Annotated in this window: 57 protein-coding genes and 1 tRNA gene (2 of these 58 cut by a window edge); 15 read left to right on the forward strand and 43 right to left on the reverse strand. The window is 37.2% G+C overall.

Annotated features, from left to right (window positions below; all coding sequences use genetic code 11):
- The 7 genes from IGJ18_RS10430 to IGJ18_RS10460 form a co-directional block, all read right to left on the reverse strand.
- Positions 1 to 1,119, reverse strand: partial view of a hypothetical protein gene (locus tag IGJ18_RS10430; RefSeq protein ID WP_438843295.1) — the beginning only. 1,527 nt of this gene lie to the left of the window's left edge; only the first 1,119 of its 2,646 coding nucleotides appear in the window; the start codon lies at positions 1,117 to 1,119; its stop codon lies beyond the left edge, outside the window.
- A 278-nt stretch (positions 1,120 to 1,397) separates the two neighbouring features.
- Complete coding sequence (locus IGJ18_RS10435; RefSeq protein WP_010738025.1) at positions 1,398 to 1,970, reverse strand: TetR/AcrR family transcriptional regulator; 573 nt, start codon at positions 1,968 to 1,970, stop codon at positions 1,398 to 1,400.
- Between the two features lie 21 nt (positions 1,971 to 1,991).
- Positions 1,992 to 2,663, reverse strand: a complete 672-nt coding sequence (locus IGJ18_RS10440) for an ABC transporter ATP-binding protein (RefSeq protein ID WP_010718656.1) — start codon at positions 2,661 to 2,663, stop codon at positions 1,992 to 1,994.
- A gap of 12 nt (positions 2,664 to 2,675) precedes the next feature.
- Positions 2,676 to 3,746 carry an ABC transporter permease gene (locus IGJ18_RS10445; protein WP_010738026.1) on the reverse strand — a complete coding sequence of 357 codons (1,071 nt, stop codon included), beginning with the start codon at positions 3,744 to 3,746 and terminating at the stop codon, positions 2,676 to 2,678.
- A 262-nt stretch (positions 3,747 to 4,008) separates the two neighbouring features.
- Positions 4,009 to 5,115 (reverse strand): alpha-hydroxy-acid oxidizing protein, encoded by a 1,107-nt coding sequence (locus IGJ18_RS10450; RefSeq protein WP_178305769.1) that lies wholly within the window; start codon positions 5,113 to 5,115, stop codon positions 4,009 to 4,011.
- A 308-nt stretch (positions 5,116 to 5,423) separates the two neighbouring features.
- Positions 5,424 to 6,215: a PhzF family phenazine biosynthesis protein gene (locus IGJ18_RS10455; protein WP_438843296.1), complete on the reverse strand. Its 792-nt coding sequence runs from the start codon at positions 6,213 to 6,215 to the stop codon at positions 5,424 to 5,426.
- A 1-nt stretch (position 6,216) separates the two neighbouring features.
- Positions 6,217 to 7,182 carry an ornithine cyclodeaminase family protein gene (locus tag IGJ18_RS10460; protein WP_081128124.1) on the reverse strand — a complete coding sequence of 322 codons (966 nt, stop codon included), beginning with the start codon at positions 7,180 to 7,182 and terminating at the stop codon, positions 6,217 to 6,219.
- A 91-nt stretch (positions 7,183 to 7,273) separates the two neighbouring features.
- Between IGJ18_RS10460 and IGJ18_RS10465 the strand changes: the two genes are divergently transcribed.
- Complete coding sequence (locus tag IGJ18_RS10465) at positions 7,274 to 8,668, forward strand: PLP-dependent aminotransferase family protein (protein WP_010738030.1); 1,395 nt, start codon at positions 7,274 to 7,276, stop codon at positions 8,666 to 8,668.
- 181 nt (positions 8,669 to 8,849) lie between these two features.
- On the opposite strand, the gene IGJ18_RS10470 is transcribed toward IGJ18_RS10465, so the two are convergent.
- The 6 genes from IGJ18_RS10470 to IGJ18_RS10495 all read right to left on the reverse strand — a co-directional run bounded on the left by IGJ18_RS10470 (position 8,850) and on the right by IGJ18_RS10495 (position 14,555).
- Complete coding sequence (locus IGJ18_RS10470) at positions 8,850 to 9,098, reverse strand: hypothetical protein (RefSeq protein WP_438843297.1); 249 nt, start codon at positions 9,096 to 9,098, stop codon at positions 8,850 to 8,852.
- Positions 9,099 to 9,121: 23 nt separating this feature from the next.
- A complete protein-coding gene (locus IGJ18_RS10475) occupies positions 9,122 to 9,439 on the reverse strand; it encodes a hypothetical protein (RefSeq protein WP_438843298.1) in 318 nt (105 codons plus the stop codon).
- A gap of 16 nt (positions 9,440 to 9,455) precedes the next feature.
- The gene (locus tag IGJ18_RS10480; protein WP_438843299.1) at positions 9,456 to 10,676 is read right to left on the reverse strand and encodes an Mbeg1-like protein; all 1,221 of its coding nucleotides are present in this window, start codon (positions 10,674 to 10,676) and stop codon (positions 9,456 to 9,458) included.
- Complete coding sequence (locus tag IGJ18_RS10485; protein WP_438843300.1) at positions 10,673 to 11,068, reverse strand: DUF1310 family protein; 396 nt, start codon at positions 11,066 to 11,068, stop codon at positions 10,673 to 10,675. The genes IGJ18_RS10480 and IGJ18_RS10485 overlap by 4 nt, the downstream gene beginning before the upstream one ends.
- A gap of 305 nt (positions 11,069 to 11,373) precedes the next feature.
- Positions 11,374 to 12,696 carry a 2-hydroxycarboxylate transporter family protein gene (locus tag IGJ18_RS10490; protein WP_010718665.1) on the reverse strand — a complete coding sequence of 441 codons (1,323 nt, stop codon included), beginning with the start codon at positions 12,694 to 12,696 and terminating at the stop codon, positions 11,374 to 11,376.
- 218 nt (positions 12,697 to 12,914) lie between these two features.
- Positions 12,915 to 14,555: a malolactic enzyme gene (locus IGJ18_RS10495; protein WP_368020218.1), complete on the reverse strand. Its 1,641-nt coding sequence runs from the start codon at positions 14,553 to 14,555 to the stop codon at positions 12,915 to 12,917.
- A 283-nt stretch (positions 14,556 to 14,838) separates the two neighbouring features.
- Here IGJ18_RS10495 and IGJ18_RS10500 point away from each other — a divergent pair, with 283 nt between their 5' ends.
- The 6 genes from IGJ18_RS10500 (at position 14,839) to IGJ18_RS10525 (ending at position 21,628) form a co-directional block, all read left to right on the forward strand.
- On the forward strand, positions 14,839 to 15,672 hold the full coding sequence (locus tag IGJ18_RS10500) for a GNAT family N-acetyltransferase (RefSeq protein ID WP_010718667.1): 834 nt from the start codon (positions 14,839 to 14,841) through the stop codon (positions 15,670 to 15,672).
- Between the two features lie 457 nt (positions 15,673 to 16,129).
- Positions 16,130 to 16,582 carry a MarR family winged helix-turn-helix transcriptional regulator gene (locus IGJ18_RS10505; protein WP_010718669.1) on the forward strand — a complete coding sequence of 151 codons (453 nt, stop codon included), beginning with the start codon at positions 16,130 to 16,132 and terminating at the stop codon, positions 16,580 to 16,582.
- On the forward strand, positions 16,579 to 18,306 hold the full coding sequence (locus IGJ18_RS10510; protein WP_178305763.1) for an ABC transporter ATP-binding protein: 1,728 nt from the start codon (positions 16,579 to 16,581) through the stop codon (positions 18,304 to 18,306). Before IGJ18_RS10505 ends, IGJ18_RS10510 begins: the two co-directional genes overlap by 4 nt.
- Complete coding sequence (locus IGJ18_RS10515; RefSeq protein WP_438843301.1) at positions 18,303 to 20,108, forward strand: ABC transporter ATP-binding protein; 1,806 nt, start codon at positions 18,303 to 18,305, stop codon at positions 20,106 to 20,108. Before IGJ18_RS10510 ends, IGJ18_RS10515 begins: the two co-directional genes overlap by 4 nt.
- 75 nt (positions 20,109 to 20,183) lie before the next feature.
- Positions 20,184 to 21,203, forward strand: coding sequence for a phosphotransferase family protein (locus tag IGJ18_RS10520; protein WP_178305761.1), 1,020 nt, complete (start codon positions 20,184 to 20,186; stop codon positions 21,201 to 21,203).
- Between the two features lie 122 nt (positions 21,204 to 21,325).
- Entirely contained in the window at positions 21,326 to 21,628 is a 303-nt protein-coding gene (locus IGJ18_RS10525) for a hypothetical protein (protein WP_010718673.1), read from the forward strand.
- Positions 21,629 to 22,018: 390 nt separating this feature from the next.
- Here the strand turns inward: IGJ18_RS10525 and IGJ18_RS10530 are convergent, their stop codons facing one another.
- The 7 genes from IGJ18_RS10530 to IGJ18_RS10560 all read right to left on the reverse strand — a co-directional run bounded on the left by IGJ18_RS10530 (position 22,019) and on the right by IGJ18_RS10560 (position 26,195).
- Positions 22,019 to 22,945, reverse strand: a complete 927-nt coding sequence (locus IGJ18_RS10530) for an anti sigma factor C-terminal domain-containing protein (protein WP_178305760.1) — start codon at positions 22,943 to 22,945, stop codon at positions 22,019 to 22,021.
- On the reverse strand, positions 22,945 to 23,412 hold the full coding sequence (locus IGJ18_RS10535) for an RNA polymerase sigma factor (protein ID WP_010738038.1): 468 nt from the start codon (positions 23,410 to 23,412) through the stop codon (positions 22,945 to 22,947). Before IGJ18_RS10535 ends, IGJ18_RS10530 begins: the two co-directional genes overlap by 1 nt.
- Positions 23,413 to 23,824: 412 nt before the next feature.
- Positions 23,825 to 24,136, reverse strand: coding sequence for a DUF1292 domain-containing protein (locus IGJ18_RS10540; protein WP_010718676.1), 312 nt, complete (start codon positions 24,134 to 24,136; stop codon positions 23,825 to 23,827).
- A gap of 23 nt (positions 24,137 to 24,159) precedes the next feature.
- Entirely contained in the window at positions 24,160 to 24,591 is a 432-nt protein-coding gene (ruvX, locus tag IGJ18_RS10545; protein ID WP_010718677.1) for a Holliday junction resolvase RuvX, read from the reverse strand.
- Complete coding sequence (locus IGJ18_RS10550; RefSeq protein ID WP_010718678.1) at positions 24,588 to 24,854, reverse strand: IreB family regulatory phosphoprotein; 267 nt, start codon at positions 24,852 to 24,854, stop codon at positions 24,588 to 24,590. Before IGJ18_RS10550 ends, ruvX begins: the two co-directional genes overlap by 4 nt.
- Positions 24,855 to 25,122: 268 nt before the next feature.
- Positions 25,123 to 25,839, reverse strand: a complete 717-nt coding sequence (locus tag IGJ18_RS10555; RefSeq protein ID WP_178305759.1) for a DNA/RNA non-specific endonuclease — start codon at positions 25,837 to 25,839, stop codon at positions 25,123 to 25,125.
- Positions 25,840 to 26,124: 285 nt separating this feature from the next.
- Positions 26,125 to 26,195 (reverse strand) — tRNA-Gly (locus IGJ18_RS10560).
- Positions 26,196 to 26,314: 119 nt separating this feature from the next.
- Between IGJ18_RS10560 and IGJ18_RS10565 the strand changes: the two genes are divergently transcribed.
- Positions 26,315 to 27,067 (forward strand): threonine/serine exporter family protein, encoded by a 753-nt coding sequence (locus tag IGJ18_RS10565; RefSeq protein ID WP_010718680.1) that lies wholly within the window; start codon positions 26,315 to 26,317, stop codon positions 27,065 to 27,067.
- Positions 27,068 to 27,082: 15 nt separating this feature from the next.
- Positions 27,083 to 27,574, forward strand: coding sequence for a threonine/serine exporter family protein (locus tag IGJ18_RS10570; protein WP_034699026.1), 492 nt, complete (start codon positions 27,083 to 27,085; stop codon positions 27,572 to 27,574).
- A gap of 142 nt (positions 27,575 to 27,716) precedes the next feature.
- Here IGJ18_RS10570 and IGJ18_RS10575 read toward each other — a convergent pair whose 3' ends face one another.
- Positions 27,717 to 28,580 carry a TIGR03943 family putative permease subunit gene (locus IGJ18_RS10575; protein ID WP_010718682.1) on the reverse strand — a complete coding sequence of 288 codons (864 nt, stop codon included), beginning with the start codon at positions 28,578 to 28,580 and terminating at the stop codon, positions 27,717 to 27,719.
- 10 nt (positions 28,581 to 28,590) lie between these two features.
- Positions 28,591 to 29,541: a permease gene (locus IGJ18_RS10580; RefSeq protein ID WP_010738040.1), complete on the reverse strand. Its 951-nt coding sequence runs from the start codon at positions 29,539 to 29,541 to the stop codon at positions 28,591 to 28,593.
- A 538-nt stretch (positions 29,542 to 30,079) separates the two neighbouring features.
- On the opposite strand from IGJ18_RS10580, the gene IGJ18_RS10585 reads away from it, so the two are divergent.
- On the forward strand, positions 30,080 to 30,427 hold the full coding sequence (locus IGJ18_RS10585) for a thioredoxin family protein (protein ID WP_002328072.1): 348 nt from the start codon (positions 30,080 to 30,082) through the stop codon (positions 30,425 to 30,427).
- A gap of 301 nt (positions 30,428 to 30,728) precedes the next feature.
- Here IGJ18_RS10585 and IGJ18_RS10590 read toward each other — a convergent pair whose 3' ends face one another.
- The 10 genes from IGJ18_RS10590 to dnaX form a co-directional block, all read right to left on the reverse strand.
- Positions 30,729 to 30,989: a hypothetical protein gene (locus tag IGJ18_RS10590; protein WP_002328071.1), complete on the reverse strand. Its 261-nt coding sequence runs from the start codon at positions 30,987 to 30,989 to the stop codon at positions 30,729 to 30,731.
- Between the two features lie 144 nt (positions 30,990 to 31,133).
- On the reverse strand, positions 31,134 to 32,000 hold the full coding sequence (rsmI, locus tag IGJ18_RS10595; RefSeq protein WP_161651635.1) for a 16S rRNA (cytidine(1402)-2'-O)-methyltransferase: 867 nt from the start codon (positions 31,998 to 32,000) through the stop codon (positions 31,134 to 31,136).
- A 659-nt stretch (positions 32,001 to 32,659) separates the two neighbouring features.
- Positions 32,660 to 33,004, reverse strand: coding sequence for a DNA replication initiation control protein YabA (locus tag IGJ18_RS10600; protein ID WP_010718685.1), 345 nt, complete (start codon positions 33,002 to 33,004; stop codon positions 32,660 to 32,662).
- Complete coding sequence (locus tag IGJ18_RS10605) at positions 32,997 to 33,821, reverse strand: PSP1 domain-containing protein (protein ID WP_010738041.1); 825 nt, start codon at positions 33,819 to 33,821, stop codon at positions 32,997 to 32,999. The genes IGJ18_RS10600 and IGJ18_RS10605 overlap by 8 nt, the downstream gene beginning before the upstream one ends.
- Positions 33,822 to 33,856: 35 nt before the next feature.
- Complete coding sequence (gene holB, locus IGJ18_RS10610; protein ID WP_010718687.1) at positions 33,857 to 34,798, reverse strand: DNA polymerase III subunit delta'; 942 nt, start codon at positions 34,796 to 34,798, stop codon at positions 33,857 to 33,859.
- Positions 34,799 to 34,806: 8 nt separating this feature from the next.
- Positions 34,807 to 35,136, reverse strand: coding sequence for a cyclic-di-AMP receptor (locus IGJ18_RS10615; RefSeq protein WP_010718688.1), 330 nt, complete (start codon positions 35,134 to 35,136; stop codon positions 34,807 to 34,809).
- Between the two features lie 14 nt (positions 35,137 to 35,150).
- Positions 35,151 to 35,795 carry a dTMP kinase gene (tmk, locus tag IGJ18_RS10620; RefSeq protein ID WP_010718689.1) on the reverse strand — a complete coding sequence of 215 codons (645 nt, stop codon included), beginning with the start codon at positions 35,793 to 35,795 and terminating at the stop codon, positions 35,151 to 35,153.
- Positions 35,796 to 35,858: 63 nt separating this feature from the next.
- The gene (recR, locus tag IGJ18_RS10625) at positions 35,859 to 36,455 is read right to left on the reverse strand and encodes a recombination mediator RecR (RefSeq protein WP_010718690.1); all 597 of its coding nucleotides are present in this window, start codon (positions 36,453 to 36,455) and stop codon (positions 35,859 to 35,861) included.
- Positions 36,456 to 36,478: 23 nt separating this feature from the next.
- Positions 36,479 to 36,790 carry a YbaB/EbfC family nucleoid-associated protein gene (locus tag IGJ18_RS10630; protein ID WP_010718691.1) on the reverse strand — a complete coding sequence of 104 codons (312 nt, stop codon included), beginning with the start codon at positions 36,788 to 36,790 and terminating at the stop codon, positions 36,479 to 36,481.
- Between the two features lie 24 nt (positions 36,791 to 36,814).
- Positions 36,815 to 38,563 carry a DNA polymerase III subunit gamma/tau gene (dnaX, locus tag IGJ18_RS10635; protein WP_438843303.1) on the reverse strand — a complete coding sequence of 583 codons (1,749 nt, stop codon included), beginning with the start codon at positions 38,561 to 38,563 and terminating at the stop codon, positions 36,815 to 36,817.
- Between the two features lie 297 nt (positions 38,564 to 38,860).
- On the opposite strand from dnaX, the gene IGJ18_RS10640 reads away from it, so the two are divergent.
- Genes IGJ18_RS10640 through IGJ18_RS10650 form a run of 3 tightly spaced genes read left to right on the forward strand, consistent with a single transcriptional unit; the run spans position 38,861 to position 42,136 of the window.
- Entirely contained in the window at positions 38,861 to 40,108 is a 1,248-nt protein-coding gene (locus tag IGJ18_RS10640) for an SPFH domain-containing protein (RefSeq protein WP_010718693.1), read from the forward strand.
- Positions 40,109 to 40,130: 22 nt separating this feature from the next.
- Complete coding sequence (locus IGJ18_RS10645) at positions 40,131 to 41,342, forward strand: hypothetical protein (protein ID WP_063627447.1); 1,212 nt, start codon at positions 40,131 to 40,133, stop codon at positions 41,340 to 41,342.
- The gene (locus tag IGJ18_RS10650) at positions 41,339 to 42,136 is read left to right on the forward strand and encodes a TPM domain-containing protein (RefSeq protein ID WP_161651641.1); all 798 of its coding nucleotides are present in this window, start codon (positions 41,339 to 41,341) and stop codon (positions 42,134 to 42,136) included. The genes IGJ18_RS10645 and IGJ18_RS10650 overlap by 4 nt, the downstream gene beginning before the upstream one ends.
- A gap of 116 nt (positions 42,137 to 42,252) precedes the next feature.
- Here the strand turns inward: IGJ18_RS10650 and IGJ18_RS10655 are convergent, their stop codons facing one another.
- On the reverse strand, positions 42,253 to 42,909 hold the full coding sequence (locus tag IGJ18_RS10655) for a Crp/Fnr family transcriptional regulator (RefSeq protein WP_010738044.1): 657 nt from the start codon (positions 42,907 to 42,909) through the stop codon (positions 42,253 to 42,255).
- Positions 42,910 to 43,103: 194 nt separating this feature from the next.
- On the opposite strand from IGJ18_RS10655, the gene IGJ18_RS10660 reads away from it, so the two are divergent.
- Both IGJ18_RS10660 and IGJ18_RS10665 read left to right on the forward strand, forming a co-directional pair.
- Positions 43,104 to 43,382 carry a hypothetical protein gene (locus IGJ18_RS10660; protein WP_010718697.1) on the forward strand — a complete coding sequence of 93 codons (279 nt, stop codon included), beginning with the start codon at positions 43,104 to 43,106 and terminating at the stop codon, positions 43,380 to 43,382.
- A gap of 18 nt (positions 43,383 to 43,400) precedes the next feature.
- Positions 43,401 to 44,588, forward strand: a complete 1,188-nt coding sequence (locus IGJ18_RS10665) for an MFS transporter (RefSeq protein ID WP_010738045.1) — start codon at positions 43,401 to 43,403, stop codon at positions 44,586 to 44,588.
- A gap of 317 nt (positions 44,589 to 44,905) precedes the next feature.
- Here IGJ18_RS10665 and IGJ18_RS10670 read toward each other — a convergent pair whose 3' ends face one another.
- The 10 genes from IGJ18_RS10670 to IGJ18_RS10715 all read right to left on the reverse strand — a co-directional run.
- Positions 44,906 to 47,656 (reverse strand): endo-beta-N-acetylglucosaminidase, encoded by a 2,751-nt coding sequence (locus IGJ18_RS10670; RefSeq protein WP_438843304.1) that lies wholly within the window; start codon positions 47,654 to 47,656, stop codon positions 44,906 to 44,908.
- Between the two features lie 206 nt (positions 47,657 to 47,862).
- Positions 47,863 to 48,633: a DeoR/GlpR family DNA-binding transcription regulator gene (locus IGJ18_RS10675; RefSeq protein ID WP_010718700.1), complete on the reverse strand. Its 771-nt coding sequence runs from the start codon at positions 48,631 to 48,633 to the stop codon at positions 47,863 to 47,865.
- Between the two features lie 270 nt (positions 48,634 to 48,903).
- The gene (locus IGJ18_RS10680) at positions 48,904 to 49,767 is read right to left on the reverse strand and encodes a ketose-bisphosphate aldolase (RefSeq protein WP_207414687.1); all 864 of its coding nucleotides are present in this window, start codon (positions 49,765 to 49,767) and stop codon (positions 48,904 to 48,906) included.
- On the reverse strand, positions 49,767 to 51,194 hold the full coding sequence (locus IGJ18_RS10685) for a PTS fructose transporter subunit IIC (RefSeq protein WP_034698962.1): 1,428 nt from the start codon (positions 51,192 to 51,194) through the stop codon (positions 49,767 to 49,769). The genes IGJ18_RS10680 and IGJ18_RS10685 overlap by 1 nt, the downstream gene beginning before the upstream one ends.
- Before the next feature lie 71 nt (positions 51,195 to 51,265).
- The gene (locus tag IGJ18_RS10690) at positions 51,266 to 51,730 is read right to left on the reverse strand and encodes a PTS sugar transporter subunit IIA (protein ID WP_438843305.1); all 465 of its coding nucleotides are present in this window, start codon (positions 51,728 to 51,730) and stop codon (positions 51,266 to 51,268) included.
- Between the two features lie 250 nt (positions 51,731 to 51,980).
- Complete coding sequence (locus tag IGJ18_RS10695; protein ID WP_225792581.1) at positions 51,981 to 53,507, reverse strand: M60 family metallopeptidase; 1,527 nt, start codon at positions 53,505 to 53,507, stop codon at positions 51,981 to 51,983.
- 231 nt (positions 53,508 to 53,738) lie between these two features.
- Positions 53,739 to 54,002, reverse strand: a complete 264-nt coding sequence (locus IGJ18_RS10700) for a type B 50S ribosomal protein L31 (RefSeq protein ID WP_010718705.1) — start codon at positions 54,000 to 54,002, stop codon at positions 53,739 to 53,741.
- A 97-nt stretch (positions 54,003 to 54,099) separates the two neighbouring features.
- Entirely contained in the window at positions 54,100 to 55,395 is a 1,296-nt protein-coding gene (gene rho / locus IGJ18_RS10705; RefSeq protein WP_010718706.1) for a transcription termination factor Rho, read from the reverse strand.
- Positions 55,392 to 56,663 carry a UDP-N-acetylglucosamine 1-carboxyvinyltransferase gene (locus IGJ18_RS10710; RefSeq protein ID WP_053765738.1) on the reverse strand — a complete coding sequence of 424 codons (1,272 nt, stop codon included), beginning with the start codon at positions 56,661 to 56,663 and terminating at the stop codon, positions 55,392 to 55,394. Before IGJ18_RS10710 ends, rho begins: the two co-directional genes overlap by 4 nt.
- Before the next feature lie 221 nt (positions 56,664 to 56,884).
- Positions 56,885 to 57,671 carry the 3' portion of a class II fructose-bisphosphate aldolase gene (locus IGJ18_RS10715; protein WP_010718708.1) on the reverse strand. It continues 83 nt past the right edge of the window, so the window shows 787 of its 870 coding nt (coding positions 84-870); the start codon falls outside the window, past its right edge; its stop codon occupies positions 56,885 to 56,887.

Here is a 57,671-nt window from a genome sequence, read left to right on the forward strand (position 1 = left end):
GCTATATTTTATATATCTAGTTAAACAAAAATGGAAATTTTTTCGATCCTCATCATTCATAGAATCTTTTATTCGCTCTATGACTTCGATATTGATTGCAGGAGGGAAATCTTCTAACATAAGGTAATTATTGACTGATTTAACTCCATTTACTTTGTTTGGATACCAGTAATTTAAAAAACTTTGGCAATATTTGACTGCTTTAGTTATTTTCTCCTCCTTTGATAAAGGTTCATCTTTCAAGGAAGGCAATAAATTGATGTTTAAAATTTCTCCTATCCGATTGAAAAATTTACGATCTACTCCTTGTAGAACTAGCCGATTTTCTACTTCTGTTGCCCCCATATTATTATAATAGAGCGTTGTAACGAGAAGATTTTTATACTCTTTTTGATTGATTGTCTTGGGTAATTGAACTTCATTAAGTATATCCTTCGCTCTGTCTGCTGATGTATTTTGCAACAATAAATAATTTTGAACAGCTAATAATCCTTCTATCTCACCGAAATCCTCTAAAAAAGCATTACATCTTTTGGCTGTCAAAGTAATTTGTTTAGAATATCCGGAATTCTTCCATGTAGGAAACAAAAATTCTCCAATTGTTGCACTTATTTTGTTGTATTCAGATCGAGGAAGTTCATTTAAAATGAGTTGATTTTCAATTGCTTTTATCCCTTCATTTGTGCCATATTTGATCAATGTTTCATTGAACTTTTTATGTAATTGTTTTTTCTTTTCTATCTTTTTAAAAAATCCATGTTTGTTCACAGTTCCCTTAAAAACTAGTCCTTCAACAATTTCTTTAGTCAATTCTGGACTCAGGTCATGTAACACAAGATAATTTGTAATAGCTTTTTTTCCTATCGCACTATTAAAAACATTTAGCAGCGATTGACAGTATTGAGTGGCTTCGTTAACTATCTCTTGCTGGGTTTTATCCTTAAATATTGGTAAGAAATCCATCTTCTTGATTTGACTGACTGTATCTATAGACTTTCGATTTGCCCCTTCCACTAATAAATGGTGTTCGATACTTCGTTTTTCATCTATCTCTTTGATTTTCTCTAATAAATAGCAAACATAACTATCCCTATCTAAATAGAACAAAGTTCTTTTCATTTCTCTTTCCCTTCTCGTTTATTCATTGAGCTTAAGTATAAAGTGGAAAATAGGGAGAAACGTTCCTTTTTTTTCAAAAAAAAAAATTTATTGAAATCCCCTAATAGAAAAGCCGCTTCAACTAACGAATGAATCCCATCGGCAACATCAACACAAAAAAACGGTGTGCAAGTGTTCGTTCTTTGAAATGGATCTGATGTTTTGGAGACAAATAGTGTCTCCAAAGCATCAGATCCATCCAATCGAACGGAGCTTACACAACCGTTATTCGTCTCAAGCTAAACAATAACCCCATTTAAGTATAGATCGATCAAAGTCGCCACATCAAAAGGCTGTTCCTCTGAATGACCAGATTCAGTAATATAAGGGGCTAGCAAAAGGAAAAAATGTTTCGCTGCCAGTTCCTGTGTGACGTTTTTTCGTAATAGTTGTTGATGATTGGCAAAAATCTTTTCAAAAGGTTCCCGATAATTCTTTTTCCATAAACAAAACAAATGATTTCTTGTTTCAGCTGAAAGATTGAGCTTCAAATCATGCAGCATCATAAACAAATCAATGAGATGGGTTTCGATAAGATATTCAGCCATCTTAGTCAACGTTTGTTGAAAATCATCGGCACCCGTTGCGGCGATCTTCCTCAAATCGTCCCCTACTGTTTTCAAATGTTGTTCCAGAACTGCCTGGTAAAGTTTTTCTTTGTCACTAAAGTAATGATAAAGATTGGGTTGGGTAATCCCGGCGTTCTTAGCAATTTCACGAGTAGACGTGCCGAGATAGCCTTTTGACATAAACAAATGATTGGCTTCATGTAAAATCTTTTTTTGCGTGTCTTTGTTATAGCGATGAACCACATACACACCTTCTTTTTATGCTTATTCTGTTTTTTCTTGAAAAACACCGTCTTCCATCATAAACACTTTATCACATTTGTCAATCAGGCGTGTATCATGGGTGACCATAATGATGGCTTTATTTTTTTCTTTCGATTCTTTCGCTAAAATATCTACGACTTCTCTTGCTTTTTCTGAATCTAAACTGGCTGTTGGTTCATCTGCTAAAATAATGGACGGATCGTTGTAAAGCGCTCTAGCAATGGCGACTCTTTGCCGTTCTCCTCCTGATAATTCTTCTGGATATTTGTTGACCAATTCGGCAACACCTAACTGTTCAAATAGTTCATTCGCTTCTTTCTGACGATTCTCATGTTTGACTTTATCCACTAATATCAATTGCTTTTTGACCGATAAAAATGGAACCAAATTAGACGCTTGTAAAATAAATCCGATTTCCTTAAAACGTAATTTTACCCGCTGATTCTCAGGTTGAGCACTAAATTCTTGCCCATTAATCAAAACAGACCCTTTACTAGGCGTTTGTAAGCCACCTGCAATGGTCAAGAAAGTACTTTTTCCTGAACCAGAAGGACCGATGATCGCAACAAATTCGCCTTTATCTACACTAACATTGGTTTTTTTCAGTGCGTGGACGATTTGATCACCATCTTTGAAATTCTTTTCGACATCTTTAAATTCGATTGCTTTCATTTTTTTCATCTCCTAACCAATTGCCTTCAACGGATCGATTTTTACAATTGCTCGTACCGAAAACAGCGCACCTAAAATGGCGACCACTAACATCAAAACACTGATAACTCCGAAAAATAACCAATTACTTTGAAAAGGTACGGTATCTGGTAAAAGGAACGAGGTCCCCACTGTTCCCAACAAACCAAGACCGATCCCAAAGAATGAGAGTAAGAAAGTTTGGGCCACTACTGAGCGAGCGATAAACCCTCCTGTCATTCCTTGCGCCTTCAAAACACCAAAAATATTGATTTTTTGCATGGTCAACACATAAATGAAAATTCCGATTACAATCGCTGCAATCACGATCAAAAAGCCGATCATAAAACCAAAAGTGAGTACTTGCGCACTATAGCCAGGTAATTCATTGATAAATTTAGAAATGCTGATTTTTTCAAGATCATTTGGTAAATCATCTATCTGTCCTCTAACAACCACCGCGTTGATTCGAGCATTCTCACTTGTATCTGTTTTTTCAAAACGAATTTCTTGGTAAGCATCAAGTGTTGTATATAAAACTGGCGATACATTGAACTTCGCATTTTCGGTAAATCCAGTTAATCGAAAGGTTTTGTCACTACCAGAAAGTTTAACTGTATCGCCAATTCCTAGACCATACTCTTCTTTTAAGCTAATATCACCCACTGCTTCATCGTTCCCAACAAAGGCCTTACCTTCAACAATATTAGGCATGATAAATTGATCTGGATCAATACCAAAAAAACTCACATTGATTTTTCCTGCCTCATCGTTGTCTTTACTGGTTACGACCCCTGGTGTTTGTGCTAAGTAAGCCACCTTATCCCCTTTTACTTCTTGCGCTGTCTTTTTCGTGATCATTGACATCCCTAGGTTCGTATTGGCATCTTTTGACAGTACAATATAGTCTGCCTCCCACTTATCGACAGCCGTTCGGTTATCTTGTGCCAGTCCATACGCTAAACCGGTTAAAAAAAAGACCAAATATGCAATTAAAAACATCACCCCAGCAACCAACGCATAGCGTAATTTTGAATGTATGATTTCATTTAATGCTAAAAACATCTAACTCCTCCTTTAAAAGTTTATCAAACAATAATACAAGTTTATCACTTGATAAATTTTTAGAGGAATAATCTGCTCACAAAAAAACGGTAAGGCTAAATAAGTTTGCCTTACCGTTTGATTATCGCTATAAAACTGGTTAATATCTTGTTGAAATATTCTTTCCTAAAATAAGCACGATCATTCAAAAATGCTATCCAAAGTCACTATCTGTTCAAGCTATTTTGCTACTTAATCCCTATTGATAAACCGATTTTTTGTCTTAACACATGAAACGATTTTCTCTCAATTTTGCGTTTTTGATGTCTTCAACAGTTTGAGTTCCAGCTAATTGCATGACCATTTCAAGTTCTGTTTTGAAAAAATCAAATACTTGTTTGATTCCTGTACTTCCACCTAAAGAAAGTCCATAAATGGCTGGTCTACCAATGGCAACTAAATCAGCTCCTGAAGCAATCGCTTTAAAGACATGTTGCCCTCGTCTAACACCGCTATCAAATACGATCGGTACACGTTTATCCACAGCTTCAGCTACATAGCGTAATGAATCAAAAGAAGCTGGACCACCATCTAACTGTCTACCACCATGATTGGAGACCCAAATCCCTTGTGCACCAGCATCAAGAGAACGATACACATCATCTTCTGATTGTACCCCTTTGACATAAACTGGCAACTCTGAATGGGTCGTAATAAATTCGATATCTTTTGGACTTAATTTTTGTTTAGACGATTTATAGACTGCATCCATCGTTTGACCGACTCCCGATTGGTAAGCTTGAACGATTGGCATAGGCAACGGAAAAGTAAAACCATTTCGCCGATCTGTTTCACGATTTCCGCCAACTGTTGCATCAGCTGTTAAAACAACCGCCTTTGCTCTGTTTCTTTTTGCCATTTCCAAGATATCCAAGTTGATCCCATCGTCCTTACTCATATAAAACTGAAACCATTGAGGAGCTTCAGGACCACCAGCTGCTCTAATTTCTTCCAAGGTACAAGAAGCGTAAGAACTAGCTGTATAGATCGTTCCAAATTCTGATACTCCTTTAGCCGAAGCTTTTTCAGCTTGTTCATGGGCTAATCCATGCGCTGCTACTGGTGCCATAATGATTGGTGCGGCTAATGTTTCATCAGAAAAATAGGTCGTTGTATCAGGTAATTCCACATCTTTCAAAACATGAGGGATAACCAGTTGATGATTAAAGGCCTTTTGATTTTCTCGATAAGTAAACAAATCCCCTGCACCACTACTGATATAGCCATATCCACCACTAGGGATTACTTGAGTAGCTGCTAATTCCAGATCTTCCATATTGATGAAATCAATCATCCCTTCATGTGTACCAGCTTGATAAACTTTTTCCATAATAAAGCCTTCTTTCTCTCGAATTAAGAACCATGAATTTTATGATAGCGTTTGCATTATTATCGTACCTCTCAAAAATGATACAGGCAAATAATCTGTTTGAACTCTAGCAGTAAAGTAGTAGTAAAATAATAGAGAGAGTTTCTAGGAAAGCTTCAATATTATGGTTGAAAAGAAGAGACTAAGCCAAAACCTGCCTCAGCCTCTTCTAGTATCTCTAAAAACAGGCTTACTTCTATCCTCTGGAAATCGCCCTAGAAGAAAAAGGTATAGATTGTCAGAGGGAACTCTTGCTTCATTTGTGATGCTTATTTTTCTGGAATATAAGCTTCTCCTTGAGCGAATAGCACTGCTTCTCCACCAATCATGATCCTCTCCCCTCGTAACTCACAATCAAGGTAGCCACCTCTTGGTGAAAGCTGATGGGCAATCATTTTTTTCTTACTTAATTTATTCGCCCAATAAGGAATAAGATTGGCATGAGCAGAACCGCAAACGGGATCTTCATTGATCGTTAATTTCGGGAAAAATGTACGAGAAACAAAATCTTCCTTCTGACCACGTGCGGTCACGATCACGCCAACTCCCAAATCAAAATTTTTAATAGCTGAAAAGTTTGGTTGCAACTGTTTTACGGTTTCTTCATCTGCAAGTTCAAAAAATAAATCTCGCGCTAAATAAGCAGCTTTGATTTTTGCACCGATCGCTTTTTCGTATTCTGGTAAAATCGCTACTTTTTTAGGCATGATACTTGGAAAATCCATATAGTAAGTTTCTTGTTGTTTTGTCACAAGAAGTTCGCCACTTTGACTAGTAAATTTGATTGTTTCTTCCTCTACCCCATAATAATTGAACAAAACAAACGCTGTTGCTAAAGTAGCATGTCCACATAAGTCGATTTCACGATCCGGAGTAAACCAACGTAACTCATAGTGTTCCTCCTTTTTGACAGTAAATGCTGTTTCAGATAAGTTATTCTCAATAGCAATTTTTTGCATCACTGCATCTGGTAACCACTTCTCTAAAACATAGACTGCTGCTGGATTCCCTTTAAACACTTCTTGTGTGAATGCATCAACAACATAATAACTTAACTTCATTTTATTCAGACTCCTTAACTTTTTGATAAATATATTCTGCACAACATAGATCTTCAATCGCTAAGCCAACGGCATCAAAAATCGTGATTGTTTCTTGTTGGTCTTTTAGTAATCTTTTTCCTGAAACCAATTCACTTAACGAGCCTGAGATCGCTGATTCTGATAATTCTCCTTCAGCAATCGGAATCAGTAGATCGCCACTTTCTTTCATTGCAGCTTCATAATCATCGACATAGATGGCACTGCTTTTCATCAACTCACTAGTGATTTCACGTGTATCTGGTGTAAACGTACCAATAGCATTGATATGCGTACCAGGAGTAAGCCATTCTTTTTTCAAAAACGCCTCTTTACTAGGTGTTAGCGTACAAATGATCTCAGCTTGTTCCACTGTTTCTGCGAGTGTTTCTCCACTTGAAAATTCAATTTCCGGGTATGCTGTTTGCATTTCCTCAATAAATTGTTGACTTCTTTCTTTACTCAAGTCATAGACAGATACTTTATTGATTGAACGTATAGCACAGATCGCATTCAAATGCGAGCTTGCTTGTTGTCCAGCCCCGATTAAAGCTAATGATGCCGCTTCTTTTTTCGCCAATATATCAGTGGCTAAAGCGGAAACTGCAGCGGTACGAATCCAAGTGACTGCATTCGCGTTGATTAGCGCTACAGGTACACCGTTTTTAGAATCAAATAATAGAATTTCCCCCAAATGTGAAGATAGTCCTTGTAAATGATTATCAGGAAATGCAGTAATGATTTTTGCACCAAAATAACGATCTTTACCAAGATAAGCAGGCATCATCGCAAAAACATTTTTGTTTTTACCATCTGGCAAAATCTCTACCATACGTGTATTTTGACTAATTTTTCCTTCGCCATAATCGCTAAAACACTGACGCATTACTTCAATTGCCTCTTGAAAATCTAATCGTGATACTGCTTCTTCAAAATCGATTTTTCTCATAAAAATCTCCCCTTCACATCCATATATTATCATTGAATTATATACATTCAACAGTATAATTGTATGGAATACAATTTTAGAGGTGAATAAAATGCCCATAAATTCTTATGAAGATTATCCGATCACTTGGCGACCTGATAAAACAAAATTAACACGCCCCATCTATAAATCTCTGATCCAACAGCTAGAAGAAGATATTCTTACAAGTAAGTTACAAAAAAATACCCAACTTCCTTCTCAGAGAGAATTAGCCGACTATTTAGATATCAATTTTACAACTGTCGGTCAGGCCTATAAATATGGTATTGAGAAAGGTCTCTTGTACACCAATATTGGAAGTGGTACGTTCGTTTCCCCTAATGCTTTTACTTCAATCACGATTTCAACTAATCAAGTAGCTGAGCATGTGATTGATTTTGGATTAGTTAGTTCTTTTGAAGACTGCAACCATCTTGTCCTGCCTTTTATCCATTCAGTCAGTCTCAACCCCAATATCGTGGGTTTATTGAATTATCGTGACCCTATGGGAACCAATTTTCAATTAAAGACGGCAGTCGAGTGGTTACAGACTCAAGGGGTTCAAACAACGATTCATCATACCGCAATCGTTTCTGGTGTTCAAAATGGTCTTGCTGTGACACTTGCCGCCTTTTTTTCTCCTGGAGATCGAATCGCTATTGATCGATATACCTATTCCAATTTTATTGAGTTAGCGCATTTGTATCACTTAGAAGTAGTTCCGATCGATTTCGACCAAGAAGGAATGAAACCTGAATTATTGCTACAAGAGTGTCATAAAAAGAAAATAAAAGGGATTTATCTGATGCCTTCTTGTAATAACCCCATCGGTTTTCAACTGTCTCTCCAACGGCGTAATGAATTGAAAGCTATTATTTCCAAAGAAAAGTTATTAGTTATTGAAGACGATATTCATTCTTTCTTAACAACCCATTTTCAACAACAAGTTTTGCCACCGTTTCAACAGCTGCTACCTGACCAAACCATTTACTTGTCAGGAATGACCAAATTCATTTGCTCAGGTCTTCGTGTAGCCTATCTTGTATTCCCAGAACGTTTAAGAGAACGAATTGAACGAGCAATCTTTAATATAAACGTCAAAACATCTGGTTTAGATGCAGAAATCATCACTCAAATCTTGCACTCACCAGAAACAGTTCAGAAAATCTTAACAACAAAATTAAAGCGAACAGCCGAAGCAAATGACTGCTTTGATGCGTATTTTGATTTACCTCGTCCTTCGAATCCTTATCCTTATTATCGAAATATTCCGATCCGAGCCGATATTTCTCCCTTAGATGTAGAACAACATTTTTTGAACAAAGGGATAAGAATCTATCACTCGAATCGCTTCACTAGTCAACAACAAGCTGATCCTTTTATCCGAATCGCCTTATCATCCAATCATTTGGAGATTTTAAAGAAAGGATTACGGATCATTAAAGAAGAAATCGATGCTTATTTATGATTTTTTAGTTTCTATTTTTAGGTATACTCAAAAAATCATTCAATCACTGGCAAACAAGAGAAGATCCATCACTCCTTTGATTTAGAACGTCTTCTCTTGTTATTGCGGTTCATCATTGAATCGATCATTTACTCGTAGTAAAAAAGTTTAGCACAACTTCATGCTCAACTTTTTTACTTCCTTAAGTAAGCCATTCGAATTGATTCGCCGTTCTTTCGATCACTTGGATAGCTGTCTTGACCCATGTTCCTTTAGAAACGTGACTTAAATGACTTGCATAACTTGTAGTCAGCTGTTTCAACATTTGTTTCTTCTGTTGAAGTGTTTGTTTGGTCAAGTTTTTTCTATTTTGCGATGTGGCATGACTTGGTGTTGCAACAATAAGCCGAATGAGTTGTTTTTCCAATGTTTTTTGTAATTCTTCAAACATGTTTTTCTCCCGTTTCGTTTTTATTAGTTGTTAGATTCTTTTTCTAATGCAGAGTACTTATCTATTAAGGGATATTCGATGCGACATTCGATCAGTCTTTTCTCTCTGCGAAAAATCCCTTCCGCCTCTTCTTTGCTATCATTTAACAGATGATAGAACTGTTTTCTGTGGGGGGAAACATCAAAAAATGAAAAATCATGGAACTGGTTTGCTAAGTGATTTAAGTAATGATCAAATTTACTTTTCTCGTTCTTTAGTTGGTCGAGTTGATTTTCTAATTGTTTTTTTTCTGAATATAACTGTTTTTCCATAGGTTGAGACTGTCCTTCACCTTTTTTCATCCATAACCCCTCCATTTTATGAAAGATATTGGGACAATGTTTTATCTGTCCTCACCTGTTCTTCAATGGTGGTTACTATCTGTTTCAGCAGCGTATCTAATTCATATTGGACCTTTTGCAATAGGGTTAGTTGTTGTTCATAGGTAGCCACTGGCTGACGGACTAGTGTGTACTCTGTCACCTGATTTTCTGCCAGAATAGCCATTTTTTCGGTATCATTCAAATGTTCACCCCAGCGGTTCGTATCCCGTTTCGTTTGGCTCCAAAGAAGATTAGCCTGTTCAATCTCCTTGTTTAGCCACTTGACCACTGTGTCTATCTCAGATTGAATCGCTTGTTTGTATCCCAAGGTAATCGTTCTCGCTTGCATCGCATCTAAAAAAATCTCTTGTGAAGAAGAAATTCCTTTACCGCTGTGACGAATTTGATGATGAATCTCAGCGAGCCGATCCAACTCTTTGCTTGTCTGATGTTTTGCTAATTGGATAATCCCTTTAGATTGTGTCACTAGATTCCCATCTTGATCAAATAAATAACCGCCCAACATATGCTGTTTGCCCAACTTCACTTTTTTAGATGTCACTTCAATTACTGTGCCCACTTGTTTTTTTGTCAGTGAATACCCGATTGGTACTAAATCTCTTGTGTCAATAAAATTGAAAATCTTTCCTTCATTCGTTAATTTATCTGCCGCTGCTTGTTGTCTGGGATTTAAAATACTGTAAATGTTGGGGCCTTGATAGAGATATACTCCCTCTAGCCGATCATGAAAAGCAGTCGGCAAATCTGAAATAGCATATTGTCCATTCATTGAACCTAAAGAATGGCCGTATACTGAAACTTTGGCATTGGGATACATTTGCATGGTTTCTTGTAATGTATGGGCAGCAGACTTTAATTGCGGCATCGCAGTTGCTCCTCCTGCATTGATCACTTGGACAGCCGTAGGAAGATTATTTACTCCCCAATCTCGCCATACATCTCCAGGATTTACCAGTATTTTATTGATCCCTATCGAGCCTTGATAAAGGATAGTTATCTGTTTCACTTCTTTTGGCTTTTGCACTTTTGGATTTCCGTCGGTAATGATAAAACTTTTTTCTCCACTTTTTTTGTTATCTATTATCTTTGATACATAACCATATGTTTGACGATTCACTGAAATTTTTTTGTTCACTTCGAGATTCATATAGCTTTGGCTTATCATTTTTATTCTCTCTTCATCAGTCATCCTCATGACTGATCCTCTCTCTCAATCAGCCTATCTAGTTTTTCTGAGAGAACTAATCCATCATTCACTAATTGGTTCCTGCGCTCATTGACTACCAATCCTAATGTTAACTCTTCATCTTGATTAATGATCAATTCAACGTTGATTCCTCCTAAACGATTAGGTTCAATACTTTCGTAATCAATTTCATACGAATGGACGATTCCTTCAGCTGCTAATGCTTTGGGATCTAACCGTTTTAACTCAGATTCGATCAGTTGCGCTACTCGGTCACTCTTAATCATATTGACCACTTCTTCATTAAGCTGCTTTTGTTTCATGTACACAATCCCTCCGATTATGATTACTGCTATCCCTAAAATTTTCATTAAACGATACAACATTTTTTGTTTTTTCATAAATCCTCTTCCTGTTTTCTATCTATTTGACCAACACGTTCGTCATTCTCTTTTCATAATAGAGATACGCAAGTACTTGAAGATTTTTGTCAGATAAACCCAATTTTTTTGTTGATCTGGTTTCTTTTACGATTCATGCTTTTGGTTTGATGAATTAGCCGAGTACACTCGTGACTTTCATCATGGGTAGTTCCTACTCAATTAGAAGAATGTAAACAAAAAAACATAGATCTGGAACAAACGTTGTTCCAGATCTATGTTTTTCTTATCGATTAAAGTAGGAAAAAAATTATTGTCTTCGTTCCTTAAGAAAATAGTTGCATCAAAAATCCTGAAATGATCAAGACGATTGCACCGCCTAAACGATTTCCCATTTGCGCAAAAGCAATTAGTTCCATTCGATTAGCCGCAGATAATACTGCTACGTTCCCTGTACCACCCATTGAGTTGTTACACAATCCAGCTGTAATGGTTGATTCAACTGGGTACAAACCGAATAAACGTCCCACGAATCCTGAAGTGAGCGAGATTGCTACAACACTTGTCAAACATAAAACAACGAATTGCCAAGTTAACGCTGAAGCTAAGACATTTAGATTCAATAGCGCAATCCCTATTCCTGCAAGGACAGCTGCTGTTAAATTCTTAACGATCAGATTATTGAACATAATTGCTGCATCCTCATAATAATCAGGTAAGAGATTTGTAATTTTACAAATCACGACAATGATAATCATGAAAGCATACGCATGGATTTTTGGCACAAAGTAGTTGCCGATTTGTCCTAAAATAAAGAATGTCAATGACACCATTAGACCTACACCTAATTGGGGGATCGATGGTTTCACATTCCGTGGTTTACCGTCACCAAGATCGCCTTTTGCCATAAGTTTGCCTTCACCATTCAATTTAGGCATTGATTTTCCTGCACGAGCAACCAAAGCTGCTCCAATGATGGCTAAGACATTAGTCATTGCTGTAGCTGGGAGTAATTGAGAAATAATAGAGGAAGCATTCGTTCCTAAGACGTTCGCATAAATCGTAGATAATGGAACTGCGCCAGCTCCAACTCCTCCAGCCATTGCTGGTAAAGAGATATACAGTACGGAACGTCCAAACCCATTACCAATTAACATTCCAACTAGACCAACAGCAAAAAACGAGACAATCATTGAAATAAGTGCTACTGGAATGAAACGTACCGATGCTTTCATTAGTAAATTACGATTCATCCCTAAAATACTCCCAGTGATTAAAGCTGCGATATAAAAATCTAAGAAACCCATGTTACTTACAAAATTTTCAGTAGCTTTCACCACGTATTCTGGTAATATACCAAAAGTCGCAATTGCAGCTGAGGCAAAGATCGCAAATACGGAACCTCCACCTAGATAACTTCTAACGATTGGGATTTTTGTACCAATAAAATGAAATAAATTCCCGAATATCACTAGAACAGCGATCGGACCAATCATATTCGTTGGTAATTTTCCAAGTGCCATTGCAACGATCAGGACTAATACCATAACAAAATAGATAGGAAGACTTACTCCAGTAATCTTAGTTGTCCAAAATCCTTCTTTTGTTTTTTCTTCAACTTTTGTAGTTGATTCTTCTCTTTGTGTCATTCATACAGATCCTTTCTGAATAAAAAAGCACGGTGAAAGGCTGAGGTACGTTGAAAAATAGTTCAATATCTGATTTTTATAGCTTCTTCATCAGGTGATTCCCATTTTTCACCTCGTTGCACCTAATCAGCTGCTTTCCTTTCACCGATTAACGTACTCTGTGTATGATTGTGCTCAACTAATTCTTCATTCACTTTGTTTTAGAAATTTGGTCAAGCTTATTTGTCTAACTCTTGGTATTCTGGTACCCATTTAGCAGATTCCACTGCTGCTTTGATATCAGTGATTTCTTCACGATTCAATTTTTGAGAAACAACAGATTTCGCTACTGTTTCTGCAATTGTTTGAGAAAATTCAGTGATCTTCGCAACTGGAGGTAAAATTGCTGCGCCTGGTTGTGTAACATCAACGATTCCACCTAATGCACGACTTGCTTGAGAAATGATCTCAGCATTCACACGTGTAGCCGTTGAAGCAATCAAACCAAGTCCTAACCCTGGATACATCAACGCATTGTTTGCTTGTCCGATTTGATAAGTTACTCCTTGGTATTCCACGTCTGCTGCCGGAATCCCAGTTCCTACTAATGCTTTCCCATCAGTCCATTCAATTAAATCTTTGGCTTTCGCTTCCGCTAATTTCGTTGGATTAGACAATGGCATGATGATTGGACGTGGTGTATGGCTTGCCATTTCCTTAACGATTTCTTCCGTAAACGCACCTGGTTGAGTCGATGTTCCAATCATGATTGTTGGATGAATTTCTTTTACGACCGCTTCTAAAGTTGTTAATTCAGCAGAATTAGTAAATTCAGATCGTTTTCGAGCAAAAGGAATTTGTCCTGGAGTCAAACCTTCTGTATCTTCAAATAATAACCCTTGTTTGTCTACTTGATAAAAGTGTTTTCGAGCTTCTTCTTCTGATACACCTTGACGAATCATTTCGTCTAATAGAATATTGGCAATACCTACGCCCGCAGTACCGGCTCCAAAAGTCAAAATAGTTTGGTCTTTCAATGATTCTCCAGAAATATTCAGTCCACCTAGTACACCAGCAAGAACAACAATCCCTGTTCCTTGGATATCATCATTGAAAGTAGTGATTTTATCTTCATATTTTTCTAAGATCGTTGCAGCATTTCCTCGTCCAAAATCTTCCCAATGTAGTAATAGTTCTGGGAAAAGATCCGTTGCTGCATCAACGAATTGATCGATAAATTCATAATATTTTTGTCCTGTCACACGACGATGGCGATTTCCTAAATACAATGGATTATTTAGTAATTCTTCATTATTTGTTCCTGCATCAATCGATACAGGTAATACTTGGGCAGGGTTGATTCCAGCAGCTGCTGTATAAACCATCAATTTACCGATCGCAATATCTACACCGTTGACTCCCCAGTCACCCATACCTAAGATTCCTTCTGCATCAGTCACCACGATCAAGCGAATGTCTCGACCGTCCGCAGCATTTTGTAAACTTGCTTTGATATTTTCTGGTTCATCAATTGAAAGAAACGCAGCATCTTGCGGTTTTAAGAAAATTTCATTGTATTGTTCGATTGAATCCGCAACGACTGGATCATAAACAACTGGCATAAACTCAACTAAATGTTGTCCCATTAATTTATAGAAAAGTGTCCGGTTTGTATTGAATAAATTCATTAAGAAGATTCGTTTTTCAAGTTCACTTTGTTTACTCAAATATTGTCCGTATGCTTGAATCGATTGTTCCTCTAACGTTTGGACTGTGCTTGGCAACATACCTGTAATCCCATATTTCGCACGTTCTTCTTTCGTAAAAGCTGTTCCTTTATTTAAAAATGGATTATTTAATAAGTTTAATCCTGTCAACATAGCTAATTCCTCCAAGGTTTTAGTAACAAGGGAAGTATAGGCGTGAGAAAAGAATATAGTCAAAACTAATACCTACCATAAATTTTATTTATATGTCACTTTTCCTTATAAACTATATTTTTATGAGCATTGCATTTGTATGACACTCTCGTTGAATACAATGACTCGCTTTCTGGCTTCATGACCAAATGAAGGAACGACCAACTACCGCGATTCACTTTCTTATTGTGTTGGTTAAAAAAATAAGATAAGATGAGAAAAATCTTTTGATTGGGGAAAACAAATGAAAGCATCTATCACAAGACAGCTACAACCTGATACCAAGCAAACGATCCGTGAATTGAAAGAACAGATCGAACAGCAGCGTCACTGCCAGTTTAAACTAGCTCCTGATTTTGCTGAACAAACGAACGACCAGATCCGCCATGTCCTTTGTTTTAAAGAAGAGACACTTATTGCCTATGCTTTTTTAAGTTTTTATGATGAGAGCGAACTAGAAGTGACAATGATCGTGCATGAAAATTTGGCTTGTTTACAACAACTACTTGATGAAATAATGCGATTCGCTCAAACCATCGGTCGAACAACGATTCTTTACATCACTGATCCACGTGACCTTTTTTTGAAAAATTACTTTGAGTCGAAAAAAGAATTGAACAAACAGTTTACTGAGTATCGGTTGATTCTTCAGCCAAACAAATTTAAACAGCTAGATTCTCCTTATCGACCACAAAAAGCTACTCTAAAGGAATCTTCCCTAATTGCCCAACTCCAATTAGGAGAAATTGGGGCAACGGTTCCTCCATTGTCATCTGAAGATTTAGAGAAAACAGTTGTTTTTCATAAAGAAAATCAACTGATTGCTTGTGCCCGAATCGAAGAGGATCTATCTTCCTATGGTATCTACGGCTTAGTCGTAGCACCGGCTTTTCGTGGTCAAGGGTTAGGTAAACTTTGCTTGAACCGTTTGATCCAAGAATTATTAATCAAAGAAGAAAAAGAAATTTATTTAGAAGTCGACGCAACCAATCAAATTGCATATGATTTATATGTAAACATGGGCTTTGAAAAGAAAAGTACATTTGATTACTATGTTTGCCAACTGACTAAATATTGAAAGCTGTCACTCCAAAGTATCACTAGAAATAAAACAGTTTTTCAGTTAAGAAATGCTCTATATAGAATGGCTTTATACGTTTTGATGTTGGTGAAGTTCACCAACATCTTTTCATTTTTCCCCCTTCATTTCCCTCATTTGATCCCTCCAGTAAAGAAAAACAATCAAATGTGTCCTCAATAAATATCCTATTCCATTCCTCACATCTAGTAAGTCCTAATTCAGTCGTTTTAAGAAATTGTTTTAGCATTCAAATTTCCCCTACTAGAAATGTGTCCTCCATTCTTATGAATCCAGTCGTTATACTAGTCACTTCTTATTTTTTTCGACCAACTATTATTCTCTAATAATAAAAACAAAGAACCCTATCAAAAAACTAAATCCCATCATTGACATTAGTACGAATTCGTATTATTATCATAAGTACGAATTAGGATTATAAAGGAGAGGTTCATAAATGGCTGAAAAACACACGAATCAACGAATTGGAAAAATAACTTCTACACTTGATGGTGTTTATTGGAAAATTTCAAAATTATCTGGTGTCAAAGAAAATTTATTTTGGCTCTTATATGTTTTAGACGATGGAGAATTCCATTCACAGAAACAAATCTGCGAGGATTGGTCATTTCCCAAAACAACAATCAATACGCTGATCAAAGAATGTGAATCAGATGGATACATTACTCTTAAAAATATTCCTGGGAAAAAACGTGAATTACAAATCTGTTTAACTGAAAAAGGTCTCCTCTATGCCCAAGAAGTATTAAAACCGGTATATGAGATTGAAAATAAAGCCCTTCAAGAAACTATGAAAATTGCACCAACTTTTATTGATGATTTTGAGAGATTTTCCAATGAACTCTTTTTCTCTTTAGAAGATTACTTAAAAAGGAGAAATGAATCATGAAAAAATTATTTTCCTTCTTAAAGTCATATTATAAAGAAACTATAGTAATGATCTTATGTGTTTTCATACAAGGATTTGGAACATTATATATCCCTACCCTCACTGCAGATATTGTGGATAATGGTATTCTTCAAGGGGATTTAGATTATATCTGGAAAATTGGTACGCTGATGATTTTGGTAGCACTTACTATCATGAGTTTTTCCATCTTTGGTACTTATCTTTCTTCAAAAATTTCTGCCTATCTAGGCCGTGACCTTCGAAATGCGTTATTTCAAAAAGCACAAAATCTATCAATAGATAAATTCAATGATTTCGGGCCAGCTTCAATGATCAGTAGAAATACCAGCGATGTAACAAAAATCCAAGAAGCTTTTTCTTCATCAGTTGAAATGCTCTTACCCGCTCCTTTCATGGCAATTGCTGGATTAGTTCTCACTTTTTCAAAAGATACTGGTTTAGCAATCAGCATCATGGGAATCATGGTGGTCATTCTTTTCTTAGCTTTTTTAATTAGCAAAAAAGCGATTCCTCTTCTAGCAAAACAGCAAACGCTTTTTGACAAGATGAATAAGAATATTAGGGAAAAAATTACTGGTGTCAGAGTCATTCGTGCCTTTAATCGTATGGATTATGAAAAGAGCCGTATGGATAAATCCTTTTTTGACTACAATAAAACAGCAGTTAGTATAAATAAACTATTTGCCATCCTCATGCCGATCATTACGCTTATCATGAATTTTTCTACATTGTTGATTGTCTATCTAGGAAATATCAGAGTAACCAATGGATCAATGCAATTAGGAGATATCATTGCCGTCATCGGATACTCTTCTATCATTCTTATGTCATTGATCATGGGACTTGCAGGAATCACTAGCCTTCCGAAAGCAAAAATAAGTGCAGATAGGATACTAGCTGTTTTAAATGTTGAGGAAGATGATTCCTCAGAGACTTCTATCAATGAAACTGCTGAAGTAACGGAAGTAATCAAATTTGATAAAGTGTCTTTCGGTTATGCAAATGCTGAAGAACCAGTGTTGGAAGACATTAGTTTTAGTGTAAAGAAAGGTCAAACTACAGCTATCGTTGGAAGTACAGGTTCTGGAAAATCAACAATCGCAAGTTTACTTATGGGGTTTTATCACTCTTATACAGGAACTATTTCCTATAAAGGGAAAAATATCAAAAATTTATCTAGTGCAGCCCTCCGAGAGGAAATTGGCTATGTGCCTCAAAAAGCTTTTTTATTCAGTGGCACGATTTTAGATAATCTTAAACATGGTAAGAAAGATGCAACAGATGAGGAAATCACTCATGCTTGTAAAATTGCTCAGGTCAATGATTACATTAACAGCTTAAATGATAGATTTGAAACATCAGTAGCACAAGGAGGAAATAATTTTTCTGGTGGACAAAAACAAAGACTAGCCATTGCACGTGCATTAATTAAAAAGCCTGAGTTATATGTATTTGATGATAGCTTTTCAGCCCTAGATTATAAGACGGATGCGAAACTTCGATCACTCTTGAAAAAGGAAACAAGAGAAGCCGCTATGATCATTGTAGCTCAGAGAATCAATACAATTATCGATGCCGACCAAATCATTGTTTTGGACGAAGGTAAAGTAGCAGGTATTGGCACCCATCAGACTTTATTAGAGACTTGCTTACCTTATAAACAAATCGTTGATTCTCAGTTTAGCAAGGAGGATATCGCATGAGTAACACGACCGTAAATGGAAATCCATCAAAAATAAAGAGTGTGAAAAAAACAACTTCTCGTCTGTACACTGATCTCATGGGACAAAAATGGAAACTACTATTAACTCTTATAGGTGTAGGGATTAGTTCGTTACTGAGTATAATTTATCCTTTGTTATTAGCTCAGGCTATCAATCTTATTGCCCAAGAAGTTCAATTACCTGTACAAACAAGTAACGCATTTACAATAGGCATACACTCAATGAATACGTTGCTGCTATTGCTAGTTGGTATTTTTTCCGCCAGAGCTTTGTTTAGTTATCTGCAACAATATGTCTTGGCAAGTGTTGCAGAAAATGTCACGCTTTCAATGAGAAAACGAATTAGTGAAAAACTGAATAGAGTGCCACTTCGATTTTATGATACACATAAAAAAGGAGATATATCCAGTCGTATCACTAGCGACCTTGAAAAAGTTTCGACAACCTTACAAGATGGAATTTCTCAACTGCTTTCTTCATTTGTAGCAATGATTGGTGCCTTGTTCATCATGTTTATGATTAGTCCTTTGCTGTCTTTGATTGTACTAGGCACTGTGTTCTTGAGTCTGGTAATTGCTTCAATGTTCACGAAAAAAACACAGGTTGCTCATGCTGAGAACCAGAAAGCTTTGGGAAACATGAATGCTCAGATCGAAGAAGCATTCACAGGAAATATAATTATTAAGGCGTTTAATGTCCAAGATGAAATGATTCAGAATACTGCGTCTTTAAATGAAGATCTGTGTCAGAAAGAAAAAAAAGCAAAGTTCATTACTTACGTCATCAATCCAATCATCCAATTTATGAACCATTTAGGCTATGTTGTAATCGCAATTGGCGGGGCAATTCTTGTTTTAAATGGAAGTATTTCAATTGGGTATATTCAAGCGTTTTTACAATATATTGAAAAAGTATCTGAATCAGTGTCTACATTTGCCTATATCTCTAATTCACTTCAAGGAGCTATTGCCGCTGCTGAGCGGATCTATCAAATAGAAGATGAAATAGAAGAAATTCCTGAAACGAACAAACGCATTAGCTTACCTAAAGTCAAAGGACAAATGCGTTTTGAAAATGTTCGTTTCGGCTACAAAGAAGACATGATGTTGATGGATAACATCAATATTGATGTTAAAGCGGGAAGTAAAGTGGCCATCGTTGGTCCTACAGGTGCTGGCAAAACAACATTAGTTAACTTAATCATGAGGTTTTATGAATTAAATGGAGGTAAGATTTCTATCGATAATGTCAATATAACGGAAATGACTCGTCAAGAATTGCGTTCGATCATTGGGATGGTTCTCCAAGATACTTGGCTATCCTCGGGTACTATTGCTGAAAATATTGCTTATGGAAAAAGAGATGCTCCAGAAACTGAGATTATCAAAGCCGCTAAAGCTGCACGAATCGATCATTTTATACGTACCCTTCCTGATGGTTATCAAACTATTTTGGATGATGAAACATCAAATATTTCTGTTGGACAAAAGCAATTACTAACTATAGCTAGAGCTATTCTTGCAGATCCAGCAATTCTAATTTTAGATGAAGCAACTTCTAGCGTAGATACACGTACGGAAGCTGAAATTCAAAAAGCAATGGATGCCCTGATGAAAAACCGTACAAGTTTTATCATCGCACATCGTCTTTCAACAATTCAAGATGCTGATCATATTCTGGTCATGGACAAAGGAACGATTATTGAACAAGGAAATCACGAAGAATTGATTCATCAAAATGGGTTCTATGCTGATTTATATAATAGCCAATTTGCAGCCTAATCTAAGTGCTTGGTATCAATGCTCTTTCGATGAATGAAGAAACTAAATTATTGCAAGTAACGTATGGAGGAAGGTATGAAGATTTCAACAAAAAATGCGCTAACAAATGAACAAATCAAAACAGTTATATACAAACAATTTAAACATTCTGAAGTTACGAGTATCAAGCAATTTAAGGAAGGAACGCTGAATACAGTCTACCTAATAAAAGGCACCCAAGAATTACGCAACGGAGTAGTATTAAAGACTGCACCTGACGAAAGTGCTGGTTTACCTTTGTTAGAAAAAGGCGGACTTTACACAGAAGTTTATGTTTATCAGTTGCTCCAAGATCATCATGTCCCTGTACCCAAAATGTATGCATATGATTTTTCAAGAAAAGTGATTCCTTATAATTACATTCTATTAGAGTGTGTTAAAGGAAAAACTTGGTCCAACTATTTTTCTAATTACTTGCTTTTAAATAAATCAAGACCTGAGTTGATGAAAAAACTCGGGAAAATCAATGCTAAATTACATGGGATTGAAGGCAAATGGTTTGGCTATATCAAAGAAGAACGTCATTATCGTTACACATCTTGGAGTGAAGCATTTACAGCTATGGTTAGCGATTTGTTAGAGGATGCGCGAAAGCACGGGTACAAAATTCCGTATACTGAAATCTTATCTGCTATAGAACAAAGAAAAGAACTGCTGGATGAAATTCAAACACCTAAGCTTGTTAATTATGATATGTGGACTGGAAACATATATTTGGCACCCAAAAAAGAAAAGTTGACTATCTCTGGTATTATTGATTTTGAACGATTCTTTTTCGGAGATCCATTAGCCACATTCCCTTCATTCATGTTAGATAGATTAGAAAAAGATCCAAATTTCATCTCAGGTTACAGTAAAGTGATAAATGATCATTTTACGTTTAGTCAAGAAGATAAGATTAGGCTTGTACTCTATGACATCTATACTCATTTGGTAGAAATAGCATGCACCTATCGCTATCCGAAAATTGTAGCGGAAATATACAGATACTATCTAAATTCAAAAATTAAAACCTTTTTAAAAAAATTGAGCAAAAATGAATATGTTATCAAATAAAGAGAATTCCAACTAACAAAAAGAATTAAAATAACTTAAAAAGATAAGTCTAGCCAATCTATCTTAATGAAATATTTCTTGAAACCAAAAAATTAGGATGAATATAAAGGGTGAGGAAGCTTATGAATAAAAAAATAAAATTTCGTTTTGAAAACAATCAGTCTAATGATAGTTCATATGAAAATAAACAAATAAAATGGAGTTCATTAAATAAGACCGCAAAAACTAACGGACAACTATTTTTCATAAGTGATATTGATAAGTTAGAAATGGACATACAAAAATTTGCCTATGTGATTGATAAAAAAATTGTTGAATCTGAAGAAAATGCTTTGACTTTTCTGAGCAACAATCCTGAACGAATCCCTTGGTATATCAAGAAGTTGAAAGAACAATACGAGAATTGGAAAAGTTCATCGAAATAAGGGCTTGCGAATACTCTAAGCAATTGAGAATTTCTCTTTTGCTTGGAGTATTTTATTTTTCAGAAGAAACACGATATCTAATTACCTGTTATACCTCAATTCTTCTATTGTATTAGATAACATAGGTTCATCAGTTGGCTGTTAACAAGAAAATAGACACCGATGGTTAACCTTAGCCAAGCGACTAAAAATAAAGCAATTAAAAAACTTGCAGCACATCTAAACATTTAATGAACTTTGTTTGAGTGTTTATAGACACAAAAAGAATAGGATACACTTCATATTCGATTACAACAAAAGTGTCCAGAAATCCGTTGTCTTCTGAACACCCTCTGTTTACCTTTATAAAATAAAACGAACTAAATCAATTTCCTTGTTTAGGATAGCTTACTATTTTTCTGGTTCAATGTATGGAACAATCGGTACTGTTACACCAACAGAACTGCCTCTAACAAAGGGTTTGTCTTTTAGTTCTGCTAAATTCTTTGCTTGTCCTGTAATCATTACTCCTAAGACTTCTAGGTCATCTACTTTCTTATTTTCGTTTTCCTTTAGAAAATTTACCATTGCTTTATTATTCACAGAAGAAACGTGTGATTCAAATGAGCTGAAAAAATAATCTTTATCTGCTTCTGCATCAATCAGCTGATTCTTTTCATCAAAACTTAACTGAAAACCATACGTTGGCATACCGGAACGTCCTTTGCTTTCGTCTCTCTCTTCAGAAAACAAATACAACCAGACAACATTGACATTTTCCGGAAACATTTTTTTCACTTCACTATAGCGATAGGGCCGATCAAAGGAAATCGCTACTTCTGCAAGTAAATCATCCGTGCTTTTTAAATCCGCTAATTCATTTTTCACCCCACCATAATAGTTTTCAATCGTCGGATTGTAGAATGTGGCGACTTTTTGTTTGGTTTGACGATTATATTCATATGAATTTTTAAGGGAATGATACCAAGATGTCATCCGTTCATTATTGTCCACTTCGTTGCCAAAAACATTGTACTTACTATGTAAACTACTCCAGGGTACAATGTAGCCATCAATGTTTTTCGATTGGTTAGTTACGACCTCCCCGCCCAAAATTGAGCTGTTAGCAATCACTTGTGAGTCAATTTGTGTATTTGGTGACGCAATTGTTTGGTAAGCAAATAACGACTGATCTAGCTCATGATAATTTTTCGTAGCGACTTTATCTAATATAAAAACCAAGATACCCGACATCGTAAGAAAAATTATGATTGAAACACAACTGACCATTATTATCTGCTTTCTTTTGGCTTTTTTGATACTCCTATTCAAATCCATCACTCATCCTCCCAGTTTGCCTTTAATTTTTTTCGTGCTCTGTATAATTGTTTTTTCACGGTTTCTACTTTTTGATTTAACATACTCGCGATGTCCTCATACGATAGTCGATAATAATACTTAAAAATCAGTAATTCTTGTTCTTGCCTTTTTAGCGAGTCGATAATCATCCATAAATTTTCTGATTCATTAGTTCCATTCGACTGCGAGTCAACATAGCGAAAAATAAGCTCTTTTTCACGCTTCTTTTTCCTGAATAGATCAATATAGTTATTGAAAGAAACTCTAAAAAACCAAGGACGTAAATTATCCTGTGTCATATAGATAAGAGAAGAAAATATAGTATCATAGGTTTTAGAAACAGCATCTTCTGCGTCTTCCAACGTACTCCCCTTTTCTATTAGCACTCTGATTACTTCTTGCCCTAATAAAAGTAATACTTCTTCAAATGTTCCCTCCTGTTTCATTTCATTTTCTCCTTTCATCTATACAACGCTTGAACATCTGAAAAAGTGGACAAGAATATTCACTTTATCTGTCATTTCATTCTTAGAAACAATGACAAGTCACATACTTCATCACAAAGAACCTCTTATTATTATATCGTACCCTACGAAGGGTTTTATATTCCTATCTAGAAATCAGATATTTTCTGCATACTTTATTCTTGATCATTCCTTAAAACAAAATACACTTAACTATTTTGACTCTATTATTTATGTGGCTGATGAAACCGAGTTGATTGTTCAGACTCAGATTTGATTTTACTCCACTCATCAGTCCTTCTTGACAAAGAGCCGATTTTTAATAACCATGGTCAAAGCAAAACACAAAAAAGCTGAACCCTTATCCATCAAGGGTTCAGCCGTCATTTGAAGACTATTCTTCTTCTTCAGCCATGAACGTGTTGAATACTTCTTCAATCATGTCCCATTCTGCATCAGTTTCGATTTGTTCTAGTTCGCCTTCTGTGCCATCTTCATTTTCGACATAAGCATAGGCTTGCAACTCAACATCTTCATCTTCTGGTACACCAGCTGGATAAAGCAATACGTAGTTACGGCCAAATTCTTCTTGTCCATCAACTGTTAATAAAATTTCATATAACGTTTCGTTTCCTTGATCATCTACTAAGGTGATATGCTCGTGCCCTTCGTGATCGTGGTCATGTGTGTGGTTATGTTCTGTCATAAGTCTCCCTCTTTTCATTGAAATTAAAATAATTTTTTTCCTGAACCGTCTAAATAATTTTGTAAAATCATGACAGCAGCTAATTTATCAATCACTTTTTTTCTTTTAGCTCTTGATGTATTGGCTTGCTCAACTAACATTCGTTCAGCTTGAACTGTGGTTAGTCGTTCATCTTGATATTCAACTGGTAACGAGAACAATTCTTTAATTTTTTCTCCATAAGCCATTGAGCTTTCTGCTCTTGGTCCAATTGTATTATTCATATTTTTAGGTAAGCCTACGACAAATCGGTCTACTTCATATTGATCGACTAGTTCTTTCAAACGGTCAAAGCCAAACTCTTCCGCCTCTTCATCAATACGAATGATCTCTACTCCTTGAGCGGTCCAACCAAATGGATCGCTAACAGCAATACCAACTGTTTTTGAGCCCACATCTAAGCCCATTACTCTCATATACTTACCCCATGGTTTGTTAGATAATCTTTAACAATTACTTCCATGATTTCATCGCGTTCGTGACGGCGTATCAAGTTTCTTGCATCACGATAACGAGGAATGTAGGCCGGGTCTCCAGAAAGCAAGTAGCCAACAATCTGATTAATTGGATTGTAGCCTTTTTCTTCTAAAGCCCGATAAACGATCGCTAATGTCTCACTTACTTCTTTTTTACGACTATCGTCAAAACCAAAACGTACGGTTTCATCTGTAAAACCCATGATTCTACACCTCTTTCCCGCAAGGTATTCATTTACCTTCTACACTTTTATTTTACTCGAATTACCTTAAAACTACAAATAAATCTTAAAAAACTTCCGGTTAAATTAATAAACAGACTTCTCATTACTTTAACATATTTGTGATCAAATGTTCAGTTACTTGATCGTATCTTAACCAAAGTATACGCTATATTTAAATAAATATAAGCTTTTTCGATAATTCTTCAAAAAGTTCATACTTTTTTCGTATACTATCGAATGTCATTAGCTATTTTTTTCTCGCCTGTCCAGTATCATAGTTGATTTCATAACCCTCTTGAACGTTATAAATAAACACATTAAATTTTATTTTTTTATCTTCAATACTTTCTGCTTCTAATTGCACTCCTCTGGCAACTAATTCATTCCCCTTAAAATGTGGAGTGACACGATAACGAACGTGATGATTGGTTTCTTTGATATAAGCGGCAATATCATTTTCATGGACTAGCATATACGGCGCATTTAATGAACGAGTACCTGTCATCAAATTTTTGATGTTGTTGTTTTGTCCAGTCAATTGATAACCAATCAAATGGCTACGATTATAAAGCCATTGGCCATCGCTTAATTTTTTTTGTTTCCAACCAGTTGGATCAATATACAACGGCTCGCGTTTTTCTTTGGGAAAAAGGTCTTTTCCCAATAACGCATTGGCCGCACCTACACGGTTCAATCGATCAATATTTGAATAGCTTTGCCATGTTCCTTTAGCTAAGCTCAAATCTTCTTCAGTGAAATCCGGACGATTCTGATTGATCTCAATTTCTTGATGCTTCCCATCATATTCTGGTACGTCTGCTACTTTTGACGCTTGTGGGGTTGAGTCAAATAACCCAGTAATTTGTTGAACGATATCTGAATTTTTTTGTGTTGATAGTCCTAGTGCCCCTGCTAAAACAGCAACAACCACACCCAGAATGGCTTTTGTTGATTTTTTCTGCATTTCTTTACTCCTTTTCTAAACAACTATTCTAAACTTTAACATACGTTCCCCTTTTTTAAAATATTTAAACTTATTTTATTCCATTTATTTCTACCTTTAATTCTCTATACTAATTAAAAATTGATCTCTTCTTAAAAAGAATACGTCATAAAAAATCATTGATCTTAAAACAGTATGTTTTCACTTAATCAAGCAAAAAATGCCTTGTGACTCAAAAACAAAAAACAGTATTGATCAAACAACATGTGATCAATACTGTTTCTCTTCATTCTTATCGTTCGTTTAAGCGGGTGACGGGAATCGAACCCGCGACATCAGCTTGGGAAGCTGGGATTTTACCACTAAACTACACCCGCATCTTACAAAAATCAGTATACGCCTCTTTCTTTTCATACTCAAGTATTTATTTATTTCTCTTTTATTTAGTCATTTGTAGTAAAATAAAAGCAACAAATGAACTATTGGAGAAAATATTATGACAGAAAAAGAGTTGGATTTATTACTTGATACTTGTTTATTAGCTGGCAAAATCATGATGGAAAGCAATGCTGAGATGTACCGAGTAGAAGACACAATGAGCCGAATCGCTCTTGCTTCTGGCAATTATCGCCTGGTCAGCTATGTTACTCAAACGGGTTTGTTTATTGGTCTTGACCGTACGTCAACCATTAGAATGGAACAAATCACCAATCGCTCCATTAATCTGGAAAAAGTTGTCAATGTCAATAATCTTTCTAGAAAATATGTTGCTGGTGAGTTAACTTTGAATGATCTCTACATTGCCTTACAAGCCATTGAAAAAGATCGGTCATTTTTCCCAGTATGGCTTCAAATTTTAAGTGCTGCGGTGATTAGCGGAACGATCATGGTATTATTTGGTGGAGAAATGAGTGATCTACCAATCACTTTGATGATCGGCGGTATCGGCTATGCGATTTACTTATATAGTTTAAAATTTTTTCGGATCAAATTTTTGTCAGAGTTCTTATCCTCCTTGTTAATTGGTCTTACAGCTATTCTCAGCGTTCGTGTCGGATTAGGTGCCAATCAGGATTTGATCATCATCGGTTGTGTCATGCCCCTTGTTCCTGGAGTACAGATTACAAATGCTATTCGGGATTTACTAGCTGGACACTATGTTTCTGGAGTTTCTCGTGGTACAGAGGCCATGATGACTGCCACAATGATCGGATTTGCGATTGCCTTTATCTTCCAACTTTTTTATTGAGAAAGGAACATGATGATGTGGAATCTATTTATTCAATTTTCTTTTAGCTTTTTAGCCACAGCGGCTTTTGCGATCATCACCAACGTTCCTAGACGTGCCTTGATTTGTTGCGGGCTCTCTGGTGCCTTTGGCTGGATGATCTATTGGGTATGTGTGGACTTAGGTGGTACGCCGGCTTTTGGTTCGTTACTGGGTTCTTTAGGTGTTGCATTTATCAGTGATCTTTTTTCTAAACGATTAAAAATGCCTGTAACCATCTTTAATATCCCTGGCATGGTACCACTAGTTCCTGGAGGTCTGGCTTATCAAGCAGTGAGAAATCTAGTAACTGGCTCGTATCAGGCAGCTGCAAGTTATACAGTTCAAGCGATCATGATTGCTGGTGCTATTGCTTTAGGACTCGTTTTATCAGAGGTCTTCAACCACAATATCCGAAACTTCAAATTAAAACGAGAAGCCATTTTTTTGAAACGAAAAAAAAGAACAACTAAAAACATTCATAAATGAAAAAGTAACGGCGAAAATAATCGTGCCATGAATAAAAAACCAAAGTATCTACAAAATAGGCAAGCTACAAGCTATTTTCAAGCACTTTGGTTTTTTATTGTCACATCAGTTGTTTTTGTCACTAATCATTTTAGTCTTTGCTTTAAAATGACCGATACACATATTGATTTTTAGGTGCCTCGATTTTGGTTAGAGTATTGACCTCTACAACTGGAATGTCCCGTTTGAAGGGTTCATAGTAGTCAGATTGGATGGTGCCTTCTACTTTATACCACTCATCATTTTTGACATTCGTTCCTTCCGGCATATGTGTCAATAGACCGAATACACCTGAGTCAGCAACGCAATGGATGATTCCAAAACGGAATAAGAAATTATCTTCTTTCTCCCCATCTGGCGTTTTATACACAAAGCCTTCATAAGAGATTTTTTTCCCAATAAATTCACTTGGGTAATTATAAATCAATTCCATGACTTCCAAGTAATTCTCATCAGTGATCTTAATAAGCTGTTTGTCATCATATTTTTCTTTTAATTTTTTCATCTGATCCAAATAGTCAGACTTGTTAAAATAAATGCTCGTATCAGGCTTTAAATATTGTGTCTGCATTTCAGGGTCTCCAACCGACTCCTTACTTATTGGAAAATTGAATCCTTTTGCTTCCACAATCGTCGTATCTAAACTGACTGTCGGAAATAAAGTACCGACAATAACAGGTAAAGCCAACAGAACATAAGCGATCACTCGTTGTGAGGGTTTGGTTAACCCGTGATCGTGATCATGATCGTGGTGATGGTGTACTTCTTCATCTACCTGTTTTTTCCCTTTTACTGAATCACTCTTGACCCAAATATACAATTGGACCAATGCAAGTAAAGCAGATAAAATCATCGATAAAATAGCCAAATAACGATAATGAACATTGATGTACTGATCTAATTTCCCAGATACTTGTAAATACATCATTAGCTCAAAATAACCAGATAATATCAAAAATCGTATCATACTGCTCCTCCTAGATAAATAATGTAAAACCAATCACACTAACGGCTATCAAACCAATGAGCATCAAAATAAAGCGACCATTAAAATAGCGTTTCATCATCAAAAGGTTTTTGATATCCACCATTGGTCCAAATACTAAGAATGCCACCACAGGAGCTGTACCAAAAAGGCTGAGTAAGGAGGACCCGATGAACGCATCTGCTTCCGAGCATAGGGACATCGTAAAAGCTAGAAGAAGCATGATAATAATTGCTAGTAGTTTGGTTGAGCCCAGTGTCAACATGACACGAGTTGGCAAGTAAGTTTGCATACTAGCGGCAATCAGACCACCGACAATCAGATACCGACCCGTATCAAAAAATTCATCGATTGAATGTGTGAGGACATGACCTGTTTGCTGACTAAGTTGCTTGATTCTCCCAATTTTGACCTCCTCGTGTTTATTGGTACCATGGGTGTGGTCATGATGATGGTTGTGATGATGGTTATGATCGATTGTTTGTTGGATCTTCGTTTTCAATACACTTTCTTTTTGAAAATAAGCGAGCCAGATACCAATGATCAACGCTACCACAAAGCTTCCAACCATTCGCCAACCGGCCATTTCCCAAGAGTTCCCAAATGCAATAAAAGTAGAAAAAATGACGATTGGATTGATAATAGGTGCTGTTAACATAAATGCAAAAGCGGTATGCACAGGAACTCCTTTTTTGACAAACTGATGAACGATCGGTACGATCCCACATTCACAGGATGGAAAGAAAAATCCTAAAACAGAACCAGTCAAAATGGATAAAAAGCGATTATCTGGTAACCAGCGTTTGACTCGCTCAGGTGTTAAAAAGACTTGTAGTGCCCCAGAGATGAGACAGCCTAATAGTACAAATGGTAAAGCTTCAATAACGATTGATAGAAAAATCGTACTCATCTGCAATACCGAATTTGGTATAAAAGAAAACATTTTTTCGCTCCTTACTATAAACATCATTTGCCAGAATAATATACGCTTTTCGCTAAAAAAAAACAAGGTTACTTCTATTTCTTACCTAACTCTTATCTTTTATTTGATAAAAATAAGACAAGTTAGTTGACTTTTTTTCTTATTGTGATTAAATTGGTTCACGAAATTAGGTTGAGACAAAAGTGTTTATCATCAAGAAATAAGAAGGAATTTCCGAAAATTGACAAGAAACACAAAAACTAGTTTTTGATGTTGATTGTTACCTACTTGGTGCTTCTCAAATTTTTGGTAAATTTCGGCAAATTTTCCGAAGATGCTACTTTTGTCTCACCGTGAACAAGAGGTCGTGAAAAGAGTGTTTTGACCTGAGCGTTAAGGATGAAAATCTCGAAACAGCCCCCCATGTTTTGAGATTTTTTGACTTATCGCCGAAGGTCAGCTCTTTGAACACCGTTTATTCGTTTTTAGAGATACTAGAAGAGACTGAGACAAGTTTTGTCCCAGTCTCGCTGTTTTGATTAGGAAGGACGTTTTTTATATGAAAAAAACCACGAATCTATCAGAAGTACATCAGTCATTAGCACAAGATGAAACGGTAGTTCTTTACTTATCTATGCCAAATTGCAGCGTATGTCATGCTGTTCTTCCTCGTTTGAAGAAATTATTGGATCAGTATGATTTTCCTAGTTTTCATTTAGATGCTGTGGAAACACCTGAAGTAGCTAGCGCCTTTCAAATATTGACTGCTCCTGTTATTTTGATCTACCATAAAAATAAAGAAGTCGAACGACAAGCACGCTTTATCAATTTTGCGAAACTAGAAACGTTGCTGGATCAGTTAAATAACTCTGATGAAACGATCAGCTATGAAGAATTGTTTCAGTAATCGTTGTCTTAACCTATACTATAGCCATATGAAGACAATTAATGCGCGCTAACCTTTAGATAGGATAAAATACCTCTTAGGTTTACTTAGGTTTGCTTAAGTTCCCTTCATCTTACTATGGGCGAAATTTTGGAAATTCGTTCTAGTATTTTTTTCACTATGGTTTATTTAGCTATGTAGTTGACATTACGTAAAAACACCATAGAGGTTGAACTTCATTCAATCTCCATGGTGTTTTAATATTTGAAATCTGCGGGTAACATTGCACCGCACTAATTTCATAGTACTTCTCGCACTCGCTCTAGATTTTGAGATTTCGTGTATATTGATCTGGATTTCTCACTTGCAAACTCTCAACAACTAGCTGATTACGTCGATTCAAGTGTCCTGTAACAGCAATGTTATATTTTCTTTCTTCCATCATCATCAACTTATCCGCAATCTCGACATTTGCAACAATACAATTAAGTGGCTGATGAATGGTTTCCAATGTAAACCGAACAAGCAATGGTTGCGTCTTTATCACTCTGATCTTATCAAGTAAACCTACATATGTTTTCACATTGATCACCTCGATAATCGTTAGAAAAAGTCTCAAATCAGTTAAATTTTCATTGAAATCAAATGGTCATTACCAAGAAAGAAACGTTCTTTCCTATGCAATTCGGACATAACTTTCTTTCAAAAAATATCTTTTTCGATACAACTAGTCCAAGTCGTGAAATTGTCGATATACTTCTTGCTTTTTGAGTCCGTTTTTCACAGCAACAGCTTTAATGGCTGCATTTGTTTTTTCCCCAAGAGCAATCAACTGTTCGACTTGTTCTTTCAATGATCCTTCAATTTGTGTTTGTGGCTCTTCACTTCCAGTATTTCCTTCAACCAATAAACAGCATTCTCCCTTTACAGGGTGTTCTTCAATGTAGTCTAATAACTCTTCAATGCTTCCACGTAAATATTCTTCATGGATTTTTGTTAATTCTCGACACAAAACAACTTGACGGTTACCAAAAACAGTCAACATATTCGTTAAAGTTGCACTGATCCGATAAGGAGATTCGTAAAAAATCAATGTAGCTGTGTATTCTTTCAATGTTTCTAACGTTGTTTGTTGTTCTTTTTTCTTTCTTCCTAAAAAACCATAAAATAAAAATGGCTGAGGTAACAAGCCTGAAGCAATCAACGCAGTCATCCCAGCAGTTGGTCCTGGAATAGCGACTACTGGAATCCCCGCTTGGATGCAAGCAAGTACCAGCTCATGTCCTGGATCGCTAATAGAAGGCATCCCAGCATCACTTACCTGTGCAATCGAGCGCCCAACCGTCAACTCTGCGATCAATTGCGGAATTCGTTCCTTATAGTTGTGTTCATGTAAACTTTTTTGCGGTGTCTGAATCTCAAAATGATTCAGTAATTTTTGGGTATTTCGTGTATCCTCACTGGCAATCAAGTCTACTTCTTGTAATATCCGTACACTACGATAAGTCATATCTTCTAAATTGCCAATCGGAGTCGGTACTAAATAAAGCGAGCCAGTTTCATGATGTCCTTTAAAACTTTTTTGATTAAGCATGATTTATTCTCCTGTGTAAGAGGTCGTGAAAGAAGCGGTTAACTCCGAGCAAATAAGAGAGGATTTTTTAAAATAGCTTCCCATATTTTAGAAAATCATCGCTTATTGCTGAGGAGTTGCTTCTTGAACGCCGTGTAAAGGTCGTGAAAAGCATGGGCTGCTTCAAGAATTAAGAACGAAAAATTGAAAATAGCTTTTCATATTTTTAATTTTTTGAGCTTAATTCCGCAGAAGCAATGCTTTGAACGCCGTGTAAGAGGTCGTGAAAACATCGGGTAGCTCCGATGACAATAAGAAAGAATTTTTTGAAACAGCTTCTCATGTTTTGAAAAATTCAGGCTTATTTCAAGGAGCTGATGTTTGAACGCCGTGGATAAGGTCGTGAAAAGAGCGGTTTGACCTGAGAAATAGTGAAGAAAACTGAAAAATAGCTTCTCATATTTTGCAGTTTTTTGAACTATTATCAAAGGTCAGCTCTTTGAACGCCATATAAGAGGTCGTGAACAACACGGCCTCCTTTAAGAATTAAGGGCGAAACATTGAAAAATAGCATTTCTTATTTTTTATTTTCGGACTTAATTCCGTAGAAGTGATACTGTGAGTGCCGTTTATTGATCGCTAAAAATAAGCAATATCAGGCTTGTTTCAAATCTCTTTGTTTACCGTCCGCTTTCTCGATAGATGACTTCTAAACAAAAGGCACAAGGTTCGTCATTCTCACGTCTTGAGCCATAGAGATCATAACAAACATGAAAGCCTTCTTCATAAATCTTTTCTAAGTTCATACGAGATTTTGAAAGTTCTTGTTTCACATTATCTGCTGGTGTTTGTACTTGATTTAATTCCCGTAAATGCTCTCTTAAACGTTGATTTTCCATTTCCAACGTTGTATTTTTTTCAACGATCTCATGTAATGCTTGCTTCATTTCCACCAATTCAGTTAATGTATTTCTTAGCTCTGATTCTAATTGGTTCAAGCCATCATATAATGATCTCTTATCCATTTATCTCACCTACCTGGATGAAGTTTTTCAATTCATCCCATTCATATTCGATTGGATTTTCCCGACCTGTTAATCGAACATTTACTAGTCGATTAAGTAAGTTCAAGCCGACAACTTTCCCTTTACCATCAGGAGTGTTAACCACTGTTCCAAAATCTGGAAGTGCTTTTTTTGCTAATTCATATTCTTCATTTTCATATTGCAAGCAACACATCAAACGTCCACACAACCCAGATATCTTAGTCGGGTTTAAGGACAAATTTTGATTTTTTGCCATTTTGATTGAAACTGGGACAAAATCTCCTAAAAAAGAAGCACAGCATAAAGGCCGTCCACATGGGCCAATTCCACCTAGCAATTTTGCTTCATCTCGTACTCCGATTTGTTGAAGTTCAATCCTAGTACGAAACACGGCAGCTAAGTCTTTGACTAATTCCCGAAAATCAATTCGTCCATCTGCTGTGAATGAAAAGATGAGTTTACTACGATCTAACGTATATTCTACATGAATGATCTTCATTTCTAACCCATGTTTTTTGACTTTTTCTTTCGCAATCAGCCTAGCTTGTTCTGCATCTTCTTTATTTTTTTGTTCTTTTTCGAGTTCTGCTTGTGTCGCTTTATGCAAAATTGAACTGATTTGCTCAGGCAATTCTTCCGGATCAAGTTCTGCTTTAGGAATGGCGACAGTTGCAATATGTAAGTTTTTTTGAGTTTCAACGATTACTTTCTCGTTGTATTCATACGTTAATTGACCAGGTTTAAAATAATAGATAGGACCTGCTTCTTTATAACGGACACCTACTACTTCGACCATTTCCATCCCCCTTGACCCTCATTTTTCCTGCTGTCTCAGCCAGTAATTGTTTGTAAAACAAACTGTTCCGCTACTGCTTGGAAGCTGACATTGCTTCTTAATTTCTGTTCCGCTAATAAAATACGCTCAATCGTCTGATTAATACGTGTTACTTTTCTAAGATTTTCTGCTATTAAAGCTTGTTGTAAAGCTTCTTGATAATAAAACATTAAGATCGATAAACCAGTAAATTGTTGCGATTTTTCTTTAAAAGTCTTTATTAACTTTTTTTGAACATAAATGAATGCTTGTGTATCATTTTTTTGCAAATACACAAACCACTGTTGAATCGAATCCTTAGCATCATTAAACCATTCATTTTGCGATATTTCAACTGCTTTTGTGAAACTGTTCGTCAAGAAAGTCAAAAGTTTCGCTTTTTCTAAAGGAATCTGTGCTTGTTGTAATTTATAAATCAACGCATCTTTAGCCAGCTCCTGAAAATGCAAGATTTGGCAGCGTGATTGAATCGTTGGTAGGATTCGCCCAATCGAATCTGTTTCTAAGATCGCTAGAAAATCGCCTGGTGGTTCTTCTAAAAACTTAAGCAAACTATTTGCTGCACTTGCATTCATCTTTTCTGCTTCTTGAATAAGGAAAACTTTCTTCCGAGATTCATAACCACTACGACTAAATTCGGTTTGCAAACGTCTAATTTGATCGACTTTGATCGTTTGCCCTTCTGGTACGATCGTTAAAACGTCTGGATGTTCTTGGTTTTGGATTCGTTGACAATTATTGCATACTCCACAAGGAAGTTGTTCCTGCAGATTCGTACAAAACAGGTGTTGTGCTAACCAAATCCCCATTTCGTGTTTTCCCGTTCCTTTTTCGCCTTCAAAAAGATAAGCATGAGCGAGGCGCCCATGCTCAAAACTTCGTTGAAGCTGTTGATACACGATAGGTTGCATTTGATCCAGCGTAAATTCTTGATCCATGGCGCCTCCTAAAATTGATGAAATCCTTCAACTGGTAACACAAAGACGGTTGCTCCACCGACTTCAACTTCTACTGGATAAGGAACTCCACCGTCCATAGAGATATCCAACGTGACAGGTGTTGAAACAAATTGTTTTCTTGATTCACAAGTTTTTTTGATGATTTCTAATGCTTCTTCTACACGTTCGTCTTCAATCCCAACAATAAATGTACTGTTGCCAGCTTTCAAAAAGCCACCAGTTGAAGATAATTTTGTTGCACGGATATTGGCATCAATCAATTCATTGGATAAACGATTACTGTCTTTGTCTTGAATAATTGCTAAAATAATTTTCATATACAGTCACCTTCCTAGTTTTCAAAAAATTGTGGGTATTGTTCAACAATGGCTCTGTAACTTGTTTGAAGTACCTCTTCAAAGCTCTTTCTTGCATCAATTTTATAAATACGTTCAGGATTCTCTTCAGCTATTTTTAAATACGCATGACGTACTCGTTGATGAAATTCCAATCCTTCTGAATCTAATCGATCGATTTGACCTCTTCGGTTCTCTTTAATGCGATGCAATCCAGTATCTGAATCAATATCGAGATAAAGGGTAAAGTCAGGTGTCGTACCTTCTGTAGCAAATTCATTCAAGCGGGCAATCTCAGAAACACCAATTCTACGTCCCGCCCCTTGATAAGCCAATGAGCTGTCTACAAATCGATCACATAAAACAATGCTTCCTTCTGATAAAGCAGGTAGGACTTTCTCGACCAAATGCTGTCTTCTAGCCGCAGCATATAGCAAAGCTTCTGTCCGTTCATCCATCCGATCATTTTTAGGATCAAGGATAACTGCCCGAATCTCTTCGGCAATCGGGATCCCACCTGGTTCTCTTGTTTGAATGATCTTTGTTTTTGCTACTTTTTTCAAAAGAGGGAATAACTCATTTAGAATACTGGTTTTCCCAGCTCCATCTGGTCCCTCGATCGTAATAAATAGTCCGTTCACATTTTTGCCCCCATCTCTTGCGTTACTTCTTTATTGTAGCCGAAATTCTTTTTTATAGAAAATTTATAACTCGCGTCTGCCTTCTACCGCTTTTAACAGGGTCACTTCATCAGCATATTCGATATCCGAACCAACGGATAAGCCGTGGGCCAATCGAGTGACTTTGATACCAGCCGGTTTGATCAATCGTGAAAGATACATGGCAGTAGCTTCTCCTTCAGTGGTTGCATTTGTTGCAATGATCACTTCTTTCACTTGATCATCATGTAGGCGTTCAAGTAACGAAGAAATGTTGATATCTTCAGGTCCAGTCCCTTCCATTGGAGAAAGAACCCCATGTAGAACATGATAAAGCCCACGATATTCCCGCATTTTTTCTAACGCCATCACGTCTTTTGGTTCTTCGACAACTAAGATAACTCCCCGGTCTCTTGAAGGATCTTTACAAATCTCACATGGGTCTTCTTCTGTGATGTTGCCGCAAACACTACAAAAATGAAGATCTCGCTTGACACTTAACAACGATTTAGCAAATTCATTCACGATTTCATCTTTCATATCGATCGTGTAGAAAGCTAATCTTGTGGCTGTTTTCTGACCGATCCCTGGCAGTCTCATGTAACTATCGATCAATTTAGCAATTGGTTCTGGATATTGCATTTTCATTACCCCTTTAGGAAAAATTAGAAGGGTAACCCCTTAGTGTATTTTCCCATTGTTTTTTCAGATTCTGCATCGATTTTTGTCAAAGCATCATTGACAGCCATCATCAACAGGTCTTGCAACATTTCTGTATCTTCAGGATCCACGACACCTTCACTGATTTGGATGTCTTTCATCCGACGATCACCTGTAAAAATAACTTTTACTAACTCATTGGTTGCTACACCAGTAAATTCTGTTTCGTTCAATTGTTCTTGTGCTTGAACCATCTCTTTTTGCATTTTTTGGACTTGTTTCATCATCCCTTGCATGTTTCCCATTCCGCGCATCATAATTGATCATTCTCCTTTTTTTATTTAATCATCAATGATTGTCACAACATCTGTGCCAAAGATTTCTTCGGCTTTCGTGACGATCGTTTCTTCACTTGGTGCTTGTTGAGGGATCAGTTCGATCTCTTCATCTGAATCTTCCGGAGCAAAAGAATCATCATTACTCCCGTCTTTTGCTTGGACTAAATAGTCTTTGCGGATCGTTGGCCAGCTTTCTCTCGTGATATAGACTGAATCTGGTGCATAGTCTTTGATCATTCGACTTAAATTATTATGGATCGCCAACTGTAATTCTTCGTCGTTGGCAGCTCGTTGACAAACGATCTCGTAATCAAACGCAATGACTAACCCAGTAGGACTAGCCGCAACTGGTTCACTTGCTTTAAGCATCGCTCGTTGTGTCACAGACAAACTCATCAACAAATCGTCCCAGACTTCTTTGACTTCATTCAAATGCTTTCTGGTTGCTTCTCTTAGAACCTGATACACTCGTTCAGTTGGTATCCGATACGTACTTGCTTGTTTCTTTTGAACAGGAGCTTGTGTTTGCTTGGCAGTAGTTGAAGGGGTTCCCCCATTCGTTTTGATCTCGTTGATCGTTTTTTTCAGCTCTTTGATCTCTGCTTGTAGCTGATTAATTAACTGACTGTCTACTTCACTTGCTTGGTTACTACTTGAAGGAGCAGCTGAACCAGAAGCTTGAGCTAGCTTGACGGTTGCTACTTCCAGATAGATCGTAGCACTATTAGTAAAACGAATCTCATTTTGTGTTTCACTCAAAATATGGATCATCTGAAAAAGTCGAGGTGCAGGTACTTCTTTTGCTAGTTCGACAAATGGTTCTCGAAGTGAAGTTGTTCGTTCTGCTACGAGATTTGGTGCTTGTTGGTACATCAGTAAGTCACGACAATACTGTAAAAGATCTTCTAAAAAGCGCCGTGCTTCCTTACCAGCAGCTAAGATATCTGTTAATGATTCTAACGCTTTGGGCACTTCATTATTCACACAAGCGCCTAAAAATTCATCCATCATCTCGTTGGTTAGACTACCGGTAACTTGCATCGCATCATCCACAGTTACGATCCCATTACTAAAAGAAATCGCTTGGTCCATGATACTTAGCGCATCACGCATCCCGCCTTCTGCTGCTCGAGCAATAACCCCTAGTGCTGGTTCTTCATATTGTACGTCTGATTGCTTTAAAATGTATGCCAAATGCTCAACGATATCTGCTGCATTGATTCGTTTGAAATCAAAGCGTTGTGTTCTGGAAATGATCGTTGCTGGTATCTTATGTGGCTCGGTTGTTGCTAAAATAAAAATAACATTTTCTTTAGGTTCTTCTAAAGTTTTCAACAATGCATTGAACGCTCCGGTAGAAAGCATATGCACTTCATCTATGATATAGATTTTATAAGTTGCTTTTGTCGGTGCGTAGTTCGCTCGATCTCGAATAAAACGTATTTCTTCGACTCCGTTATTACTTGCTGCGTCGATTTCAATCACGTCTTCTTGTGTTCCCGCTGTAATCGACTGACACATTTCACAATGATTACAAGGTTCTCCATCTTGACTATTCGGACAGTTGATAGCTTTTGCAAAAATTTTAGCTGCACTCGTTTTACCAGTTCCTCGTGGTCCTGTAAATAGATAAGCATGAGAAGTTTTATGGGAAACGATAGCATTTTTCAACGTCTGTGTCACCGCTTTTTGCCCGACAATGTCTTCGAAACGCTGTGAACGCCAGACACGATAGAGTGCTTGATATGCCATGAAGATCCCCCTTTTTTGAAAAATTCACTATCTTTTATTATACGTGATTTTACTAAAAAAAACTACTATAGTTATGAGAAGAATCATGATTTGTCGTTTGTAGTTACTTGTGCATTCCCCGATTCTTTCAAATAAATACTCACAAACAGCTTTCTCGATCTTCCTTGTTTTTTGCAACTGAAAGAAAATCAGCTAAACAGCTAATATCCATCTTCCGTCTGAGAGTTTTTCATTGCTCCTATGGTATAATAGAGTCATTCATTTAACAATCAACATTCATAAAGGGAGGAATTTTTTATGGGTCTTATCAAAGCAGCAACAAGCATGATCGGCGGTGGATTAGCAGATCAATGGATCGAAGTAATCGAACCAGCGGATATGAGCGATACAACAGTTATGACAAAAGGTGTGAAAGTACGTAAAGATGATAAACGTGGCTCCAATCGTAAAGGAACAGAGGATGTTCTAACTGACGGAACCGTTGTCCATGTCTATCCGAATATGATGATGCTCCTTGTAGATGGTGGTAAAATCATTGATTATACTGCTGAAGAAGGCTACTATACGATCAAAAATGACTCTGCTCCTTCCATGTTCAATGGTTCATTGAAAGGTGCGATCGCAGAAACTTTTGAACGTTTTAAATTCGGTGGCGTGACACCTCAAAAGCAACAAGTCTTTTATATCAATCTTCAAGAAATCAAAGGAATCAAGTTTGGTACCAGTGCGCCACTGAACTATTTTGACAATTTTTACAATGCTGAATTGTTCTTACGAGCTCATGGTACTTATTCGATCCATATTACTGATCCAATTTTGTTTTATACCAACGCTATTCCTAAAAACAAAACGCAAGTAGAAATCTCAGATATTAATGAGCAGTATCTGGCAGAATTTTTAACAGCTCTTCAAGCTGCAATCAACCAAATGTCTGCTGATGGTCAGCGCATTTCTTATGTTCCATCAAAAAGCTTAGAATTAAGTAAATACATGGGCAATGTTTTAGATGAATCTTGGAATGAATTACGTGGTATGGAAATCGTTTCTGTCGCAGTAGCAAGTATTTCTTACACAGATGATTCAGTGAAATTGATCAATATGCGTAATGAAGGTGCGATGTTGGGAGATCCAAGTGTTCGTGAAGGCTATGTTCAAGGTTCGATTGCTCGTGGGATGGAAGCTGCTGGTAAAAATGATGCCGGCGCGATGACTGGCTTTATGGGCATGGGAATGGGAATGAATGCTAATGGTTCTTACCTTTCACAAGCAGCACAAAATAACCAGGAACAAATCAAACAACAAGCTGAAAAACAAAACCAACAAACTGCTCAAGGGAGCAATGATACTTGGACATGTCCAGTCTGCGGAACTGAAAATACTGGAAAATTCTGTTCTAACTGTGGGGCAGCCAAGCCAGTTGCAAATGTCCAACCAAAGTTACAAATGAAATGTAGTGAATGTAACGAAGTGGTCGATCTTTCAAATGGTATCCCTAAGTTTTGTCCAAATTGTGGAAAACCATTCAAAGGAATCCCACTCGACTAAGTTTTAGAAAGGTGTGGATAGAATGGACGTTCTTACACATAAATGCCCAAACTGTGGGGGTCCTCTCACGTTTGATCCAAAAGATCAAAAATTCCACTGTGACTATTGTTTAAATGTTTACACTGAGGAAGAAGTCAGTCAGTACGAACAAGAACAAAAAGCAGCCCGAGGGATTCACTCAGAAGATCAACCGCCTTCCCAACAAGATTCTGAAAAAGATTTTACTTTTACTGCAGATGAACAGTTGGAGCAGATGGATGAAGCAGAACGAAAAGCGTTTGAAGAAGCTGGTGGTTTTTCTGATCCTAGCGATCAAGCAACACCAACTGAATCAGTGGAAGAAGAAACAGAAGCAACGATGGAACTATTTCTTTGTCCAAGCTGTGGGGCAGAGATCGTGACCGATGCAACAACGGCTGCTACTTACTGCTACTATTGTCACAATCCAGTTGTTTTATCCGGACGGTTAAGTGGAAAATTACTGCCAAATAAAGTCTTACCATTTGCAGTCGAAAAAGAAGAGGCGGTCGAAAAATTCTTAGCTTGGACAAAGAAAAAATGGTTTGTACCCAAAGAATTTTTCAACAAAGACCAAATCGACAAACTAACTGGCGTTTATTTTCCTTATTGGACAACGGATGCAACCGTTGACGGCTCTATGCAAGCGACCGGAACAGTGATTCGTATTTGGCGAGTGGGTGACATCGAGTATACAGAAACCAAACAGTTTGCTGTTCATCGAGAAGGCTCACTTTCCTTTAAAGAACTAGTAAAAAATGCATTGTCCAAGAATACCCAACAAAAAATGGTGGAAGCAGTCCAACCGTTTCCTTTGAACAAGGCAATTGACTTCAAAAGTCAGTATCTGGCAGGGTTTCAAGCAGAAAAACGAGATATCGAATATGAAGCAATCAAATCACAAGTGCAAGATGAACTGCAAGATTACTCCGAGAAATTGTTACGTGACACCGCAAATGGTTATACCACATTGACCAATGTTCGGACTTCGACAGATATCACTAGTGAGAATAATGAATATGTTCTTTTACCGGTATGGTTAGTCACTTATCGCAGTAGTGATGCCAATAAGAAAGTCTATTATTACGCCATGAATGGTCAAACAGGTAAAGTCAGCGGTGTTTTACCCATCAGTCATAAAAAACTGGGCTTGACGGCTTTTGGAATCTTTGCTGTATTGGCGATCCTCTTTATGATTGGAGGATACTTGATATGAAAAAAAGAATTTTACTTTTCTTTCTAGTCCTATTCGGTTTCTTTTGGAGTTCTTCCGTTGACGCTGCTACACCCGCAGTGAACGATGAAGCTGGTTTGTTCACGCAAGAGCAGATCCAATCTTTAGAGCAACAAATCCAGCCTATCAATGAGAAGATCAAAGGACAAATCTTTATCGTAACGACGACTTCCAACTCAGACGAACCTCGAACGTTTGCAGATGATTACTTAAGAAATGCAATCGGTAATGATCAAAATGGGTCCGTTCTATTGTTAGATATGGGGCAACGTGAGATTTACATTTCAACTTCTGGTAATATGATCGATTATCTTGATGATGCTCGGATCAATGACACGTTAGATGATGTCTACGACCAAATGACGAATTCGGCTTATTTTGCAGCAGCACAAGCCTATTTGACTAAAACTTCAGAATATGTAGAAGCTGGAGTTCCTGGAGGACATTATCAAATTGATGAAGAGACTGGTAAGATCACGCGGTATAAAGTGTTGACGACGACTGAAATAGTGATTTCTATCATCTTAGCCCTGGCATTGAGCCTCGTATTCTACTTTGTAACAGTTTCGAGGTATCAGTTGAAATCAGGAACTTATAAATACCCATTTAGAGAAAAATCAAACGTAAAATTAACGGATAAAACAGATCGCTTAACCAACTCCTTTGTCACTACACGCAGGATTCCAAAAAGCCCACCTCCTGGCAGCGGCGGTGGCGGAAGTACGACTCATTCCAGCGGTGGCGGGACTTTCGGTGGTGGTGGTCGAAGCTTTTAAAGCACCACAATAGGAACAATCATCCATAAATTAAGATGCTTCCTTCATGCATTGTCGTCAGCTAAAGCTGATACAACTACATGAAGGAAGCATCTTATGTTTTCCACTGATTCTGTTTAAAAGATAATATTGTCTTCCAATAAATCCATATTGGTGATAATGATCCGATGATCTTTAACGGTGATTATCCCATTTTCTTTCAGTTGTTTTAAGATCCTACTCACACTGCTAGCGGTAGAGATTCCGCAAAACTTGGCGATTTCTTCATTAGTGATGACAAAATCGATCATCATGCCTTCCTCGGTCCGAACCCCAAATAAATCATATAACTCGTAAAGTTGCGTACATACAGCACCTAATTTCCCATTTAAAAGCATTTGTTGCATTTTTTTCATGGAATACAGCAAACGATACCGATAATACTCTTTTACATAGTGTTGCATCTTTGGATCTTCGTTGATATGTTCCCAAAATTTCACTCGATTGATTCGATAAAATTCTGCATATTCAGATTCAATCCGAATATTGTACGGCGAATCAATAAACTGCGAATATTCATCTTTTAAAAGTGAAACAATCTCTAGATCTTTAATATACCTCAAGTTGAACTCACGACCATCATTTGAGATGACACTTGCTTTGACCGTGCCTTCTTTTAAAATATACGTGTAACAATCCTCCACTCCTTCAAAAGTTAGATACTTATGATATCTTTTTCGTACAATTGGAAATTGATTTTTCTCTAAATATTCCTTTAGCACTCTGCTGTCCAATCATGCTCCCCCATCCAAACATTTATCTAAAAAAATAATACAAGATTTCTAAGTATTTTAAAGCCCAAAGGTATTTTACTAATGATATTAACATTTGTTAAGTACCATTTTAAATTATGTCTGTGATTTTTTTCTTCTTTTCGTTTCGTTATACTGCGAATGTAAAAAAAAATGAAAGAATTGAGGAAAAAAATATGAACTACTGGATGAAAACAATTATTAATCGACTTGAAACAGCTTATCAAACAAGATTTGACATGAAAGCTTCTTTGGTTTTCTTAAATGATGCTTACCAAAATTCGATTGAATTGATCAAAGCAGTCGATGAAAAACCATCGAATGAATTAGAAGAATTTTTAGAATTATTTATGACGACTCGAGACTTGTTCATTCGTCAATTGGTCGATCGCTATCCATCAAATTACCACGATGTTGAAGTACAAATCCAAAAATTAAAAGCTTATTCAGATTAAGGGGTAAACACAAAGCAAATGGAAAAAAAATTATTCAATAAACATTTTATCGGAATCACTCTTATTAATTTCATTGTCTATTTAATTTATTATTTACTGATGGTCATTATTGCCGTTATTGCTCAAGATGATTTACATGCTAGTATGAGCCAAGCAGGTTTTGCTTCTGGTATCTACATCATAGGTACACTTTTGGCTCGTTTATTTATGGGTAAACAACTTGAATTATTTGGGCGCAAGTTTACTTTGCGTGGTGGAGCGATTTTTTATTTACTCTCTACTTTAGCCTATCTTTTCACCCCAACGATCGGCGTATTATATCTGGTACGTTTTTTAAATGGGTTTGGCTACGGGACCGTTTCGACAGCAACCAATGCGATCGTCACTGCCTATATTCCTGAATCAAAAAAAGGAGAAGGGATCAATTATTATGGTTTAAGTACTAGTTTAGCTGCTGCTATCGGACCCTTTTTAGGAATGATCTTGCTTAATCTGACTGATTTTCATTTTATTATTTGGTTTTCTATCGTTTTAGTTTTTCTTGTAACGATTGCCTGTCTGATGTTCCCAGTCAAAAACATTGATTTATCTGATACTCAAAGAAAATCACTACAATCTTGGAGTATCCATGGATTCATTGAGAAAAAAGCATTGTTCATTACAGGAATCGCCTTTTTAATGGGTCTTTCTTATTCAAGTGTTTTGTCCTTCTTGTCTTCTTATACGAAAGTCATTCATTTAGTCGCTGCAGGCTCCTTTTTCTTTGTGGTCTATGCGTTAGTTATCACCTTCACTCGCCCATTGACGGGACGTATTTTTGATGCTAAAGGCGAACAGTATGTCATGTATCCTAGCTATTTGTTCTTGACTGCTGGCTTGTTTCTACTAAGTGCGACAACGAACAGCATCACATTACTTATTTCAGGCGCACTCGTTGGTTTAGGTTACGGGACTTTCATGTCAAACGGACAAGCAGTTTGTTTGAAAATCGTCAAAGAACACCGTATCAGTATCGCTCTTTCAACTTACTTCATCGGATTAGATCTAGGTCTAGGTGTTGGCCCCTACTTGATGGGAATATTGAAATCTTATACGTCATTTAGAGGATTATACATTGTTTCTGGTATCATTCCTTTGATCTGTACAGTTCTCTATATCGTTTATAATAAAAAAAAGAGCCACTCAGCAAAACTTGAATGGAATTAGTGATGAACTGAAACTGATTCAAGGAACGAATAAAAGGTGTTGAAGTATTCACCTCTAGCAAAATATTGGCCGAAGAGGGACTGAGACAAAAGTTGTCTCAGTCCCTTCTAGTATCTCTAAAAACGAATAAACGGTGATACAAAAGTAGCATCTTCGGAAATAAGCCGAAATTTACCAAAAATTTGAGAAGCAATTTTCGGAAATTCCTTCTTATTTCTTGATGCTGAACACTTTTGTCTCAACCTCTCTTCGGCTTATTTTCATGATTAGATACTTCTGTCAAAACTCCTTTTTGTTCAGAAACAATCACTCAACTTTTATTCTGCTAACCCATAAACTTCTAGTTCATAAAGACGGACAGCTGTATCTGCGCCTTGAGTTGGTTGATCGATGATGACTCTCACAAATCGGGCAGTCGTTGCTGCAAAGGTATTTAGCGTTGAACCTTGCGTATTATTAGTTGTTCGCGAAACTTCTTGGAAATTTTCTCCGTCTGCACTTACTTCTATAGTATAAGCTTTGGTATTCATGCCTACACTTTCTCCTCCTGCAGAAGCGTGAGCCATGCGCACTTCACTGATCAATTTAGCTGTTCCTAAATCAACCGTGATGGTATGTGGCGCACTCCCTACAGCACACCATTTTGTTCCAAGATCACCATCGACAGCAAACTTTGGTGCCTCTGATTCATTCACATATGAAGAGGCTTCTGCTTTGGCACCTTTAGATAATAAACTCAGACCAGCTTGGGCATTCTTGGTAACCGTAACGATCCCTTTCATTTCAGTTGTCGTTTCTCCTGCTTCATTGATCGCTGTCAATTCTACATCGTAGCTTCCTTCTTTTGAATAAGTGACACGAGGCTGTTCTTCCGTACTTGACTCTACATCAGCACCTTTGAATGTCCACTTTAAACTTTGGGTATTTCGTGAAGAGGTGTTCGTAAAAGTGATCGGTTCTCCTGGCGCTACCAAAGTTTTTGAGACAGTAAAGGAAGCACGCGGTAACTGAACAGGTGGCCAGTCAAAACTGATTGGTCTGGAAGGTTCACCCTTGTTGCCATAGATATCAACTGGCACAACTTCGATAGCTGTAGCTGTTGCATTTTGACGTTCTAAGCCATTGATAAAATAATTCTCAGCAGGTGTGGCTCCGATAAAGACACGTGTTCCATCGTCTAAAACTCGGTAAATTTCATAGTGTTTGATGCGATCTGCTTGTAGACTAGTCCAAGATAGTCTGATCCCGGCAAACATTGCTTCTTCGTCAAATGACAAATCATCGAATGTAACATCATTGACTGCTGTTGGACTCAGCACTTTTTTAGGTGTCGCAGAAATTTGACCTAAGAATAACTCATAATTCTCATTTGCTTTTGCTGAGGTTACCTCATAGGCAATCGACGTTACTTCTTTTCCAGTTGCTTTATTCAAAGGATAAGAAACCGTTGTCCAGTCATTTCCTATTTTTTTATTGCCATTAAACGTTTCAAATGTACCATCAGCAAAACCTAACACTAGTTTCAACGTGGTTCGATCAGATGCTTTGGCTGTCGTCGTAAATGACATGTTTTTCTCGACTTTGACTTTTGTTTGATACAGTTTGATCTTACTTGTTACTTTTTCCGCAAGTTTTCCTTTAAAAGCCAAGGAACTCCCACCATTAAAAGCAGTAGTATAGTCCACACTACCAGCTAATTTATTGCCAGCTCCTTCTTCGATAATATAGCGGTAAGTCGGCATGATATCTTGGAGACTTCGATTATTCCATTCATTTGTTGAAACTTGTTGCCCATTGCTAAAATAGCTGTAACCATTTCCAACATTGAAATTGGTGATAAAAGGCCATTGCGTAATAGCGGTTTGTTCAACCGAAAAAGTAGAGATTCCAGGCCAACTTGTGCCGGTTGGTAGTGTACTTTTAGTAGGATCCCCTTGTTCATTGATCCAGAATTTTTCTTCTTTTTGTTGGTAGTCCATTGGGTCATTGGAAGAAGAATAGGTCCAACTTGGGACGTAAAGCCCTAGTGAAGTATAGGGTATTCCCTTCTTATCCGTAAACAAATCCCATCTGACCGGTGTATCGTACCCTTTTTCTTGGACATCGATTCCCGCAAATAAATCATAGGGATCAATGGCTAAACTTTCTGCTTTTTCTTTTGATTTACGCAATAGATCTTGGCCTACTAAGCTAGAGGTATTCCACCAAAAATTCAAAAACATGCTATCTGCTACTGGATTCAAATCAGCATCCACTAAATAATCTTGGTTTTGATCAGTCAACGCATTCTGCCAATCCATTTTCCCATCACTTGTCATGGAATCATACCACATAACCTCTAACGCTCCAGCTGATTTTTGTTTAAATTCCACAATCAGTTCTTTCATTAAATCAGCGTGCTTTTTCGTTAGATTGGTTTCTGTCTCTTGATTGATGAACCATCCATCAAACCCATATCTTTGTGCGACTTCGATCATCTTGTCCACGATTGGAAAATGACCTTGATCATCTTTTTCTAAAAAAGTATTCAACCATTCGATTTTTCCGCCATGGGCCCCTTGTGGAAAAAAGATCGTGCCTAAAACAGGCACACCATTTTTATGCGCCGCATCGGTAACATCTGGGCTTGGCGGAACAATGATACCTTCGCCAGCTGAGCCTCCCCAATAAACCAATTGATCAATATATTGCCAATTCGAAAAAACATTTGCATCAAACTGATTGCTCCCTCTTGGTGCATTTCCACTAGTGCTATTATTCATGATCGAAAGTGCGACAACCTTCATCTTTTCGTTTTGGGTAGTATTCGATTTTAATAAGTGCGATTTCTCCACTCGTGTGGCTAAAGGCTCAACACTAACATTGTATTTCGCATCTGTATCCTGATCAAACGTCCATTTAAGCAATTCATCAGGGAACCAGTAAGAGGACTCCGGTTGATTATCCATCGAAACCCTTACCTCGGGATTTGTGGCATCTACTTGTGCATACACGACCGGTTCTTTCAGAGCAATTCCCATCATCACCGTTACCAACAATCCAGCTAAAGTACCTTCTAACTTCTTCATTACTTCCTCCTATGATTTGTTCTTATCTAATCGCTTGCTGCAACTGTTCACTCGTTACTCCTTTCTCAATTATTATCTCCCACAATTTATGATAGCGCTTACCAAAAAGGGTGTACATGAACAAACTATAGCTTTCTTGATACAAATTATAGGTGTTATCAATGAATGAATTTTATGAGAACATACACTTTTATTGATCTTTCTGATTAATAAAAACACTCTGTGTGGTGTTCATGGATTTTTTTCAATTGTTCGTTCGTTAATTTCTGACTGGTCACTAAATAATCGATTTCATGACTAGCAATTGCTTGATGAATGAAGCGTTGTTCTAATTTATCCTGTGTAGCTAACACCATCAAATGATTGGCTTGTTTACGAAACGCTCTTTTTACTAACGCTTCTCCTTCATGCGTTTCCGTCACGCCTTGATTAAAATCAAATCCTCGACAGCTGATGATTGCAAGGTCAGCAGCATAAGTCAAAATATCATTATACGCTTTTGCTCCGTTGATCGTTGCTCGTTTTTGAACGATTTTACCACCGACGATCGATACTTTTGCTGAAGTAAATTCACTTAGCATCGCAGCAGTAATGACCCCATTCGTAATGATTTGCAGCCCCTCAAATCGACCTAAATTTCGAACTAAATGCAAACTAGTTGTACTAGAGTCTAAAAATAAAACCATATCATCTTTGATCAAATTAGCTGCAATATCCGCAATATAACGTTTTTCACTTTCTTCCTCTAAATGGGTGATTTTCATCATATATGGTACATCGATTTTCTGATTATCTACTAACATAGCCCCACCACGGACTCTTCGGATCAGACCACTTTGTTCTAATACAACAAGATCTCGTTTCACTGTCGCTTCACTGTAATTTACTAAATCGATCAATTCAGTAATCCTGGCAAATTGGTTGATTTTCAAATGATTGACAATCGTTTGTTGTCGCTCTTCTACGTCACTTAACATCTTCCCCATTCCTTTCTCATTCGCTTTATTTTACCATAAACAAAGATGCCTCCACCTACATCCAAAAACAGAATCGAGCGGTTAGAATGAAAATGCTTCGCTATAGGACATCAGCCGAAACAACTAAAGTTAGCGATTCATTGGCTTATTCCTAGAAATACTGAGCATTTTTTCATGACCACTCGATTTCGATTTCATTGGAGACTGAGCCAAAACTTGTCTCGGTCTCTTCTAGTATCTCTAAAACGAATAAACGGTGAGAAATTCGTCTTATTTATAACACTTGGCTTGATCGATCGTGTTTAAGATCGTCATTTTATGTTTCACTACTTCCTGTACTTTTTGATTCGCATAAGGGTAGATCATATTCGGTTCATACATTTCCGGGTTTTCATTTAAGATTTCTCTTAAAGCATCGAAAAAGACACTTTTAAGATCCGAACTAAGGTTGACCTTAGCTACACCATATTTAACTGCTTCGCTTACTTCTTTATCCGGATTTCCTGAACCACCATGCAAAACAAACGGCAAATCGATGGTCTCATTCAATTCTTTCAATAACTCGATATTCAGTTTTGGTGTTTTATCTTTAGGATATAAGCCATGTGCTGTTCCAATAGCGATAGCTAATGTATCAATATTCGTTTCTGCAACAAACTGTTTTGCTTGTTCAGGATCTGTGTAAATAATATTAGCTGCCCCACCTTCTGCTGACCCATTATTCCCAATCGTACCAATTTCTGCTTCGACTGACACATCTACCTCGTGAGCTAGAGCCACCACTTCTTTAGTTATCTTTATATTTTCATCAAACGATTGTAAGGAGGCATCAATCATGACCGAGGTATAGCCATTGCGGATGGCACGTAACACATCACTTACTTTACCGCCATGGTCAAGATGGATGACTACAGGTACTTTACTTTTATGCGCATAAGCTCGAACAGCAGCAACAAATTCATCATTTAAGTAAGCAATCTCATCGGGATGGATCTCTAAAATCACTGGTGCATTTAACCGTTCTACTTCTTCCATGATTGCCTTTAACATATCATAACTACAAATATTAAAAGCAGGAACCGCAAATTGATTGTCTTTAGCTACTTTCAATAACTCTTTCATTGTATATAACATTATACTTCCACCTCATTTATTATTTTTTCTTGCTTCACTATTTTTTCTTCATTTCCGACTTGTTCTTCGCTTGATTTCTTTAATAATCCAAGTGAAAGAGCCGTAACTACTGTCCCAGCACCAATCGCTAGCAAATACATGGGTAGGTGATTGATCACGTTAGGTATCAGCATGACCCAAATCCCACCATGAGGAGCAATGGATGTGACACCGGCAGCCATTGAGATACCCGCTGCAGTAGCAGAGCCAAGAATCAAGCTCGGAATGACTCGAATCGGATCTGAAACTGCGAAGGGAATCGCTCCTTCTGTAATATAAGAAGCACCAAGCACCCAACAGGATTGACCAGAAGTCCGTTCTTCTTTCGTAAATTTTTTCTTGAACAACAGTGTGGCTAAAGCGATCCCCAGTGGTGGGGTCATTCCAGCTGCCATACATGCTGCGATCGGTGCATTGACTCCGGCAGACATCAAACCAATGGAAAAAGTTGAAATCGATTTATTGATCGGCCCTCCCATATCAGCTGCCATCATCACGCCGATGATCAAGCCAAACATTAATCCGGAAGTATTACCTAAACTATTCAACCAATTGGTTAATACTTCTAATAACCACGAAATGGGTTGTTCTATTACAAAAACCATTGCTAAACCAATGATCAAGATAGATATTAACGGAACGACGATCAATTGATACATCGCTAAGATACCTTTTTTTACAGGAATTTTATTTGCCAGAAAATCTGTCACATACCCTGCTAACAGCCCCCCGATCATTCCTCCAAGAAATCCAGAACCACCAGTAGATGCCAGTAGCCCTGCCACGATCCCAGGTGCAAAGCCAGCTTTCCCCGCGATAGAGGTCGCAATCCCTGCCCCTAAAGCTGGCACCATCATGGCAAAAGCGGTGTCTCCACCAATTCTAGAAAATGCGGCAGCTAGGACATTATAGTCAGCTGATTTAGGATCCGCTGCAGTGATCCCAAAAGCAAAACTTAATGCGATAATAATTCCGCCTGCAATCACAAACGGTAACATATAGTTCACACCACTCATAAAATGGTTATAAAGTGTGGCTTTTTGTTTCGTGACTTTTGTTTGTTCAACTGATTGAGCAATTTCTAACGTATTGATCCCTTTTAATGCTTCATCAATTACCAATTCTGGTTCTTTAATTGCTCGACTCGTTGAAACTTTTTTGATTCTTTTACCCGTAAAACGTTGCATATCAATTTCTTTATCAACTGCTAGAATAATCGCATCTGCTTCAGCAATCTCTTTTGTAGTTAACCTATTTTCCGTTTTGATTCCTTGCGTTTCAAACTTTGCATCATGGCCTAGTTTTTTAGCAGTCCCTTCTAATTTCTCAGCGGACATATACGTATGCGCAATTCCCGTAGGACATGCGGTTACACCAATTATTTTCATCGTTATTCTCCCCTATCTGCTTATTCAATAACGGTCTCAGTTGATGCGTGTGACATTATTCGATGATTCATTTAACAGATTGCTTTTTCTTCATTTTTTAAAACGGTCATAATTTCTGAGGCTGAATTTGCTTCTTTGATTTGTTTTCTAAAGTTTGGATCAATTAATCGCCTTGACAACGCACTGAGAATCTCAAGATGACTGTCAGCAGCGTTTGCAGGAACCACGATTGCAAAAGTATATGCAATTGGCTCCCCATCTAAGCCAAGATATTCTGTAATCTGGCTGCTACGAACAAAACAAATGGTTGGTGTAATGACAGCCTTGCTTTTAGCATGTGGGATACCAAATCCAGCTTCAATCCCTGTAGGCACTTCCTCTTCTCTTTTGAATAATGCTTTGATTATTTTTTTTGCACTTTTTACTCTATGTGTGGTTTCAAGTGTAGTACCGATACATTCAAATAATGATTTTTTTGATCGAATTGAGTCATCGAAAAGAATCAATTCTTCTGAAATCAGTTGACTAATCTCCACTCCATATAGCCTCCTTTCACTATTTGTTAACGCTTTCTAATAACTGTGGCAAGTATAGCATCCCTAATTCAGCCATTCAATGCTTTGAACGAATAACGAAAAATGGATCAAAATTTTAAAAAATCAGTCAAAAAAATGATCGATAGCGTTCATCAAAATTAGAGATTCATGTGTTTCAGGCGTTCCTTATATAAATAAAACACAACGTATTTTGACCGTTACAATCAAAATACGTTGTGTTTATTGATGATCAATCAATTCTTTCCCAGTCAATCGTTTCTCCAGGAACTTTATCGGTATTCCACCATTTTGCACGATATTTTACACCTTTATACATGACAATATCCCCAGCAACATACACTTTATCTTTATCCCAAGTTTCAATTGAAGGATCTTCCGTGTTGCCATTGTTATTATCATCATCGGTAATATTTCCTACATCACCTTTCATTTCATCACGATATTCCCAGATTTTCTTCGTTAATTTTGGTAGTCTTGCTAATTCTTTTTTAGTATCAGCAGTAACTTCGATAGCCCATTTTTCAAAAAATGGCGTTAGATTTTTGTTACTGATCTTTGAAGCAGATAAGATAAAATGTTGTCGCTTGTCTTGTTCTGTCCATAGCTGTGGACTTTCTTCACGATATAACTGATGTAGTTTAGGATAGAAGTCGCTGCCAAATGCTAATTCCAGCTGCCAAAACATTCCTAGTCGAACAAATTCATCTTGTTTATCAAAATTTTTCGATTGACTTCGATTCAAATAATTGAAAATATCCGTATATACGCGATCTTCTTCTAAACGACTACGCTGTCCTAATGCTTTTTGTACCCGCATCGAAAAGATATTCACGGTCACTTCGGTCATATCCTCCCAACCCATATCATCAATTTGATAGGTATGACCTAATTCATGCCAAATCCCCCACTGTGAGGAACCGTCTGGATCTAACAAGACTCTCATTCCATCTGCATAATTAAAACCAGTATGTTGTTCATACGCGTACATATAATCTTCTCTGGCACTCGTTTCACGCATATGTTGAACTAAGCCAGTTGGTTGACGATGGATTGTAGCGCTATTATCTAGCCCGGCTGTTTGATCGTGAAGATCAATTACTTTTTCTTTCGTTGTTAAAATTTTAGTTGGGTCCTTCACATAATTAATTGTTTTGTCGGATCCTGTAACCAAAACTCGATCACTGACCAATTCATAAGCAGGTGCATTTGGATGATTTCTTACCTCATTCTGCCAATCTTTATTGGTCATTTTTCCTAGAATAAAACGTGGAATTGTTATACCACCACGTATTTCAATTCTCGTTTTTTGTTGCGTGATGCGAGTGGATTCATTTTGGATATGGATCACACCTTCTTGGGTACCGGAAATGACGTTTCTTCCTCTATTTAGTCGTTTCCCTTTCGTTGCCCCTTCGAGATAATCTTTCAGACTAGCCCTGGTAATCGTATACGTCGGTAGTTGTTGCGCCGTTTCATCTACATAAATTTCGATCGTATCATTTTTACGTTTATAGATCCCTGTAGATTGATTGCTACTAGGACCAAACCAATTACCTATTTCTTCCCGATAACTCTCAACATCCTCACTTTGATAAGCATTCAAAACCGTTGAAACGTTTTCATTACTTCGCTCTGAAAGAACGACTTCCGTCCCAATAGTCGGTTCATTTACTGTTGCCTCAACATTTAGGTCATTTGATAAAATAACCATACTGAACAGTAAAGACCCCAAGATCATTGCTTTCTTCTTACTCATATTAGCACCCCTTAATGTTATTTTTTCTTTATAATATAACATTAACATGCATTATTTTATAAATGTTGTCGTTTTTTTTCAACAGAAGGAAATAATGAAAATCAGACTTTTAAATAATATGGTATGATAAATTTTTAGTGACCATTTTTTGATTATCAGAAACAGAAAACACAAAAAAACAGACTACCTTTATCAGATAGTCTGCTAAACATCGTATGAACAATGTTTTGATTATTCTGCAGCGTTTGCGTCTTTGAGACCGTATTTTTTGTTGAAACGGTCCACACGTCCGTCTGCTTGTGTGAATTTTTGACGTCCAGTATAGAATGGATGTGAGTCAGAAGTAACTTCGACACGGATGACTGGGTATGTATTACCGTCTTCCCATTCAACTGTTTCTTGTGAAGTTTTTGTTGAACCTGACAAGAATTTAAAGCCAGTTGTTGAATCCAAGAACACTACTGGATGGTAATCTGGATGGATGTTTTCTTTCATGCGTTTTCGCTCCTTTGCCCTGACCCATTTGCTGAACCAGAGTTGATTTGTCGATATACAACAGTAACATCTTAACATGTTTCTAACAACGTTGCAATTATCTTTTTAGATTTCTTGTCTGATTTTTTTTACCGAATGAGACATCTTGGAATTCTTTGAAAAATTGTTGATTGTTTTTGGTTTTTCTTAAAAAACGGATCAATTGTTCGGTGTATTCCAATGAATCGCCGACCATATTCTTTCGTAACTTCCAAATTTCTTCTAATTGATCTTCTGGCATTAGAAGTTCTTCTTTTCTCGTACCAGATTTCTTGATATCAATGGCAGGGAAGATACGACGCTCAGATAGTTCACGAGACAGTTGAAGTTCTAAATTCCCTGTTCCTTTAAACTCTTCATAGATCACATCATCCATTCGGCTACCCGTATCGACTAAGGCAGTTGCTAAGATCGTCAAGCTTCCACCTTCTTCGATATTTCTAGCTGCTCCGAAGAATTTTTTTGGTTTATATAGTGCGGCTGGATCGATTCCCCCGCTCAATGTACGACCACTTGGCGGTACGACTAAATTGTAAGCTCTAGCTAATCGGGTAATACTGTCCATCAAGATCACGACATCTCGTTTATCTTCGACTAAACGCATCGCTCTTTCCAGAACCAACTCAGATACCCTTGTATGATTTTGTGGTTGTAAATCGAAAGTAGATGAAACGACATCTCCTTTGACACTGCGTTCCAAATCCGTGACTTCTTCTGGGCGTTCATCGATCAGAAGAACGATCAGTTCTACTTCTGGATGATTTTCAGTGATTCCATTGGCGATTTCCTTTAACACAGAAGTTTTTCCGGCTTTAGGAGGTGCTACGATCAAGCCACGTTGACCAAAACCTACTGGTGAGAAGATATCGATCATTCTTGTTGCTAGTCTTTGAGAGGTTGTTTCTAACCTAAGCTGTTCTTGAGGATACAGAGGTGTCAAAGCTGGAAAATGCGGACGTTCTTTGGCTTCTTCTGGGTCTTTTCCATTTACACTTTCCACGTGCATCAACCCATAATAACGTTCTGACTCTTTAGGTGGGCGAGCCTTTCCTGCTACTTTATCTCCATTTCGCAAACTAAACCGTCTTATTTGTGAAGCAGAGATATAGATATCTTCTACACTTGGCCCATAATTGATTGGTCGTAAAAATCCATACCCATCTTGTCCAACGATATCTAAGATTCCTTCCATATAATAAAACCCTTGTTTTTCTGCTTGCGCCCGAATCACAGCTAAAGATAATTCTTTTTTATTCATTTTGCTATAATAAGGAATCTTAAATTCTTTTGCGTAACTGTAGACCTCTTTTAATGTCTTATTTTCCAGTTCCGCCATCGTTAAATAATCACTCATTCAGCTTCCACTTCCTCCACCATTTGGATTTCAGCACCTAATGCCGTCAATTTTTCAATAATATGATCATAACCACGTAAAATATATTCTACGTTATAAATAGTAGTTGTTCCTTCAGCCATGAGACCTGCAATCACTAAACAAGCACCTGCTCGAAGGTCAGAAGCGACTACCTCTGTTCCATGAAGTTTATTTGGTCCATTTGTAATGATCAAATTCCCTTCCACTGATATATCAGCACCCATACGTGCTAATTCAGGCACATGATTCACACGTTTAGCATAGATCGTATCTGTGATTTCAGCTGTTCCTTTGGTCATTAATAAGAGGGGAGTCAATGGTTGTTGTAAGTCTGTTGCAAACCCAGGATATGGATAAGTCATCACATTCACCGCTTTTAACTCTTTAGACGGAAACACTTCAATCTCATCTTCTCTAATTGTCATGTTTACGCCCATTTCTTGAAGTTTAGCAATAAAACTTTCTAAATGTTCGTAAATCACATTTTTGATCTTAACACCATTTCCTGCTGCTGCAGCAAGCGCTAGATAAGTTCCTGCTTCGATTCGATCAGGGATCATGAAATGGCGACAACCATGGAGTTTGTCTACACCTTCGATTCGGATTACATCCGTCCCTGCTCCTCGCACTTTGGCACCCATATTATTTAACAAAGTAGCAACATCGATGATCTCTGGTTCACGAGCGGCATTTTCGATTACTGTCTGACCTTTCGCTTTAATAGCCGCCAACATCACATTAATCGTTGCACCGACTGAAACGACATCCATGAAAATCCGATTTCCCTGTAATCCCTCTTGGTCGGTACGTAAATACATCGCACCATGTTCATTATTGACTGAAGCACCTAATGCTTCGAAACCCTTGACATGTAAATCAATTGGTCGCGGTCCTAGATAGCAACCACCTGGCAAACCAACCACTGCCTCACCAAATTTTCCAAGCAGTGCCCCCATAAAATAATAGGAAGCTCGTAGACTATTGATCTTACCACTTGGCATGGGCACAGAGACGATACCGCGGGGATCAATTTCTAAAATATTTTGTGAAAAATGGATTTTTGCTCCCATGATTTCTAAAATTTCGATTAGTGAATGAACATCCTGAATATCAGGTACGCCTTCTAAAATAACCGGAGAATCTGCTAAAATCGCTGCAGGAATCAAAGCCACTGCACTATTTTTAGCCCCACTGATCGTTACTTCACCAGTTAACGGACGATTTCCTTCAATTATGATTTTTTTCATTGATTTCCACCTTGTTATTGTTCAATTTTATTACACATGCTTGTATTTTATCATAGATGAAATAAAGAAACGAGTTCCCATTCTTTTTTATTTCCTCAAAAATCAAAGGTTTATTCTGAAAAAAGATGGACGGATGTTTATCAAAGTGAACGATTATCAATTTGCGAAAAAAAAACCGCAAAACAGGTTGAACCTGTTTCACGGCATTCTTAATCGATTAATTAAGCTTTGTTAGCTGAACCGAACCAATCAATGTGTTCTTCTGCATCTTTAATGATTGCAGCTTTACCTGGTGCTAACAATTTACGAGGGTCAAAACCTTTTCCTTCTTTATCTTTGCCAGCTTCGATATATTCACGAGTAGCTTTAGCAAATGATAATTGGAATTCAGTATTTACGTTTACTTTAGAAACACCCATTGAAATTGCTTTTTGGATTTGTTCTTGAGGAATACCTGATCCACCATGTAATACTAAAGGCATATCTGGACCTACAGCATCAGCGATTGCTTGTAAATGATCAAATGCTAAACCATTCCAGTTTTCTGGATATTGACCATGGATGTTACCGATACCACATGCTAGGTAGTCGATTCCTGTAGCAACCATTTGTTTGCATTCTTCGATATCTGCTAATTCACCGTTACCGATGATTCCATCTTCTTCTCCGCCGATTGAACCAACTTCACATTCAACAGAAATTCCTTTAGCGTGAGCTTTTTCTACAACTTCTTTCGCTAATTTCAAGTTTTCTTCAAATGGTAAGTGAGAACCGTCAAACATAACTGAAGTATAGCCTACTTCGATACATTCCATAGCTGCATCATAGTCACCATGGTCTAAGTGGATGGCAACAGGAACAGTGATGTTCATTGATTCAACTAAGTCACAAATAATATCTTTAGCAACTTTGTAGCCGCCCATGTATTTAGCCGCACCCATTGAAGTTTGGATAAGTACTGGTGCTTGTTTTGCTTCAGCTGCTTCAAGGATTGCTTGAGTCCATTCT

Origin of the sequence: Enterococcus sp. AZ078 (assembly GCF_051714985.1) — a bacterium.
Taxonomy (GTDB): domain Bacteria; phylum Bacillota; class Bacilli; order Lactobacillales; family Enterococcaceae; genus Enterococcus_B; species Enterococcus_B hirae.

Excerpts from the sequence above, each read along its gene's own strand:
- IGJ18_RS10440 (WP_010718656.1), bottom strand. The coding sequence starts at position 2,663 with ATGAAAGCAATCGAATTTAAAGATGTCGAAAAGAATTTCAAAGATGGT.
- IGJ18_RS10445 (WP_010738026.1), bottom strand. The coding sequence starts at position 3,746 with ATGTTTTTAGCATTAAATGAAATCATACATTCAAAATTACGCTATGCG.
- IGJ18_RS10450 (WP_178305769.1), bottom strand. The coding sequence starts at position 5,115 with ATGGAAAAAGTTTATCAAGCTGGTACACATGAAGGGATGATTGATTTC.
- IGJ18_RS10455 (WP_438843296.1), bottom strand. The coding sequence starts at position 6,215 with ATGAAGTTAAGTTATTATGTTGTTGATGCATTCACACAAGAAGTGTTT.
- IGJ18_RS10460 (WP_081128124.1), bottom strand. The coding sequence starts at position 7,182 with ATGAGAAAAATCGATTTTGAAGAAGCAGTATCACGATTAGATTTTCAA.
- IGJ18_RS10465 (WP_010738030.1), top strand. The coding sequence starts at position 7,274 with ATGCCCATAAATTCTTATGAAGATTATCCGATCACTTGGCGACCTGAT.
- IGJ18_RS10470 (WP_438843297.1), bottom strand. The coding sequence starts at position 9,098 with ATGTTTGAAGAATTACAAAAAACATTGGAAAAACAACTCATTCGGCTT.
- IGJ18_RS10475 (WP_438843298.1), bottom strand. The coding sequence starts at position 9,439 with ATGAAAAAAGGTGAAGGACAGTCTCAACCTATGGAAAAACAGTTATAT.
- IGJ18_RS10480 (WP_438843299.1), bottom strand. The coding sequence starts at position 10,676 with ATGAGGATGACTGATGAAGAGAGAATAAAAATGATAAGCCAAAGCTAT.
- IGJ18_RS10485 (WP_438843300.1), bottom strand. The coding sequence starts at position 11,068 with ATGAAAAAACAAAAAATGTTGTATCGTTTAATGAAAATTTTAGGGATA.
- IGJ18_RS10490 (WP_010718665.1), bottom strand. The coding sequence starts at position 12,696 with ATGACACAAAGAGAAGAATCAACTACAAAAGTTGAAGAAAAAACAAAA.
- IGJ18_RS10495 (WP_368020218.1), bottom strand. The coding sequence starts at position 14,555 with ATGTTGACAGGATTAAACTTATTAAATAATCCATTTTTAAATAAAGGA.
- IGJ18_RS10500 (WP_010718667.1), top strand. The coding sequence starts at position 14,839 with ATGAAAGCATCTATCACAAGACAGCTACAACCTGATACCAAGCAAACG.
- IGJ18_RS10505 (WP_010718669.1), top strand. The coding sequence starts at position 16,130 with ATGGCTGAAAAACACACGAATCAACGAATTGGAAAAATAACTTCTACA.
- IGJ18_RS10510 (WP_178305763.1), top strand. The coding sequence starts at position 16,579 with ATGAAAAAATTATTTTCCTTCTTAAAGTCATATTATAAAGAAACTATA.
- IGJ18_RS10515 (WP_438843301.1), top strand. The coding sequence starts at position 18,303 with ATGAGTAACACGACCGTAAATGGAAATCCATCAAAAATAAAGAGTGTG.
- IGJ18_RS10520 (WP_178305761.1), top strand. The coding sequence starts at position 20,184 with ATGAAGATTTCAACAAAAAATGCGCTAACAAATGAACAAATCAAAACA.
- IGJ18_RS10525 (WP_010718673.1), top strand. The coding sequence starts at position 21,326 with ATGAATAAAAAAATAAAATTTCGTTTTGAAAACAATCAGTCTAATGAT.
- IGJ18_RS10530 (WP_178305760.1), bottom strand. The coding sequence starts at position 22,945 with ATGGATTTGAATAGGAGTATCAAAAAAGCCAAAAGAAAGCAGATAATA.
- IGJ18_RS10535 (WP_010738038.1), bottom strand. The coding sequence starts at position 23,412 with ATGAAACAGGAGGGAACATTTGAAGAAGTATTACTTTTATTAGGGCAA.
- IGJ18_RS10540 (WP_010718676.1), bottom strand. The coding sequence starts at position 24,136 with ATGACAGAACATAACCACACACATGACCACGATCACGAAGGGCACGAG.
- ruvX (WP_010718677.1), bottom strand. The coding sequence starts at position 24,591 with ATGAGAGTAATGGGCTTAGATGTGGGCTCAAAAACAGTTGGTATTGCT.
- IGJ18_RS10550 (WP_010718678.1), bottom strand. The coding sequence starts at position 24,854 with ATGGGTTTTACAGATGAAACCGTACGTTTTGGTTTTGACGATAGTCGT.
- IGJ18_RS10555 (WP_178305759.1), bottom strand. The coding sequence starts at position 25,839 with ATGCAGAAAAAATCAACAAAAGCCATTCTGGGTGTGGTTGTTGCTGTT.
- IGJ18_RS10565 (WP_010718680.1), top strand. The coding sequence starts at position 26,315 with ATGACAGAAAAAGAGTTGGATTTATTACTTGATACTTGTTTATTAGCT.
- IGJ18_RS10570 (WP_034699026.1), top strand. The coding sequence starts at position 27,083 with ATGTGGAATCTATTTATTCAATTTTCTTTTAGCTTTTTAGCCACAGCG.
- IGJ18_RS10575 (WP_010718682.1), bottom strand. The coding sequence starts at position 28,580 with ATGATACGATTTTTGATATTATCTGGTTATTTTGAGCTAATGATGTAT.
- IGJ18_RS10580 (WP_010738040.1), bottom strand. The coding sequence starts at position 29,541 with ATGTTTTCTTTTATACCAAATTCGGTATTGCAGATGAGTACGATTTTT.
- IGJ18_RS10585 (WP_002328072.1), top strand. The coding sequence starts at position 30,080 with ATGAAAAAAACCACGAATCTATCAGAAGTACATCAGTCATTAGCACAA.
- rsmI (WP_161651635.1), bottom strand. The coding sequence starts at position 32,000 with ATGCTTAATCAAAAAAGTTTTAAAGGACATCATGAAACTGGCTCGCTT.
- IGJ18_RS10600 (WP_010718685.1), bottom strand. The coding sequence starts at position 33,004 with ATGGATAAGAGATCATTATATGATGGCTTGAACCAATTAGAATCAGAG.
- IGJ18_RS10605 (WP_010738041.1), bottom strand. The coding sequence starts at position 33,821 with ATGGTCGAAGTAGTAGGTGTCCGTTATAAAGAAGCAGGTCCTATCTAT.
- holB (WP_010718687.1), bottom strand. The coding sequence starts at position 34,798 with ATGGATCAAGAATTTACGCTGGATCAAATGCAACCTATCGTGTATCAA.
- IGJ18_RS10615 (WP_010718688.1), bottom strand. The coding sequence starts at position 35,136 with ATGAAAATTATTTTAGCAATTATTCAAGACAAAGACAGTAATCGTTTA.
- recR (WP_010718690.1), bottom strand. The coding sequence starts at position 36,455 with ATGCAATATCCAGAACCAATTGCTAAATTGATCGATAGTTACATGAGA.
- IGJ18_RS10630 (WP_010718691.1), bottom strand. The coding sequence starts at position 36,790 with ATGATGCGCGGAATGGGAAACATGCAAGGGATGATGAAACAAGTCCAA.
- dnaX (WP_438843303.1), bottom strand. The coding sequence starts at position 38,563 with ATGGCATATCAAGCACTCTATCGTGTCTGGCGTTCACAGCGTTTCGAA.
- IGJ18_RS10640 (WP_010718693.1), top strand. The coding sequence starts at position 38,861 with ATGGGTCTTATCAAAGCAGCAACAAGCATGATCGGCGGTGGATTAGCA.
- IGJ18_RS10645 (WP_063627447.1), top strand. The coding sequence starts at position 40,131 with ATGGACGTTCTTACACATAAATGCCCAAACTGTGGGGGTCCTCTCACG.
- IGJ18_RS10650 (WP_161651641.1), top strand. The coding sequence starts at position 41,339 with ATGAAAAAAAGAATTTTACTTTTCTTTCTAGTCCTATTCGGTTTCTTT.
- IGJ18_RS10660 (WP_010718697.1), top strand. The coding sequence starts at position 43,104 with ATGAACTACTGGATGAAAACAATTATTAATCGACTTGAAACAGCTTAT.
- IGJ18_RS10665 (WP_010738045.1), top strand. The coding sequence starts at position 43,401 with ATGGAAAAAAAATTATTCAATAAACATTTTATCGGAATCACTCTTATT.
- IGJ18_RS10670 (WP_438843304.1), bottom strand. The coding sequence starts at position 47,656 with ATGAAGAAGTTAGAAGGTACTTTAGCTGGATTGTTGGTAACGGTGATG.
- IGJ18_RS10675 (WP_010718700.1), bottom strand. The coding sequence starts at position 48,633 with ATGTTAAGTGACGTAGAAGAGCGACAACAAACGATTGTCAATCATTTG.
- IGJ18_RS10680 (WP_207414687.1), bottom strand. The coding sequence starts at position 49,767 with ATGTTATATACAATGAAAGAGTTATTGAAAGTAGCTAAAGACAATCAA.
- IGJ18_RS10685 (WP_034698962.1), bottom strand. The coding sequence starts at position 51,194 with ATGAAAATAATTGGTGTAACCGCATGTCCTACGGGAATTGCGCATACG.
- IGJ18_RS10695 (WP_225792581.1), bottom strand. The coding sequence starts at position 53,507 with ATGAGTAAGAAGAAAGCAATGATCTTGGGGTCTTTACTGTTCAGTATG.
- IGJ18_RS10700 (WP_010718705.1), bottom strand. The coding sequence starts at position 54,002 with ATGAAAGAAAACATCCATCCAGATTACCATCCAGTAGTGTTCTTGGAT.
- rho (WP_010718706.1), bottom strand. The coding sequence starts at position 55,395 with ATGAGTGATTATTTAACGATGGCGGAACTGGAAAATAAGACATTAAAA.
- IGJ18_RS10710 (WP_053765738.1), bottom strand. The coding sequence starts at position 56,663 with ATGAAAAAAATCATAATTGAAGGAAATCGTCCGTTAACTGGTGAAGTA.